The sequence below is a fragment of the Epibacterium ulvae genome, assembly GCF_900102795.1.
GTDB lineage: Bacteria > Pseudomonadota > Alphaproteobacteria > Rhodobacterales > Rhodobacteraceae > Epibacterium > Epibacterium ulvae.
In genome coordinates, this window is record NZ_FMWG01000001.1 from 338,867 (window position 1) to 396,537 (window position 57,671).

A 57,671-nucleotide genomic window follows, 5' to 3' on the forward strand; every position below is an offset into this window, starting at 1 on the left:
AGCCGGGCCATTGCCTGCCCTGCTTTTAGCAGTTGAATATCACCGCCGGTCAATTCGCGTGCTTGTGTGACGGCGGCTTCCCACTTGGGCAAGTCACTTTCCAGGCGTTCCCGCCAGGGCGTGCCCATGCCATCATCAAAAGGGATCGGCGTGCCCGTTCCACTGTTCAGGCTGTGCCAAGTTTCTTGCACATAGAAGGTCACATCAGGATTGCCAGTGCGGGCGATCTCATAAAATTGGGCGATCGCATCGGCGGTGCCGCTCCATTTGAGATGATTGTCGAGCGGGATCGCTTCCGTCACGATCACAGTATCCACGCCTTGGGGCAGTCGCTCGCGTGCATTGATCCCTTCAGCTTGGTCAGCGTGGGTCCAATTGTAGCTCAGCGGGGCGCCATTGATAATCTGCGCGTCCACTTTTGGCTGGACTTCTATGCCCGGCGTTTCAGCAAGCAGTTGTTCCAGCATCGGTGGATTGTCTGGACCAAACAAAGAATGGCCAACAAAAACCACAGATGTGATGAGCGTATTCAGGTCCATCAACTCTCCTTTTGGGGATCAAGCCCTGTGCGTTGTGTCGTTTTTACGACATGCCAGACGATCTGTTGAATTTGCTGCGCTGCAGTCTCGCTGAAAGCGTCTGCTTCTGTCCCATCTTTCCGTTTCAGCAAATGTGGTCGGCCAACCGGTGAGCGATGATAGAGGACGGAATAGTGCGTCAGCGTAACAATATAACGGCCGAGATCGTTGATGTGAATTGTATCAAGGCTGCCGTCAGCCTTGCGTTCAAACAGCTGGTCTCGTCGTGTCAGCCCATCAATCTGGCCAGATTCAGCAGCCCGCACAACCGCTGCCATCACTTGCCCCGCCGGAATGAGATAGACCGGATGATCTGGATTGCGACGGCTGTCAGATCCAAGCACCTGCCTTAACCAGAGCTTTTCAAGATCATGATCAATGCGTTCCAGCCATCCCGTAGGGTCGTCTAAATTGTGCCAGGTCTCATAAAGATAGATACGGGTTTGCGCATTGCCGCCACGAGCCAGATTGGCCCAGCGGCGCATATATCGCGCGCTGTTAAAATAGCGGATCGCGTCGCGTAACTCGACCATTTCCGTAAGCACAACAGCGTCATAGTCACCAGATCCAATTGCGTCACGAGCAGCGCGAAATCTGGGCGTCGCATTGGTGGTGTCAAAGTCTAATATTTCAATATCAGGCTCCCAATGCGCTTTTAGGGATGTCCCTGATCCAAGTTGCGCGTGCCAGTTATGCGCTTCAGGTGCAAGCTGGGCCAGCATATGCGGCATTTCCAGACTGACAAGGGAATGACCAAGGTGAAAGACATTCAGGCCGTGTTCAGGTGCCTGCAAGGTTGGAACGGTAAAGGGGGCAGCCTGTGCCGCGAATGGCAGAAATGCAAAGAAAGACAAGAGACTGCGACGTGTCATCATTTCTATGTCCTCAGTTCGGCCATGGTGACAATCACTCCAGCTCCGATCGCAAAGCGCCCGGAAATTTGATCACCCTTTTGAAACGGCGCTCTGTCTTGCGTAAAGCTTGCAACAAAGCTCGTATCAGATAACTTGATCTCAACTCGCATTCCATCAAAGCCAAAGAAAGCGTCGCTGATAAGATATTGGCATTTATAAGCGGCTTCTTTAGCTGAGAAAATAACTTTGGCCAGCTGACCGGGATTGTCTTGCTGTAATAGCCAATCTTGTTCTGTGTCTAAACAAATTGCAGGCCACAGATCCCGTTTCAAAGGCGTGTCTTCCTCGACATCCACACCAATTCCGCTCCATTCTGTAGCGGGGGCGACCACGGCCATTGCACAGGTTTTCGTATGGCTAATTGATCCAACCACCCCTGTCGGCCACTGCGGTGCACGTGATGGAGCAACAGGGATCGGTTGAGCGGTGATGCCAAGGTCGCGCATTGCCTGATGTGCTGCTGCACGCCCAGCCGCAAATTCAGCCCGGCGCTTTGGAACCGCTTTGGATGACAAACACGCAAGCTCTTCCGGAAAAGGAGCTGGTAGGGTGTCGTGTGGCTCCGTGACCGCCAGCCCAATTTTGTCATCAAACAAAGGACGTATCAGCGTATGGCGTTCTTTCGTCCGCGTGCTGGAGTAGGTCAGCGACATCAGGCGCGGGCTTTGCGATTGGCCCGCATCGCGCGACGTTTCGACATTGTTTCGCTACGGGCAGCATGTTCAGCTGTGTTTGTTTCTGCCGCGTTTTTCGTCGTTTGAGGATCACCCGACAGGTCTTGCAGATGTGTCGCCAGCCCCGACAATGTCGGGAAGCGGAAAATATCGGTGATGGACAGGCTCTGCAGGTGAAGTTCGGCACGTATGTCGCGGTGTGCTTGAACGGCAAGCAAAGAATGCCCGCCAAGTGCAAAGAAATTATCCTCAGCACCAATGCTTTCTACGCCTAAAATTCGGCTCCAGATATTGGCAATTTTTGCTTCGTACCCTGTACTTGGCTCCGCGGGGATGCTGTTACGCGTGCGCGCTGGTTTGGGATCCGGCAAAGCTTTGCGATCAATTTTTTTGTTCGGAGTCAGGGGGAAGGCTTCTAATGTCACGATGTGACTTGGCACCATAACGTCTGCCAATCGGGTGTTTAATGCGTGTTTCAAAGCCTCTTCTTGGATGGCTGCATCGGCGGTGATGTAGCCAATCAGCTTGTCATCGTTGCCAAGTTTGCGGGCAATGACAACAGCACCGGACACGCCTTGCTGATCGGCCAATGCGGCCTCAATCTCTCCCAGCTCAATACGCTGTCCACGGATTTTGACCTGATGGTCAGTGCGGCCCAGAAAATCCAGACGCCCATCTTCGCGCCAGCGGACCAGATCACCTGTGCGATAGAAGGTTCCCGGGTGCGCCGCGACCTTTGCAAAACGTTCTGCGGTCAGTTCTTCGCGCTGCCAGTATCCGGCGGTCACACCTGCGCCACCAATAAGCAACTCGCCCGGTGCCCCGATGGGTTGGGGGATCCCTTGAGAATCCAGAACCAAAACAGATGTATTTGCAATTGGCGTGCCGATATCGGCGATCCCTTTGGGCACATCGCTGATGGTTTGAACGGTGGACCAGATCGTTGTCTCGGTCGGTCCATACATGTTGTGCAGTTTTGCAGAGGTTGCTGCATGAAGGCTTTGAACCAAATCGCCGGGGAGCGCTTCACCGCCCACCATCAGATGTTGCAAGGTGCCAAGAGCCGCTGCAGCATTGTCATCCGCTGCAATCATACGTGCCATCGACGGAGTGCATTGCATATGCGTGATCCGATGGCGCAGCAGTTGTGCGGCCAGTGAATAATCGTCTTCTGCAAGCGCTTGTGGCGCGTTTGACAGGCGAAGCACCTCTGCGAGCGGGGCCAACCCGTCCAACACAACATCCGGTGCGATCCCGTAGTCGATCAAACATGCAACCTCATCGACACCAATACGTTTCAGCGCATCAACACGGGTCACGGCATCCTGCACTGTGCCAAACAGACCAGAATCTTCAAAATACCGCTCAAAGGCAAAGTCGAGAATAGACTCAAGTTCCTCGCCAGACAGGCTGCCAAGATCGACGTCCATAGGATTATTGGCACCCTCAGGGCGTTTAAACGCGGGGAAAGCCCAAGCGTATTGCTTAATCAATCCAGCTGCAGAGCGCAGGTAATCTTTCATCGGTTCGCGTGCGATCTGACGCGCTGTTTCACGATCAGCGGCCAGATAGGTATGTAGCATCAACGTCACTTTGAAACCGGCAGGATCATATCCGGCATCGCGCAGGGCCTGATGGTAGATTTTGATCTTTTCGCCGACTTCTTCAATGCTTTGCCCCAATAGGTGGGTCAGGACGTTGGCACCAATCCGTCCAGCCTCACGCCAGGTCTCAGGATTGCCGGCAGTTGTCACCCAGACCGGCAGCTCTTTTGAGACCGGGCGTGGTTGCGACAAAACACTATGAGTGCTGCCATCCTTGCGGGGGAAGGCCACGTGCTCACCACGCCAGAGTTTGCGCACGGTTTCGATGCTCTCAAACAAGGCGGGTTTGTTTGCAGGCGGTGTGTTTTCAGGACGTAGGATGAAATCGTCCGGCTGCCAACCCGACGCAAAACCAATTCCAGCGCGCCCATTGGTGAGATTGTCAATCACCGCCCATTCTTCAGCGATACGTGCCGCATGATGAAGCGGCGCGACACAGGAACCGGCACGCACACCAATATTCTGCGTGACCGCAGCCACAGCCGCGCCAGTTACAGACGGATTGGGGTAGGGGCCACCAAAGGCATGGAAATGGCGTTCGGGTGTCCAAACAGCATTAAAACCGTGTTGGTCCGCAAATTTGGCACCTTCCAGCAAAAGTTCATATTTCTTAGGACCAGCGCCGTCATCATTGCCCCAGTAAAACAGATTAAAGTCCATTTTCCGGTCTGTTTGGCGAATGGGGGCATTGGAAAGCTGCAAGCGACTTTCATCACTGGAGAGAACCAGTTTGAATCCGCGAGATAGCGTCCAGAACAGTTCCAGCACAGAGATGTCAAAGGACAAACTTGTCACAGCAAGCCAGCTGTCACCTGCCTGATGGGGGATGCGTTGATCCATGCCAGCAAAGAAGTTGGCTACATTTGAATGACGCACCATGACGCCCTTGGGCAAGCCGGTCGATCCAGACGTGTAGATCAGATAGGCCAGCGTGTTGCCGCTCGCGTCACTTGTAACGTTTGTCGCGTCGCTCAGATCTAACTGATCAACCTCCAGCACTTTTGCGCTATGTACTGGGAGCTTATCCTTAAGTGCGGATTGTGAAAGGATAACCTTGGCACCACAGTCTGAGATAAAATGCGCAATACGGTCGGCTGGATAGGCCGGATCGAGGGGTACATACGCACCGCCTGCCTTTAAGACCCCCAGCGCTGCAATCACCAGATCTGGTGAGCGGCGTACGTAAATACCAACCGGATCTCCAGCGCAGACGCCTTCGGTCTGAAGTTTGCGTGCCAGATCATTCGCACGCGCATTCAGACTGCTATAGCTCAGCGTCTCACCTTCAAAGACCAAGGCTGTTGCGTCAGGTGTCCGTGCGACTTGCGCTTCAAATGCAGCATGAATGGTCTGATCTGCATCAAACGCTGTTTCAGTCTGGTTCCAATCCTGCAGGATGAGCTGTTTTTCGGCTTCGGGCAAAACGGGCACATCTTTTACCAAAACCTCGGCCTGTGCTTCGATCGTGTCGAGAACCAGTGTAAGGCGCGCGAGTAAAAGCGCGCTGGCGGTTTCGCTCAACTGAGAGCGATCAAAATGCAGGCTCACTTTTTCGCCGGTTAAACACAGGGTGATGAATGCCCCCTCTAACGGTGTGTCGGCCTCTAGACGTACCGCAATTGCGGGAACCTGCATCGGTGAGAGCTCTGGCGCGCGTGTGAGCAAATCTGCCGCAAAGCCACCGTATTGGTTCAGGGTGTCCAGCGCGCTATTTATCTGCACGATGACATCAGCAACCAAGGCATCTTGGCGCAAGGTCAACGGCACCCAAGAGGATATATGACCGGGTTGCTCCTGCAGTGCTGAGCTAGACAAGGCAATTGTCCCACAGTCCTGACCTGCGCTGCGCAGCGCCCAAATTGCAGCTGCTGCGATCTTGGCGGGGACGGGCGCCTGACTTGAAGCCAGCTCGACCCTCTTAAAACCTTCTTCGTCCGTAGAGGTGGCAAAAGGTATGGGGAGCGTTTGGGTTTGCGCCAGTTCAGTGCGCCAATGAGACTCGGCTTTGTGGGTCTTGGCCATCGCGGCAGACAGGTGGTTGCGATCTTGTGCCGATAGCTTCGAGATCTGCGCGCCGACCGAGATCAAATTTTCAAGGTCAGCAGGGCGCCCGTCGGGATGTGCGAAATCTGACAGCTGCACAGCGCCGGTTCCACAGGCAACCACCAGACTGTCTTTGTTAACTTCTAGGGTTTGCCCCGCAGGAGCCGCTGTAGGAGATGTAAGAGCGTTTGCTTTGCCGACCAACAGTACATCTTGGCCAAGCTGTACATTTGCGACACAAAGCGGGTTCCAATACTCCCCAAAATCCAATGCCCGCACCAGACGCGCAACATCAGTGGCATTTTGACTGAAATCCAGCATCCCGTTGCCCGAGGGACGGTCCGCTTTTGCAAAATAGCGTCTACGGGTCAGATCTTGGGCGGTACGGTCGAGGCGCTCGTCTTCCAGCTGCAGAAGAACCTCTGAAAAACTGTCCATTGCTGCCGCGTAGCATTTGGAATTCAGCGACAGGGCTGTCTCCGTATCTGCAATGTCGAAATGGCGCTGGGCGAGTATATCGCCCGTGTCTGCTTCGGCCTCCATCACATGCCAGGTGATCCCATGCCGGGTTTCCCCATTGATGAGCGCCCAGACAGGTGTGTTTAGTCCTGCATAGTCGGGCAACGGGCCATCATGAAAGTTCACGGCCCCTTTACGCGCCTGCGATAAGATTTCAGACGGGATCATCCGCAGGTTGGCAATAGACAGAAGCCAATCAAATGGTGCACTAATCTCGGATGCTTTTTCAAGCACTTGAATATTGTGTGTCCGCGCCCAGGTCTGGATATTTTCGTCGCGTGAAACAACATTTGTGATCAGATGCCCCCGCGCCAGCAGAGCATCGCCACAGCCGATCAAAAGGGATTCATCCCCAATAAGGACAGAAGAAAAAGCGGTCATTTTTGCTCCTTCGCAACGGGAATGAAACGTGTCTGTGGTCGAGGTATACGCCGCGATACGCCGCGCAGCATATGGGTCAAAAGATCACGAGTGAAGTGGTCGGGTTCGACCTGTGGCTTGCCTTCGATCAGACGGCGCAAACCATAAAGCGCTCCCCCTGCAAACCGTGCAAGATCGGCGAGTATCGCATAGGCGCGGCCATGTGTTTTAACAAAATAATAATGGCGCGCCTCAAACCAGTATTGGGGCGTGCGTTGCCATTTCTTCATTCCTGTTGACACAGACCCAACATGCGCAATCTTGCTCTCTGGTACATAGTAGGTGTTCCATCCAGACTGCGCGGCGCGATGACATAATTCGGTCTCTTCAAAATACAAAAAGAAGGTTTCATCAAAACCATCGATTGCCTCGATCATATCGCGCCGCAGCATAAGGCTTGCGCCCGCAGTCCAATCTACGCGACATGTGGTTTGGGGAAGATCCATAGCGACGACTGAGTGTCGCAAAACACGGGTGATGACCCCTGTTCGCGCCGCTCCTTCAAACTCTCCCGCGATGGTGGGAAAACGAAAGGCTGTCGTATGGGGCACGCCATCGGTGCCATGCACGTAAGACCCGGCGAGACCCGCATCTGTTTGGGTTGCCATGAAATCCCGGAGGGTTGAGATGGTGTTGATTTCAGGGAACGCATCAGAGTTCTGCAGGTAATAATAATCCGGTGTGGTGCCATCAGAAAACCCGGCACGCAGGCCTACGTTCATGCCCGCGCCAAACCCACCATTGACCGGCGACTGAAGAACACGCAGATGATTGTCTTTGCACCACCCTGCCTTTTCAGCGGCGGTTTGGATCTCCTCAAAAGAGCCATCACCAGAATTATTGTCAATGATAACGATTTCACCATCAACATGCCGCATCGCGCCAACAGCGGCTTTGGCTGCGCGCAACGTCATCTGGGGCGTTTTATAGTTCAAAATGATGGTAAGAACGCGATTGTCTGGCACTGTGTTACTCCGCCGCGGTCGCGGTTTGGCTATGATCTTCTATAGGCTGTTCTGCGTGGTCCAGAATATGTTTCACCTCTGATGCCAATACGCTCACATTGGGAACAAGAACCATACTGTCATGGTTTCCGGGCACCTCAATGACTTCGACGTTTGGCGCCCAGCGGGTCCAATCGTTGTCTGCAAATACATATTCCCGCGCTTGGCTGATCCATTGACCGCCCGATACCTTCCAAGAATGATCCAAGGGCGGACGCAGCAACGTCATCGAGCCATTCCAAGGGCGCAGCTCATAGCTCTCAAGCGCTGCGCGGAAGGCCAGTTCAATCTTGCGATTGTTGAACGCGGGTTTTTCCCCCGTTTCAGCGGGCTTGTCTCGGCGCTTTTCAATCTCCCACACAATTCGGTTGCGGGCCCATTGTGCAAAATAGGCGGGCCCTTTGCTGCGGATTTCTTGCAGTTTGATGAGTGCTTTGTCTTGCTTCGTTAGTTCTGGACGCAGCGGAAGCGGGGTGTCCAAGAGGATTAAAGCAGCTGTTTTGTTGCCCTGCGCCTCTAGCTGCTGGGCCATTTCATAGGCTGTTAACCCACCGCCAGAGAACCCACCCAACAGATATGGACCCTCAGGTTGAACCTGTTGAATTTCAGCCAGATAATCCGTCGCGGCTTCAGTTAGGCTATCATGCGGGGTGTCTTCGCCGATCAATCCTTTGGCCTGAATGCCATAGATGGGGCGGTCTTTTCCAAGCAAAAGTGCAAGATGGCGCAGGTTTAAGACATTCCCAAACATGCCCGCGACAAGGAAAAAGGGCGTTGTTCCCCGACCATTTCCAGGATGAAGCAACACAAGATGTTTGTGCGCTTCTTCTTCCTGTGTTGCTGTTTGGTCTGTGCCCGCGTCTTGCAGTACGGGTTTTGGGCCATGGGCTTCGATTTTCTTCGCAAGGGCGGCAACGGTGGGAGCCTCAAATAAGACGGACATGGGGAATTCCACATCCAGTCGCCGCTTGATCTGTGCGAACAGGCGCACAGCAACAAGCGAGTGTCCCCCCAGATCAAAGAAACTGTCGTCCACCCCGATTTTCGACACGCCTAATAGGGACGAGAACAGCTCGGCAAGAACCTCCTCAACTGGAGTGCGTGGCGCAACAAAGGCCGCGTCCAGCTGCGGGCGCTCAAAGCTTTGCTGCTTACTTTCCGCGTGTGTGCTTTGCCCCGCTTGTGCAATCATTGCGTCAAGATCAAGGGATGATACCAAGACCTGCGCGCGCCCCGTGGCCAGCGCACGCTCCAGCGCTTTTGGGCCTTCTGTGGCGCGAATACCGTTTTGCAGGTTGTATTGCAGCCTTTGTTCGTCCGCAGATAGGGGGGGCACATGTCCGGGTTCCGCAAGGCCAATCTCTGCGGCTGTGGTGTCAGCACTTGCATCCTGTGCAAGCGCAAAGCCCTCTGCAAGGCGCTTCATCTGGAAGGTTTCGATCTCAACCAGAACACGGCCATCTGCTGCACAGAGCGAGATGTCAAACTGCGCAAATTCACCTTCTTGGCTGTCTACCAGCCGCATATGACTGCAGATTTCTGCTTCAAGGGGGCCAAAGACACGGATGTCACCGTATGACACTGGCACCCAGAGCGATTTTGTATTGTATCCCGGAACCAGATCCAACGCCCAGCCTGTTGCAAGATCCATTAATCCAGGGTGCAACAGGCAAGCGTCCTCTTTCGCAGTTTTGGAAAGCGCCAGTCGGGCAAGCCCTTCTTCGGTGCCTCGCGCGCAATGTGTCAGAACGTGCCAACGCGGGCCGAATGCAAGATGCGCCTCTTGGGGTGAGGTCAGACGGCCCGCCACCGGTGCCTGCACCACGGGGCACCGCGTGGACACTTCGGTCAGATCAACAGGTTTTGGTGTGTTGGGGATGTTGAGCGTGATCTGTGCCTCTGCGATGCGTTGATAGCCATCGCTGGCTTTGCCAAACAGGCCCACGGCATATCCGTTTGCGGCATCTTCAAACCGCAAGATCAGTTCACGGCTTTCCCCCTCTGGCACCACGAAAGCACGCAGGAAGTAGAGATCACTCAATGAGAAGCCAGTCTCAATGCCAAAATCACGTAGCGCCTCTGAGATGAGCGTGATCATTCCGGTGCCCGGCAACAGCGCAACACCCGACCGTGTTCGATGTTCGTCGATTATCCAGTCTGTCCCACTAAACGTGGTCCGATAGTATCGATTTCCAAGCGCATCAAAGCCGCGTTCATCCAGCAATGCCATATCGCATGTTTCAAGTGCAGCAGGGCTTTGTGTCCCAAGGCGTGCGGTCATCGCATCCGAGGCCATGCCGACATCACTCCAGATCCCCCAGTCGATTGCCATCACACGGGTGCTTTTGTTTGAACGTGATTGCGCCCAGGCGTTCAGGTAGTCGTTTGCCGCGATATAGTCGGCTTGCCCTGCCGGATGCGTTGCTGTCGATGAAGAGGAACACAGCAGCAGCAATTCTAAACTGCCATCTTCAAACAAATCGTCCAACACACGCAGACCATTCACCTTTGGCGCAAGAACCTGTGCCATTTGCTCTTCGGTTTTGGCGAGGAGCGGCGTGTCATCAATATGGCCAGCACTGTGGATCAGACCGGTGAGTTTTCCAAAACGGGCTTCAACGGCCTCTTTGACATTACGCATCTGCCCAATGTTGCAGACATCTGCGGCGTATTGCGCAACGGTGCCTTTTCCAATCTCTTCAAGGGCTCGCATCGCTTTGATGCGCTGGGCCGTTTTATTCGCTTGGCCATGGCTTGCCAGATAAGCGTCCCAGTTTTCCTCCAAAGGAAGCCCATCACGCGACACCAATACGACATTGGCGTTGTAGGTTTCCATAAGGTGTGCCGCGAGGGTCCGACCAATGCCACCAAAACCACCTGTGATCAGATACGTGCCTTGCTGTTTGAACTGCGGTGCGATGTCTTTTGGCAGAGGGCGTGGGCGCCACCCTTGCTCAAACCGCTGTGCGCCTCGCCATACCGCGCGCGCAGCAGGTGTTTCAGCATAAAGCTCTTCTAACAGACGTTCGGTGATCTCATCGCTGCGTTCTCCGCGCAGAATCTGCCACATAGCGGGGGCGGGGGGCAGTTCAATATCGATCTGGCTGCACGTGACATCCGGCAACTCGCGCGGCATCACACCCAATGGGCCAGAAATCATCGATTTCTCAGGGTGCAACAGGGGCTCGTCTCGGGTTTGTGCTGCGCCAGTGGTAAAGACGCTGAGATGGACCGGATGTGACAACTCTGCATTCCCTAGCGCCTGCCCCAAAGCGGTCAGACCGTAAAACCCCATCTCAAGGTTGCGATCAAAGAAAGAGGAACCGGGGCGGAAGGTTTCTGCGTCTGTCACCAGCCAGAAATGCGCGATGCGATCCGGCAGGCATCTTGCCTCTGCAAGATCCGCAAAAAGCGCATCATAGCCAAAACGGCCTTGTTCCGGAGCCAGAATAAATTGGTTTTCACTGATCTGAGCATAGGTATCGCCTGGCTGGACTGTGATCACAGGGTGGCCTGCCGCGCGCAGACGTTGTGTTACCGCATTGGCGTGCCCCAGATCATCTTCAAAGATCAGCCAAGTGTGTGCAACGTCGCCCAATTCCGTCGCGATATCAATTTCACAATCTGCCAGCGCCGGTCGCCAGCTGGGGCGATACCCCCAATCTGTGATGTCTTCATGGCGTGCGGGCAGAGTGTCTTCGGGGCGATCTTTTTGCGCTCCTGGTTCGATAAAGTAGCGGCTGCGCTGAAAGGCATAGGTGGGCAATGGCAGCCGATGACGCTTGGCCTCTCCCCAGATTTGGCTCCAGTCGGCTTCTACGCCGCAGGCCCATAGGCGCCCGATCATACCAAAGAAATAGCTATCATCCATGATGTCTTGATCGGGATGACGCAGTGAGGACAGGACTTGACCGGAATTGACCGAAGGCGCCATTTGCGCCAGTGAGCTGAGCGCTTTTCCGGGGCCAACTTCCAAGTATACCCGCCCCTTTGTGGTCGAAAGCGCTTCAATACAATCAGCAAACAACACGGTGTTGCGCAACTGGGCGACCCAATAGTCGGGGTCTGTTGCCTCTGTATCGCTCAGCACCGCGCCCGTTCGGTTGGACTGAATGGGCAGGTTTGGCGCTTGCAAGTTCAGACGCCGCAGGAAAGTGCCGTATTCCTCCAGAATGACATCCAACATACGACTATGGGCTGCAATATCGATGTTGATACGCTGATGGTCTATCTCTTGTGTTGTCAGAACCTTAGAAAGCGCATCCAGCGCGGCTTGAGGCCCTGACACAGCCGTAAGCCCCGGTGCGTTGACGCTGGCAATATCCAGATCATCGCCAATCATGGCCTCAACTTCGGGCAGCGAAAGTGAGATCGACAGCATCCCACCTGCGGGCATTTTGTCAAACAAACGCCCACGCAGCAGGACCAGATCTATACAGTCTTCAAAGGACAGCACCCCGGCCAGACAGGCAGCTGTGTTCTCCCCCATGGAGTGGCCAACAAGGGCTGCAGGCTTTACGCCCCAGCTCATCCAAAGCTGTGCAAGGGCGTATTCCACAATCATGATCAACGGCAATTGCGCGGATGGTTTTTGCAAAGCTTTGTTTGCGGCCTCTGCGCCACCGTCTTCAGGTAACCAAAGCGCACGGATATCGTAATCCAGTTGCGGTTGCAGATGGTTCAGGCCCCGGTCCATCCATTCAGCAAAGACAGGTTCTGTTTCATAAAGATCCTGCGCCATCCCAGCGTATTGCGCACCACCACCCGGGAACATAAACACCACATCAGGGTTTGGGCCCAGATGGTCATGGGTAAAGACTTCGCGTGGATTTAGCTCCTTTAGTGCTGCTGCAGCTTCAACTGCCGTTTCGGCGACCACGACACGACGTTTGGCGAAACCGCGACGCCCCTCTTTCAGGGTAAAGGCCACATCTGCCAGATCCAGATCCGGATTTTGGCGCAAATGGGTCGCAAGGGCAGTGGTGTTAGCCTCAAGCGCGGCTTTGGACTGCGCTGACAGGCACAAGATATGAAAGGGGAAATCACTTTCTTCAGAGGGGCTGCGATCTGGTGCTTCTTCCAAAATGGCATGGGCATTGGTGCCCCCAACGCCAAGCGCATTCACGGCTCCACGACGTGGCCCCTTGTGTGAGATCCACGGCTGCAGGCGGTCATTCACTTTAAAGGGGGATGTCTCAAAATCAATGGCAGGGTTTGGCGCTTCATACCCTAGCGACGGGGGCAAGGCTTTGTGTTTTAGTGCAAGGGCCGTTTTGGCAAGACCTGCAATCCCGGCTGCGGTGTCCAGATGGCCAATATTGGTTTTGACAGACCCCACCTTGCAATACCCCACATCGGATGTGGTCGCGCGATAGGCATCCGTAAGAGCTGAAATTTCAATTGGATCCCCAAGGTAGGTTCCGGTGCCATGGCATTCGACATGGTCGATCGTGTCAGGTGTGACATCTGCAGCCTTTAAGGCTGCTTGCACTGCCTTGACCTGACCACCCACTGATGGCGCAAGATATCCAGCTTTGTCAGCCCCATCATTGTTGATGGCAGATCCTTTGATGACGGCCCAGATGTGATCGCCATCCGCAATCGCATCTTCCAAACGGCGCAGTGCAACAGCACCGGCGCCTGAGCCAAAAACGGTCCCCTGCGCCCGGTGATCAAAGGCATGGCACTGCCCATCAGGCGACAGGATTTCGTTTTCTTTGTAAAGGTATCCACGATCTTGCGGCAGCTCAATTGTGACCCCACCAGCAAGCGCCATATCGCATTCCTGGTCGTTCAGCGCTTTGCAGGCGTAATGCACAGCCACAAGCGAGGTTGAACAGGCAGTTTGAACATTGACGGATGGCCCCTGCAGATCAAAGACGTGGCTGACCCGCGTGGTCAGGAAATCCTTGTCATTGCCCGTGTGGCGCAGCAGGAACATGCCCACATCATCAACCATGTCAGGGTTTGAACAGATGTTGAAATAGAAATAGCTGCCCATGCCGCAACCTGCATAGACGCCAACACGTCCGCCAAGACTTTCAGGCGGGTGTCCGGCCTGTTCCATGGCCTCCCATGCCACCTCAAGGAATTTGCGGTGTTGCGGGTCTAAAATGGCGGCTTCTTTTGGAGAAAAGCCGAAGAAATCTGCATCAAAAGTATCAAATCCCTCAAGACGTGCAGCAGCCGGGACATAGTTGGGATCGGCCAACAGGGCCGCACGTTCTCCGCTGGCCGCTAAAATCTCTTTGTCCAGTGTTTCAATGGAGCCGATACCGTTCTTGAGATTGTCCCAATAGGTCGCGGCGCTGTCTGCACCGGGAACAGCAACCGAAAGGCCAACGATGGCAATGTCACCAGACCCGTGCGTTGTGGTTTTGTCTGCTGTCATGACTGCATTCCAGTATCAGTGGAGGGAAGAAGAGCGGAGGCGCAAAGAGGCAGAGCCTTGCAAAAGGCGGATTGCGTGTGTTCTGAAAAGATAAACGGCCAAGCATTATGCGCAAATGCCAGCTCTTTTTCGTGTCGTTCGTTTAACAAACCAACTTACCCCTCAAAATCCCCAACTTAGGGCTTAGGAAACTTTTGCGACACCGATAGGGACGTATTGTGCCAAACCGGGCCGAAAACGTGAAGAAAATAAGGCGCTACATGAGGCTGCGCGGCTGATCTGCCGCTTTAGGCAGCCCAATTGCTTGTTTTCCGTCAAATAAGGCGCGCCGCTTTTGGAACAGATCGGGATATTTCAAGCGTTCTGCATACCCAAGAATCGATCCCGCACAAAGCCATGTCAGTGGTATCAGCGTTGCATTCAGCAACATATCGATCAGCGTTGCGGCCAAGATCAGAACAATGGCCCCCAGATAGGGTGACAAAGTTGTGGGATCATGGCGCCGCACCTGTTGCCACAGCAAAAGCAGCGGGAAGGTTAAAAGCCCCATCTCGGCGATATAGCCAAGCCAGCCAAAGGAGCCAAAAACGATAATCCAGCGGCCATCGGGGACCGAGACGATAAAGGCGGTTTCTGGATCGCGCACCAGATTGCGCCCCCATTCTCCCCAGCCAAAGATGGGCTTTTCCGCCGCGCGAGACAGCATAAGTTCTTCATTGTCAAACCGGTACCCCAGTGATTGTGCCCGATCCGCGCTGTAGCTTTCTGCATAGGCCACGATTGCGTCTGTCGGGATCATGTCCAGATTGCGCAACATTGGATAGATAACCGCGATTGCGCCAAGTAATAATGCAAGCCTAAGTTGCCAGCGCAGAGGCGCCCAGAGGAGCACCGGTATAAAACAGATCGCATAAAGTTGCGCCGCCAAACTTTTGCATAGGTAGAGGAATACCAAGAGATAGGCGAACACCATGCCTTTGCGCGTGCGTTCCGTGCCGCTTGCTTCGCGCAGCAGGGCAGTGGCGCAAAGCAGGCCATAGACGATGAACAGCGCATACCACAGGGGGTGCTCTAAAAAGACGAGCGGGCGATAGCCCCCTTGGCGGATGGTCTGGCTGAAATCGTGTTGGAAAAAGCCATAGACCCAGGTGTTCACTTGCGGGCTGAGCCGGACTTCGACCAGTCCAAGCAGGGAGTAGAGCAGGGTTGCCGTGACCAAAGTCAGGATCAATTCCTTTTGGGCTTCGGTGCTTGAAAGATAGCGGCGTGCCAAAAGGAAGGGCAGCATCAGGATTACCTGATTGATCATGACAGAGCCCAGATCGCGCATCTTCATTCCGGGGATCATATCCGTGATGAAGACAATTGGATCACTGCCTGCCAAGACCTGAAAAATCAAAGGATCCCGATTGGTGATAACTGTTGGGATTACACTGACCAGAAACAGCAGCATCAAAACCACGGCGACCGGGTGACGCGGCCGCAAAGGCACTGATTTCTTCATCATGAAAACGCATAGCAAGAAAGCCATGATTGACGGGATCGAGGCCTTATCCATATCTGGAACCAACGGCAGATCAAATTCAGCCACAGGGGGCAGCAGCAGATAGCCAGCGATAAGGCACCACAAAATCGCGCGCTCCAAGGGAAAGCGGCGATAGATAACGACGCTGACCAATGGCCAGATCATCAGCATCAGATATGCGAGCGAATTTGGCATGCGCTACAGGCGTATCTTTGTCATCTGTTAATTTATCCAGTTTCTCGTATCTGTCACGAACCATACTTAATTGGCTTTGTGAATGCGTCACCTTTGTGTTGTCCTATTAAGGCCTCATTTTGGCGTGAAGTGGTTAAGCGTGGGGCGTTAAGGAGTGGGCAACGTGCAATTTTGCTTTGGTAAACGCAGCGTATATGTGAATTTCGCAACCTATGATGCTTTGCAGCAAGAAGTCATTGATCGCTTCAAGGCGCGCGCTGGCTTCTCTTTGGCCACGATCAATCTGGACCATCTGGTGAAGCTGTCGGCCTCAGACAGCTACTTGTCGACCTATCTTTCGCAGGATCTTGTTGTTGCTGATGGGCGCCCCATTGTTTGGCTGTCAAAGCTTGCGGGATGTCCTGTGGAGCTTATGCCGGGGTCTGATATGGTCGAACCTCTGTGTCGTTGGGCCGCTGCTGCTGGTGTTTCCGTGGCCTTTGTTGGCAGCACCCAAACAGCGCTTGCAGATGCTGAGCGTATCCTGGCTGCGCGGGTGCCGGGGTTAAACGTGGCCTGGACACATGCGCCGGGGCGTTTGGATCCTGAAAGCGTTGAGGTCAGCGAGATCTTAGATGAGCTTGCAGCGCGGAATATTGGTTTGTGTTTTCTAGCGCTTGGTGCGCCCAAACAGGAACGTATCGCCCAACGTGGACGCGAACGTGCGCCGCATGTCGGATTTGCCTCGGTCGGCGCAGGTCTGGATTTTTTTGGTGGCCACCAACGCCGTGCTCCACTTTGGGTCAGGCGGCTTGCATTGGAATGGCTTTGGCGCGCGCTGAGTAGCCCACTGCGCCTTGGACCGCGATATCTCAAATGTATTGCCATTTTGCCGCGTCTTGTTGTGGATGCCTGTAAGCTAAGACGTGATCCTAATTCTTATACTCCAAAATCTCCCGCGCGCGGCCCTGCCGGCGATTAACGTGATACTCTAAGGCGCCCTGCGCTTCGGCAAACTTGCCAATCATACTGAAAAGAGCAGCTGTTGCGCCCATTTTGCGCCAGAGCCTGAGATATTGAATGGGATACAGCAGTGCCGCAAGCCACAGCCACGGGAAGAAAAAGCCTGACGCTATGACGCCAATCGGCAAGGCCGCGCCCCATAAAAGCGCACGATATGTTTCTTTTACCCAATGGCGTTCTGGCGGTGCGCCATGCAGCGCTGCCCCTTCTGCAAATGCATGACCAGCCCGGCGACTGCGCCGCCACCATTGGCTAAACCGCGTCATTTGGGCATCGTGCAGCGTCATCTCTGCGTCCATACGCCAGACCGACCAGCCCTTTTGGCGCAGCCGCACGCAAAGTTCAGGCTCTTCTCCTGCGATCAGCGTTTCTCGATAACCGCCAACCTCTTTCACCGCCGAAAGGCGCATTAAAGCATCCCCGCCACAGGCCTTGGCCTCGCCAATCGGCGTGTCCCATTCAAGATCACAGAGGCCATTATAAAGGCTCGCGCCGGGGTGTCGTTCGCGCCTGCGCCCGCAGACGACAGCTGCCTTTGGATGATCGGTCAAATAGTCGCGGGCAGATTTGATCCACTTGCGATTGACCACACAGTCCCCGTCCACGAATTGCACAAAGCCATCACCTGTGAGGAGGGCCAAACCCGCATTGCGGGCCCGCGCAGCAGTGAACGGCACAGAGGTGTCCAGCTCAATGATCTCAGCTCCCAGATCACGGGCGCGGGTGACAGACCCATCCGAAGAGCCGCTGTCGACATAGACGATACGGCGCACCTGTCCTTGCAGGGATGTCAGGCAAGCGACAAGGCGTGGCCCTTCATTGCGACCAATGACCACCGCGTCAACGGCGGCGGGCGGGGGGGCTTTGTCGAATGGGATGTTTAACATGGCTTCTTTAAAATCATGTGTTTGGGTCAATAATCGCGTTTAAAAAACAACCCGACACCGGTTTCTCCTGCACTGTCTGCAGTTCCGGTGACGGTTACACTGGGAGAAAGATCCAGATTGATCGACAGCTCGCTCTCGCCTCGTGTGTTCACATTCAGATCAGTATACACATTTTGCGAAATATATCCGCCTAACCCTAGTTCGCCAGCGCCTAGATTGTCCACACCAACATCAACGGTCTCTGCGCCGGTGCTGTCACGTAAAGAGTCTGACACACCATCGCTGCGTCCGCTAAGACGCGCCACGGATGCGGCAAGACGGGCAAGCGCAAGGGGAGAGATATCCTGAATATTGTCGCCAAACAGCAAGAGCGCAAGCGCTTCTTCGCTGGGGCGATTGGGTTCTGATGTGACCTCGATGGTGGGCGCATTTGCGGGCCCTTGTAGCATCAAACTCGCGCTGCCCTGTTCGGTGGTGGTGGAGGCGGTGAACGACAGATAGGGGATCAGGCTGCCCAGCAGCGTGATTTGCCCGTCATCCAAAGACAGGCGGCGTCCTAAAATATCAAAAGTGCCGCGCAACAATCCGATCTGGCCTGATGGCACCGGATCCGCGCTGGTACCGCGCAGGCGCAGCTCTCCGCCAAGTTCAGCACGAAGACCACGGCCGCGGGCGAAAATACGATTTGGGGCACGGATCAGCAGATCCAACGCAAGATTGGCAGAGCTTCCTGATGAAGTATTCAGCAAACCTGCGTGCTGGCGTGTCTGGCGGACCGCTCTTGGTTCATTTTGATGCTGGATCAACGGAATAGGTGCTGCACCAACCGCCCCACCGGCAGAGGCAAGGTTCAAGGTGGTCTCTTGCACGTCGATTGTGCCACTTAACTGGGGCGCTTGCACCAGTGCTCCAGTCAGGGACAGGTCACCAGACAGTTTAGTTTCGTAGATTAGATTGTCGCTGAGCACCACATCCGCAAGATCAATCGTGAGTGCTCCGTCAAAGGGGGGCTGGATTGCGATGGGACCACGAATGTTGATCTTGCCACCGGAGCGGGGTTGCGCCCTTGCCTGTATATCTGCCCCTGCACCATTCAGTGTGACGGTAGCAGCGATATTGCGCAGCTCTTGTCCTGCACTGGGTAGAACCAGCCGTGTGTCCGCAAGCTGAACAGTGCCACGCAATGCATCAAGGCTGGGTGGCCCAGAAAGTGAGAGATTAAACCGGCCTTGCCCGTCAAGCAGGTTGGGTTTCAGGAATGGGTTTACAACACTCATCTGTACAGCACCTTGCGCGGCAAGATCAGCGCGCGCAGTTGCTTCGTCCCAGCTGCCGCTGATTGCCGCAGTGAGCGCCGCCGGACCGGTGGCGTTGCTGTTGATTTGCCAGATCCCCTCTGATCGCGAGGCACGGCCTTCTGCGGTGACCACGCCTGCAAGTTCCGGGATGAGGCCCTGTAATTCACCCAGTCTGGAGGAGAATTGCACGTCAGCTGAGCCATCTTCTTGCATCTCACCAGATATGCGCGCTGTCGTCGATAAAGGGCCTTGCAGGTCTGCGTTGCCTGACACGGTCGTGCCCTTTTTCTGTATGTCAGCTGCCAGCGTGACTGGTCCACTTATGCCTGCAACAACCGTTGCAAGATCGTTCAATCTAGCGGTGAGTGAGAGCTGGCCATTTTGGCTGTCTAGCCTGCCAGAGGTGTCCGACTGAAACGCAGAAGACGACAACGACAGCTGTTCTAACACAAGACCATCAACATCCCGGCGCGCGCTAAGAGTCAAATTTGACGTTCCAACCAAAAGCGGATCAAGTTGCGCTTGTCCAAGTCGCAGATCTTGTGCGGTGAGCGTACTGACCACATCAAATCCCCCGGTGAGCGGGGTAAAGCTGCCCTGTGCTGTGCCAATGACAGAACCGCCCAGCGGGACACCTGCCAAAGCTTCAAACTGCGCCAGATCGTTCAAGTCCGTTTTAAGGTCAGCAATAACCTTCAGACCATCTTGCAGGCCCTCAAACTCCATTTCTCCAGACAGCTGATAGCCGTCGCCTTTCACCTGCAATTGTGTCGCACGGGCGTTTTCGGATGAAAGCTCTAGGCGTGTCTGGGCTACAATTTCAGGCCCCAATGCAACGCGCAGGTTTGGATCATTGGGTTGCACGCCCTTGGCGGTCAAATTGACGTCTGCGACTAGATCAAAAAGGGATTGCTCTAAGGTGCCGAGTGTCTTGAAAGAAAGATCAGCGATAGCAATCTGCGGATGGGCAAATTCACCTATGCGGGCCGCAATGTTCCAATCGCGCCCTTTGGGCTTTTGCGCCTGCAGTGACATCCCCTTTATCGAAATTTCTTCTCCGGGGATCGGCAGGATCACGCGGGATGTTGGATCGGCTGCGGTGATCGTGCTGCGCAGATTGGCCGTTTCAAGCGCGCCTGCACGCATCATCAACGATCCGGACAGTCGTAAAGCTCGGCTGGTGAGCGCCAAAGAATGCAACGCCAACCCATCATTTTCAAACGTCTCCCCTTTGACACGCAAGCGTAGGCCCGGTCCAAAAAACGGGTGAAACCGTTCCGGTAGCAAAGGGTCAATATTCCCGTTCAGATCGGCGCGAAAGACCAGGCCTGTGGTGCTTGTTGTCGGATCTGCACCTTCCAGACGAACCTGACCTGATAGGCGTTCTATGCCATCGGTCGCAAACCCAAGGTCAGCTGTGAAATCCCTTAACGGGCCTGAACCTTCTGCGTTAAGCTGCAAGGATGGGCCCCCCGGAAGCTCCAGCAGCCGTCCAATCAGCCCGCCTGCCTGCTCATCAAGGCTGAGATCAAGCGCAAGCTCTTCGGTTTCATTGTCAAACCCAACCTTCAGCGTCAGTTGGTCGCCCTGGCGATCAAGGCGCAGGCCCGACAGATCCATCGATAATGTCCCGTCCGCCAATTCAATCCGCCCATCCACACGTAGACGCGCCTGTTGGCCTAGTAGGCTTTCCCCCAATTCAATCTCTTCGGCACGAAGTTCATTCAACAGGATTGAAACAGGCAAATCCGGCAAACGAAACGGGGCGGTTTCGGGCGCGGGTAATTCTGGATCAACAGGCGCAGGTTCTGGCGCGCGTAAAACTGCAATCCGGCGGGCGCTCAGCTGGTTGATCGAGAGCGCGCCGCGCAACAGAGCGCTGCGGGTCCAATCCAAGGTCGCCTCTTCAATCTCCAGCCAGACACCCTTGTCATCCGCGATGGTCAGACGCTTTAATTCGGCCTTCGAGGAAAAGCCTCCACTCAGCCCTTCGACGCGAATTGCACGATTGTCGCCGGACAGCTGCTCTTCCAAAAAGTCGACAAGAAAGCCGCCGCTTTCCTCGGTCGAGATCCGCTGTTGTGCCCAAAGCGGGAGCGGGGCAAGCAATACGAAAAGCAGAAGGAGGCGGATAAGTTGCATTAGAAGGCCTGTCCGATACCGATGTAGAATTGTAGCCCATCTTCTGTGCCGCCATCTACAGGTAGGGCAAGATCCAGACGTAACGGGCCAATCCCTGCAAGGTCGTACCGCAGGCCCAGACCAACGCCCGATTGGCTCGCAGAGCCGGAGCCTATCAAGCTTGAACTGTCAACAAGACCAATATCATAAAACCCCACAAGTGAAATCCGTTCACCAACTTTGGCGCGCAGCTCGGTCGCTAGAGACAAAAAGCTGCGTCCCCCAGCCGTATCATCGCCTACCGGCACGCCAAGCGATTGGAATTCATGGCCACGCACACTGCCGGCCCCTCCGGAAAAAAAGCCCAGCGTTGGCGAAAGTTCAGAAAGGGACGGGCCAACCACTGACCCGATCTGTAATCGGCTGGCAAAAACAAAGCGCCCGTCGGTATCTAATCGTCGATAAATGCGCCCGTCGGCCTGCAGTTGCACCCCGGATGCACCATCATCAATACCAATAAACGGTTGTGCCTGCAGCGCTAGGAAATGACCTGATGTGGCGTTGACCACACTGTCGCGTTTGTCATGCTCTGCACGAACCCGCGCGAGAGCAAATTGAAAACGGCGTCTGCCAAAGGCATCATTTGCCAGCACATTGGCAAAACCGACTGAGGCTTCACCAATCAATTCGTCCGAGTAAATACGCCGAACGCCAACGGACAGCACACCCTGTGTGGCGCTATAATGTTCTTCATCCAGCCGTTCAAATTCTGCCAGATAAAACAAGTTGTCGTCAGGGCCAAAGGTGGCGGGGCGGTCAAGGCGCAGGCTTAAACGTCCATCCAGATCTGATGCCCCGCCGATCCCGCCGACGAGGGCTTCAATACGCAGTCTTTCCGCGCCGCCAAAAAGATTTCTGTGCATCCAGCTGGTGCTTAATTCAATTCCGTCAGACGAATTGAGTTCTGCCCCAAACGTGAGACGACGTTTTGGCAGATCTTCAACATCAGCGGTAATGTTAAGTGTTTGGGATGGGCCGATGGTTTCGGCTTCGCGCAACACAACAGCGGAAAAGGCCCCACTGCGACGCAGGCGTTCAGCAGATGCCGCAAGGTCTGCGGGATGAAACTGCGACCCGGATGGCAGGCCTGCAATACGTTTGATCGCATCCGGGCGAACATCGCTTTTGCCTGCAATCCGCAGCTCTCCAAAGGTTAGCAGCGGTCCGGGTTGCAGCTGGATATCAGCGTTTAGTGTCGCCGCGCGGTGCTGCGCGGTGATGCGCTGGTTGCTGACTGCAGCTTTTGCGTGGCCAGCCTCGCGCCAGACTGTAACCCCGGCTGCTGCGGCATCGCGTAAAATGCCGGTGGTCGCAGGGGCACCAGTGCGAAACCCTTCTGGTATCTCGTCTGCGCCTGCCTCTGGCAACGGTGCAAGTCTTGCCTGACCAAGCGTAAATTGAGCACCAGATTTAATCTGCACATCAATGTTTGAGAAACGTTCTGGCAGCGTAAGCGGATTAATCGTTGCCGCTTCACGCCCGTTGAGGCGTATTGTGACACTTGGGCCGAAATATCCGGCGTCATAAAGGACTTGGACAAAACTGCGATAATCTGCGAGGGCTGCTGCCAGAATATCTTGCGCCCCCGGCGAAGGCCGTCGCCGCGTTGTGTTTAAGGCTGAGGCCTGCAGCAAGCGGCCCCGTAAATCCTCTGATATTTCCGGCGTTTCGAATTCCCAGTTCAGCAGCGCGGCGGGTTGTTCTTGTTTTTCATCTGTTTGGCTCTGTGCCGCACCTGATGTAGCTGCAGACAGCGCAAGCCCAATCCCGACAGCAATGCACCATGTACAAAACAGGACCTTTTGTTTGATGTGACAAGAGCTGCCCCGAAATCCTGATCTGGGTAAAACACGTATCATGGGGGCAACAGATCTCCGGTCGTCGCATGTATGGCCGGACCACTGTTGTGAATGCGCAGGGGAATTGCAATGCGGGTCAGATCACAATTCAACTGTGCCGCTAGAGTTTTTCCAATCCCTGCAGATCTGCATTGCGATACCAGCTTCGGATAACGGCCCGCGCGTCTGGTTCCATATAGGTAATATTGGCAGGCGGCATTGCCGTTGTGACTCCTGACTGCAGGTAGATTGCGCGCCCGTTGCGCGCAATATCCTCAGGTGTTTCCAACAAAATTCCCTTGGGCGCGCGCCGAATACCATCAAACAGTGGCTCACGCGCATGACACATGCTGCAATTGCCCGCAATCGTTTTCTGAACCGCGTCAAATCCGGGGGATTGTGCAAGCGCAAGGGCTGCGCCGCTTAGGGGTGGATCATCGCCTTCGGTTTCCCGCCCGGCCGCAGACAGCATGATGATTGCGAGGAAGAGCGCAATCGTTACGCCCCATGTCCAACGCGGCGCACCTGCTTTTGCATGCATCGTGTTGAAATAGTGGCGAATGCTGACACCCATCAAAAAGACAAGGGCGGCAATCAGCCAATTATAGTGACTGGCAAAGGCCAACGGGTAGTGGTTGGACAGCATCAGAAAGATGACTGGTAGCGTCAGATAGTTATTATGTGTCGAACGCAGTTTTGCGATTTTGCCGTATTTCGGATCGGGCTTGCGTCCTGCTTTCAAGTCGGCCACCACGATTTTCTGATTGGGAATGATAATAAAAAAGACATTGCCGCTCATGAGCGTGGCGGTGAAAGCACCCAGATGCAGCATCATGGCGCGGCCAGTGAACACGTGGCTAAGACCGTAACCCATTGCCACCAATATTAAAAACAATAGGCACATAAGCAGGGTAGGACGCTGGGCCAGCCGGGACTGACACAGTGTATTATAGACCAGCCAGCCGCCTGCGAGGACAGCGGCCGATAATAACGCCCCTTCGTAGACATCCAGATCGACTTTGGATTGATCGATCAGATAAAGCTCCCCTTGTGCCCAATATAAAATGCTCAAAAGCGCAAAGCCCGATAGCCATGTTGCGTAGCTCTCCCATTTGAACCAGGTCAAATGTTCTGGCATGCGCTCTGGGGCGACCAGATATTTCTGGATGTGATAAAATCCACCACCATGAACCTGCCATTCTTCACCGTCGGCGGGGCCAGGAATCTCGCGGTTGAGGCCAAGGTCCAGTGCAATAAAATAGAAAGAGGAGCCAATCCAGGCAATGGCTGTGATCACATGCAACCACCGCGCGGCAAGGTTCAGCCATTCCCACCAAAGGGTTAGATCCCACATTACAAATGTCTCCTATTGGTGGACTTGCATTCCATTCCGGCCACTCTAGGCAAAGCGTGGATTGTTCGGTATTCCCATTCAAAAATCAACAGTATCAAAAAAACTAGAAAAATGTCTTATCTCGACACCATTCGCACCTTTGTGCGTGTTTACGAGCTTGGCTCGATGTCTGCTGCAGGGCGCGATTTGCGGATCTCGCCAGCGGTCACATCAGCGCGTATTTCGCAGTTAGAGGACCATCTGGGCACGCGCCTGTTCCAACGCACCACGCGTAATCTGTCTGCGACAGAACAGGGGCGCGCGTTTTATCCCGGCGCTTTGGCGGTTCTGGAAGCTGTAGAAGCGGCAGAGGCGCAGGTGATGGATCTGACTGAGACGCCGCGCGGAGATCTCTTTGTGGCGGCGCCGCTTGGGGTGGGGCGGCGGCTGATTGCGCCGGCGGTGGCAAGTTTCCTGTCAAAATATCCTGAAATGTCCGTGCGTTTGCGCCTGTCGGACCGTGCGGTTGACTTGACAGGCGAAGGTCTGGATCTCGCGTTTATTCTGGAACAGCCCGCCGATAGCACGCTGAAGATGCGCAAGATCGCAGAATGTCAGCGCGTTTTATGTGCGGCGCCCTCTTATATTGAACGGATGGGCCTGCCGCAAACGGGCGAGGACCTGCTGCAGCAGGGGCACAATTGCCTGAACCTGCGATTTCCGGGCGCGCGTGAATTTCAGTGGCTGCTACAGACACAGGAGGGGGCGGAAAGATTTGCCGTCAAAGGGCGCCATGAATGTGATGATGGCGCGGTGCTGACGGATTGGGCTTTGGCTGGCGAAGGGATTGCGCTAAAGCCAGTCTTTGAAGTTGCTGAGGATCTGGCTGCGGGGCGTTTGGTGCCTGTTGGTTGTGACACGCCGCCTGTGCCGGTACAGATGGCATGTCTTTATGCGCACCGTCGACACCAAGACCCCAAGGCGCGTTTGTTTATGGATTATGTTGCGCAAAGGATGCGGGAGAGCGTCAGCGCATCAGAAACATTGGCACAAGAGGTCTTAAAGGGGGGCTCCCGCGCCTGAATAAGCCGCGCTTTTGCGCGACAGATTACAGCCTTGGGCCGGGCCCGTGCACTGCACGGGCGGTTGTGTTTTAGCTGCCCCGGTAGGTGGAATAGCCAAACGGCGACAGCAAAAGAGGTACGTGATAATGTGCGGTGCCGTCTGCAAGGCCAAACCGAATAGGGATCTGATCCAGAAACAGGAGATCTTCGCTGGTTTGACCGGTGGCCCGTAAATAGTCTCCCGTAAAGAAGATCAGCTCATAAGTGCCGGTCTTGAAATGTGCAGCGTCCAGAATCGGGGTATCGGTGCGCCCGTCCTTATTGGTCACTGTCTGAGCAATCTTTTTGTGTGAATTGCCGGACACGCGATAAAGTGAAATCGGGATCCCTTCTGCTGGGCACCCACGCGCGGTGTCTAAGACATGCGTGGTGAGATATCCGCTGGAGGGGGGACTGGCATTTGCGCTCATAGGCTGGGTCCTTCGGGGTTGGGGCGATGAGGTTTAAGGCAGAGGATGCCTTTTGCGGGCACCCGCCACAAACTTTAATTCAACTGAGGAGTTTTTTGGAAAACTTGAAACCGCAGAGATCCAATTTCTGCGATACAAAGGGATATTGATCCGACGAGAGATGAGATTTCGACAGTGGCAGAGAGATACCCGCGTGATTTGAGTGGCTACGGCCCAAACCCCCCTGATGCAAAATGGCCGGGTGGCGCCAAGATTTCTGTACAATTTGTGCTGAATTTTGAAGAGGGGGGGGAAAACTGCCTGCTTCATGGTGACGCCGCCTCAGAGGCGTTTTTATCAGATATTCCGGGGGCCGCGCCATGGGAAGGGCAGCGCCACTGGAACATGGAATCGATCTATGACTATGGCGCGCGTGCAGGGTTCTGGCGGTTGCATCGCATGTTCACCAAAGCCGACGTACCGCTGACCATCTACGGTGTCGCCAGTGCGCTGGCCCGCGCGCCTGAACAGGTTGCTGCGATGCAGGACGCGGGGTGGGAGATTGCCTCACACGGTTTGAAGTGGGTCGAACATAAAGATATGGAAGAAGACGAAGAGCGTGCCGCGATTGCTGAGGCCATTCGTCTTCATACCGAAGTGGTCGGCACAGCCCCGCGCGGATGGTACACAGGGCGTTGTAGCATGAACACGCTGCGTCTGGTGGCTGAAACCGGCAGGTTTGATTACATTTCCGATGCCTATGATGACGATCTACCGCATTGGGTCAATGTTGCGGGGCGCGATCAATTGGTCATTCCCTATACGCTGGAAGCCAATGATATGCGCTTTGCCGCCACACCCGGATATGTGACGGGCGGGCAGTTTTTTGATTATCTGAAAGATGCGTTTGATCTTTTGTACTCAGAAGGCGAGGCGGGCGCGCCCAAATTGCTTTCGATAGGGCTGCATTGTCGCTTAATGGGGCGCCCCGGAAAAGCCGCAGGGTTGCAGCGGTTTTTAGACTATATTCAGGGGTTTGAAGGTGTTTGGTGCGCACGGCGTATCGATATTGCAGAACATTGGGCACAGGCGCATCCGCCCGTGCATTACAGGCGCCCGAGCGAGATGAGCCGGTCAGAATTTACAACCAACTATGGCGGGGTTTTTGAACATTCTCCCTGGGTCGCTGAGCGCGCATTTGAACTGGAGCTGGGGCCTGCTCATGATCGCGCGATTGGTTTGCACAATGCGCTGTGCAGGAGCTTTCGCAGCGCAAGTGATGCAGAGCGGTTAGGTGTCTTGAGAGCACATCCTGATCTTGCGGGCAAACTTGCAGCGGCAAAACAGCTTACCGCAGAAAGTACGCAGGAGCAGGCTTCTGCCGGATTGGATGCGCTGACGGATGCGGAACGCGAGGCGTTTACAAGGCTTAACGCGACCTACACAGAACGATTTGGCTTTCCCTTTATCATTGCAGTGAAAGACTATGATAAACTGGGTATTTTAGATGCGTTTCAGGAGCGTTTGCAGCGATCTTCTGAGGATGAATTTGGTGAAGCGTGCCGACAGGTCGAACGGATCGCCTTGTATCGCCTGAAGGATCTGTTGCCGTGAGAGAGGTATTTGTAGAGCCATTGACAGCAGAGGCTTTTGCACCCTTTGGGGATATATTAGAGGCAAAAGGCGCGGCTGATGTGATGATCAACCAAGGGCGCTGTGGGCGGTTTCACAATCAGGCGCAGTTGAGTTTTGTCGACGGAGCCGCAGGGATTAGCCTGTTTCAGTCGGAGACCTGTGCATTGCCTTTTGCATTGGAACTGGTTGAGCGGCACCCTTTGGGATCACAAGCGTTCATTCCGATGAGTTTTGATCCGTTTTTGGTGATTGTAGCCGAAGATCACGAAGGGGTGCCCGGATGCCCCCGGATTTTCGAAACTCAGGCGGGGCAGGGCATCAATCTGTTGCGCGGTGTGTGGCATGGGGTTTTGACGCCTTTGTACGCGCCGGGCTTGTTTGCCGTGATTGATCGCATAGGCGAAGGTAACAATCTGGAAGAGTATTGGTTTGAACACCCTTATCAGGTGACCCGGCGGAGCAGGTAAGACATGGAGGGGGGCTTCCGCCCGTCGCAAGACGGCCCAAGGCCGCCCCTGCTCCCGTTGGGCCGGGCGCCGCGCTAAAGCGCGGCGCGGTTGCGTTCTATTTCAGAGTTGGTCAGTTTGCCATACGGCGGGCAATATCGATCATACGGGCGGAAAACCCCCATTCGTTGTCATACCAGCCAAAGAGTCGCAGCTGCCGGTTGTCGATCATGCGCAATTCTGGCCCTGCGAGAACAAGCGATTCCGGGCGGCTGCGCAAATCAGATGATACAAGAGGGTGGTCCGTCCAGCCCAGCACGGGGCTTTTGGCAATAGCCTCTTTTAAACGCGTGGGCAAAGTGGCGCTATCTTGAGATTCGTGCAGCTGTGCGACCAGATCAATTGCTGACACGCTTGCAGTTGGCACCCGCACAGCAGCGCCGCTGATACGTCCTTTCAGATGCGGTACCACCTCTTCCACCAGATGCGAGGCTGAGGTGGTGGTGGGCACCATAGAGAGTGCCCCGGCGCGAGAGCGGGCAAAATCTCCCCGTGGCGCATCCACCATGGGCTGGGAATTGGTGTAGCAGTGGATTGTGGTCATATGTGCACGCTCAATCGGCGCCAGGCGGTCGAGCAATGCAATCAAAGGTGCCGTGCCATTTGTGGTGCAAGAGGCGTTGGACACAATACGAGCATCCCCCAAGAGCGCATCATTGGCCCCTAATACGCAGGTGAGCTCTGCGGCTGGAGAGGGGCCCGAAATCAGAACCTTGCGCGCACCTGCGGTCAGCCCACGTTGGGCGACATCGGAACTGCGCGCCACGCCAGTACATTCCAGCACAACATCAACCCCTGAGAGATCAAGCTGCGTGAGGTCTGCCTGATGATGCATCTGAATGCGTTTTCCCATCACATGAAGATGCCCGTCATGGCCTGTAACCTCATGCGGGAAAGGGCCAAAGGTGCTGTCATATTGAAACAGATAACTGCAGATATCCAAAGCTGCGATGTCATTGATCGCCACAACATCTATCCCGGCGCCGCGCTCTGTTGTCAGAATTTGACGCAAGATGGCCCGTCCAATGCGACCAAAGCCGTTGATAGCGATTTTCATGTCACGCTCCCACAAACAGATTGATCTATCTGATGATAGAATGCTGCCATCAATGCGCCTGTCATCCAAACCTTTCAAGCAGGGAATTGTATCAACGCATTCTTATCTCAAAGGCCTATCGCGTCGGGCCCAGTGGCATATGCCGGTTCACGTCTTTGTACAGAAGATATCTAAATCGTCCCGGACCGCCCGCATAACAGGCTTGCGGGCAAAAAGCACGCAGCCACATGAAATCGCCGGCCTCAACCTCAACCCAGTCCTGATTGAGGCGGTAAACGGCTTTGCCTTCCAAAACATAAAGACCATGCTCCATGACATGGGTTTCTGCAAAGGGGATGACACCACCGGGTTCAAAAGTAACAACGGTCACATGCATATCATGCGCGAGATCGTCTGGGTCCATAAAACGGGTTGTTGCCCAGCGGCCTTCTGTATCTGGCATTGGGGTTGGTGGGATGTCCTGTTCATTGGTGACAAAGGCGGCAGGTTTGTCGACCCCCTTAGCGGGATGCCACTGTTTGCGGATCCAATGAAAGCTGCAAGGGGTGTCGCTTGCGTTGTGTAGCCTCCAGTTGCTGCCTGCAGGAATATAGGCAAACCCACCTGTTTTGAGCTGATATTGCGCCGCATCAATTGTCAGATCCAACGTTCCATCGGTCACAAACAGCGCGCCCTGCGCGTCTGGATCACTTTCAGGATGGTTGCTGCCACCGCTGGGCTGTAGTTCAACAATGTACTGGGAAAACGTTTCGGCAAACCCGCTCATGGGGCGCGCAAGAACCCACATGCGCATGCCGCGCCACCCCGGCAGAAACGAGGTGACAATGTCACGCATAGTGCCGCGGGGAATGACCGCATACGCCTCGGTAAAAACAGCGCGATCTGTCAGCAGCTGATCCTGACCGGGGAGACCGCCTTTGGGGGTGAAATAAGGTGTACGCATCTAGGGCTCCTGACTGTCGGCAAGAGTGTTATGGCCTGATACGCTTGCTGGGCCAAGATCGCCTTGGCTGAAACATCTTCTAACTTTCCTTGAAGATCAGAAACCCGGGTTAGGACAGTGCTGCACATATCGATGTGTGTCGAATTTCGGCAGCGCAGGCCTGTAGGTGGGCCAGTACAACTTCATCAAGCGTGCTTTTGCCAAGGCCACGGGGAAAGCTCGTTCCGACCACCAAAGGCGTTTGCCCTGCAATCGAAACAGGCACTGCATAGCTTGCAATTCCCTGCTCTTCTTCACCATCCACAAAAACAAACCCACGCAGCCGCGCTTCGTTTATTTTTTCTAATAAGATCAGTGGATCAACGATTGAGGAATGCGTTGGTTTTGTGCGTTCGCGTGTTTCCAATGCACTTGCAACATCTTCTTGGGTGCGCAGTGCAAGGAGCATACGGCCAAAGCTGCTGTGCCAAAGCGAGGTCTGTGTGCCCAACGTACCGATATGATCGCCTGCATGACGGCTGGGGCGAGAGTGGGCCAGTGTCAGCGGCGCGTCTCCATCAAGGATAACAAGCGAAATCTCAGACGTCATGGAGTGTGCGTACCGGTCCAGAATGGGCTGAATCTGGCTGTTAAATTGATATGTGGACAGGAAATTCCCGGCCAGACCAAGCACACGTGGCGACAGGCGCAGTTTGCGGTTCACTTGCCGAAGGTACCCAGCCGCGACAAGCGTCAAAGCGCCTCGGCGTGCAGTTGCCCGGTCTTGGCCCGTGCGGCGTGCAAGTTCTGCCAAGGTCAGGGACGAGGTCTCGGCATCAAAGGCTTCTAAAATGGCGAGACCTTTGATGAAACTTGAGGATATAGAGCGTTGCGAAGAGGTTTTGGACATATATGCCGACCGGAAAGAACGCCGTAACCACAACAGGAAGGTTCTCCGGCGGGGAATGTGGGTTTGAAATTCAAAAGCGAACGCAAATTATGCGCAACTTATGGTTAACAAACATCACAAAAGTATTGAGAAAGGGTAAAGGCCCACTGCAACAGCGGGCCTGTTCTTTGTCGTTTTTATCGGAGACGACGCAGCAGAGCTTGGGAGGGTGTCCCGCTTTCGGGCAATCCTTGTTGTTTTTCGAACGCGCTGATGGCCGCCCGCGTTTTAGGGCCGACCACCCCGTCTGGGGTGCCCACGTCAAATCCACGCGCATTCAGCCGCTGCTGTAGTGTGATGCGATTGTCTTTGGTCAGACCATTTTCATCGGGTGGAAATTCGCCACGCAATGGTCCCGCACCCGCGATGCGATCTGCGAGGTGACCGACACCAATTGCATAAGAATCTGAATTGTTATAGCGCTTTAGCGCGTTAAAGTTCTGTGTGACAACAAACACAGGTCCCCCGGGTTGCGGCTGCAGGCTGCGCCCTGTGACCGTTGCCTGCCCTTGCTCTCCGCCCCATTTCAGGCCGCGTTTCCATCCATTGCGGGCAAGATACGCAGCGGTCGAGGCCAGTGCGTCAGTTGGATCCTCTGACCAGATGTCGCGCCGCCCGTCGCCGTTGTGGTCGACTGCAAACGCTTGGTAAGAGGTTGGAATGAATTGGGTGTGCCCCATTGCACCTGCCCAGCTGCCAGTCATATTGGCGGCTGTTACATCCCCGCGCTGCAGAATTTCTAAAGCAGCAATCAGTTGTTTTTCAAAAAACGTGCCGCGTCTGCCATCATAGGCAAGGGTCGAAGTCGCAGAAATCACGGGTACATCGCCGCGACGATCCCCGAAAAAGCTCTCTAATCCCCAAATTGCGGCAATAATTTCTGCATCTACACCATAGCGCGCTTCAAGGTCGCGCAACAAAGAATGATGACGGCTATAGGCTGCGCGCCCTTTTTGTAACCGCTCGTCCGAAACGGCAATTGATAGATAATCCTCAAGGCTGCGTTTGAATTCCGTCTGGTTGCGGTCACGTTTGATCACGCCCGGCAGATACCCAGCCCCACGAAACGCGGCGCGCAGAGTTTGAGAGGAAATGCCCCGGGCCTGTGCGCGGCTCTGAAATCCAGCCACCCAACGGTCATACCCGGCATTGGGCCTGGGGCGCAGATCCGCAGCTAATCCGGTACTGGCGCCCAAAGGCGCTGAGGCACACCCGGTAAGTGAGAGTGCAGAGAGACCTAGCGCAAACCCGCGTCGTGAAAGCATTGTGAAACCCATCCCATTGAAATTGTTACCTGCTCGTACAGGCAAGATGGCAAAATTTCAGACCTTGGCCAAGGTGGTGTACCGGGCTTTCAGCAAAGATATGCCGTTTACCTTACGCGAAATGGGTCTTCAGGGTAGCCAACCCGCGCTAAATAAAGCCCATGACCGGGGCAAACCGGGCCACAAGCAGACCGATCGCAGGCATCCAGCGCGTGTTTCACCTCCTCTGGTGCCCAAGCTCCCGCACCGACACGCTCTAGGGTGCCAACAAAGCTGCGCACCTGATTGTGCAGGAACGATCGCGCCCGGACATGGAAATGCACTTCAGGACCAGATAATCCCATTACCCGTTCCACCCGCAGTTCATCCAAGGTTTTCACCGGGCTCTGTGCCTGACAGATCGACGAGCGGAATGTGGTGAAATCATGTTGTCCCAGCAGAAAATCAGCACCCTGCTGCATCGCGTCGATATCCAGATCATTGTTCAGCTGCCAGACCTGCCCCGCATCATGCGTGGCTGGCGCGCGCCGGATGAGGATGCGAAACAGATACTGCCGCTCCACGGCTGAAAACCGCGCATGCCAGTCATCCTCTACACGCGCACAGGCGACAATTGCGACGGGCAGCGGTTTCAGGTGATAATTCAACGCTTCAGACAGGCGAAACGGATCCCATTCGCGGTCCATATCGCAATGCGCAACCTGTCCCAGCCCGTGGACACCGGTATCAGTGCGCCCCGCAGCAGCAATTGTGTGCTCCCCCGGTTGCAATTTAGAAAGTGCCATCTCAATTGCACCCTGAACCGAGGGCTGGTCCTTTTGGCGCTGCCACCCATTGAAGGGCGCGCCGTGATATTCAACTTTTAATGCAAAACGAGCCATGTCGCCGACCTATCCCGCGCGCTCTCTGCTGGCAAGATGTGATTACAATGCTCGAAAATACGCCTTTTCGGTGAAGACCTCTGGTCACTGATGTAAAGAGTTATTACATTGTGGTTGAAGCAGGCAAACAGGAGCAGCGCGTGGTCATTTCTTCGTTGGTGGACGGTGTGTCACGCGGTGCGGAAACCGTAACAGATAAAGTATCAGAAACTCTGTTTGACCCAACGATACGTTTGGGCGTCACGGGATTGTCGCGCGCGGGCAAGACCGTCTTCATCACTGCATTGGTGGCAGGCCTGATGAACCGCAACCGCATGGTGCAGTTAGAGGCCGAACGCGATGGGCGCATTCAGAGCGCGTTTTTGCAACCCCAACCCGATGATACGGTTCCACGCTTTGATTTTGAAACCCATCTGGCAGCGCTCACGGGGCCCAATCCGCACTGGCCCGAAAGCACGCGTGCCGTTTCGGAACTCAGGCTCAGCCTGTTGGTGCGGCCCTCTGGCTTTTTGTCTGGCCTGAAAGGCCCGCGTCGGGTGCATCTGGATATCGTGGATTACCCCGGTGAATGGCTGCTGGATCTGGCGCTGCTGGATAAAACCTATGCGCAGTGGTCTTCTGATGCACTGGAGCGTATTCAACAACGCCCCCAAGCTGCTGAATTTCTCGCCGTGTCAGCGCAGTCTGATGGGGGGCTCCCACATGATGAGCCACGCGCGCAGGCGTTGGCAGCGACCTTTGCAAATTATCTGCAAACGGCGCGCAGGGATGGCTATTCTGATTGTACGCCAGGACGGTTTCTATTGCCGGGGGATCTGGCGGGGTCTCCTGTGCTGACCTTTGCGCCTCTGGCTGCTGGGAAAGCACCGCGTGGCAGTCTGGCACGCGAGATGGAGCGACGGTTTGAGGCCTATAAAACCCGTGTGGTAAAGCCGTTCTTTCGCGATCACTTTGCCCGCATTGACCGTCAGGTGGTCTTGGTGGATGCGTTAACAGCCATTCACAACGGGCCACCCGCTGTGGAAGACATGCGCCGCGGGCTGAGCGATATTCTGGCGGCCTTCCGTCCCGGACGAAATGCCTTTCTCACCCGGCTTTTGCGCGGCAAACGGGTTGAAAAGATCTTGTTTGCGGCCACTAAAGCGGATCACTTGCACCATCATCAACACCGGCAAATGGCCGATATAATTCAAGCGCTTACAAACGAAGCACAGTCGCGGGCGCAGTTCAGTGGCGCTGAAACTGCCGCGCTCTCGATTGCCGCGTTGCGCGCCACAACGGAAGAGATGCGCACTCATAATGGAGCAGATCTTCCCTGCGTGCGCGGCACCTTGCTGGACTCTGGCCGTCAGGCGGCCTTTTATCCCGGTGCACTGCCCCAAGATCCACAGCATTTACTGGCTCCAGCGCGTCAAGGAGCGCAGACTTGGCTTGATGGAGAATTCCAGGCGATGAACTTTGCACCGGCCGCTTTGACGCTTTTGCCGGGAGAGGGACCACCCCATGTGCGTCTGGATCGTGCGATTGAATTCCTGATCGGAGATCGCTTGTGAAGGCGCAGGTGATACTCCGTGCGGCTGCGCCTCTGGATGCAGGCCGACTTGGCGAAATTTTGTACCGGTTTCAACAGGATACACCTTGGATGCCAAAGCTTTACGCCGAGGTCGAAGCGATTTCCTTTTGCGGCACAATGATTGATCGCGGTTGGGTAACTGTCGCCATAGTAGATGGTGTCATCGCAGGGTTTCTGGCCCGTGATCACGATGAGGTTTGCGCCCTGTATCTGGCTGTTGAATGTCGGGGGCAGGGGATTGGCGCACGCCTGTTGGTGGCAGCACAGGAGGCCAGTCCCGCGGGCTTGCGTCTTGCGGCCTTTGTGGCCAATCACGGTGCGCGGCAATTCTATGTGCGCCACGGGTTTTGCGAGCTGACCACAGGCGATGGCTCGGGCAATGAAGAAGGTTTGCCAGACATCAAAATGCAATGGCAACCGCAGCAACAAGAGGTCGCGTAATGGCTGATAAACCTGTCCTTTTTGAGCTGGAGCAAGATGCAGCAGAGGCGGCGCCTGATGTTGCAAATGCCCCGCCGGTGCCGGATCTTGATGACCATCCGCGCCTTGCAACTCCACCGCTGGTTCGCTTTGTGAGCCGCCCAAGATCGCGCCTTGTAACGCTGTTTTGGACGGTGCTGGTGGCGCTGGTCGGTGCGGTTGTGTCGATTGCCGCGTGGGATTTTGCGATGGCCATGCTTGCGCGCTTTCCACCTTTAGGCTGGGCGCTGTCTGCGGGATTTGCCGTCTTGATCCTCAGCGCTTTTGTCTTGTCCCTGCGCGAGTTGACAGCGTTGCGGCGCTTGCGGCGGGTGGACGATCTGCGGTCGCGTTTAACCTCTGCCGAGGATGATCTGTCAGCCGCGCGCGGCGCGGTGGCCGATCTGAAAGCCCTGTATTCGTCGCGCGCAGATATGGCCTGGGGGCTTGCGCGTCTTAAGGAACGTGAAAGCGAAGTCTTTGATGCAGATGCACTTTTTCAGCTGGCCGAAGAGGATTTAATGGCGCCTCTTGATGCGCTGGCATTGGCAGAGGTGCAGGCTGCGGCGCGGCAGGTTGCTTTGGTGACAGCACTTGTGCCTTTGGCGCTTGCGGATGTGATTACGGCGCTTGTGGCTTCTTTGCGGATGATCCGGCGCATTGCTGAAATTTACGGCGGGCGTTCGGGTTTCCTCAGCTCGTGGCGGCTGACGCGTATGGTGCTGGCGCATCTGGCAGCCACCGGAGCGGTCGCTGTGGGGGATGACCTATTAGAGCATGTGCTGGGTGGATCTGTTTTGTCCAAACTGTCGCGTCGATTTGGCGAAGGGCTGGTGAATGGAGCATTGTCCGCGCGGGTTGGTCTGGCGGCTATGGAAATCTGCCGCCCGATGCCGTTTTCACCCCGTCACAAACCTTCAACCCGCAAAGTGATCCAAGCCGCTCTTGCAAGCCTGATTTCTAAGGGGGAATAACGGCTTAAAGCAGTTTTGGTGGCTCATCTTTGTGCTGGCGCATCGAGGTAATACCGGTGCGAAACCCTTCGCCAATCCGATCCGCCAAAGCCCCCCATTGGCGGGCCGTGTGTTCTGGCAATTCCTGCTGCAGGACGTCGTGAAATAGGCCGAGCCAAATCGGAAAATGATCCGCTTTGACATCGGGGCGTGAGACATGCACGCGCATCGGATTGCCGCTATAACACCGCTCCCGCAGGATCGCATTGCGCCAAAAGGCGGCGATTTTTTCTTCGTGCTCGGGCCAGTCTTTCACATGGTTGGCAAAGACCGGACCCAGCACCGCATCCTTGCGAACAGCGCCGTAAAACACGGCCACAACACGATCAATTTGCGCGGCTGAGATTTCAAATCGGGCCAAATTTGCATCGCTCATAGTGGGGGTGCCTTCCGTGCAGCCTCTGTGCACCCCCTGTACACCGGTTTGATGCCGGGGGAAATGCGGCGATTTGCACCTAGACCGATAAACGTTAGGTGGTATGCATAGAAAAAACGGGATTAAAACGTGTGACCGGGCAGAAGAAAATATTGGTGTTGGGCGCCTATGGGTTCATTGGGGTTGAGGTCTGCCGACGATTGCGGCGCGATCACGATGTGCGGGGGCTGGGTCGAAACCCAGAACAGGCAACGCGCGTGTTGCCGGGCGTGCCGTTTCGTGTCGCCGATCTGAATGATCTGGTGACGCCTGCCGACTGGGTACCGGTGGTGCAGGACATCGACGTGGTGGTGAACTGTGCCGGTGCCTTGCAGGAGGGTGGGGCGACGGATCTGACCAAGCTGCATGCCACCGCAATTGCGGCATTGGCTGAGGCCTGCGCGACGATGGGCTTGCGGCTGATCCAGATTTCAGCGGCTGGCGCGCGAAAGGAAGCCGCAACCGAGTTCATGCGCAGCAAGGCGGTGGGTGATCACGCGATTTTGGACCATCTGCCAGAGGCGCATATCCTGCGGCCCGGGCTGGTGCTGGGGCACTCCAGTTTTGGCGGCACCCGTCTTTTGCGGATGTTGGCAGCGGTGCCTGTGGTTCAGCCTGTTGCGCTGGGCGACTCCCCCATTCAAAGCGTTTCTATGGATGATCTGACAGGCGCAGTATCGGCGGCGATTACAGACCAACTGGCACCCGGGATCTATGATCTGGTCGAGGCAGACGCGCAGTCCTTACGCGATGTTCTGTTGGCAACGCGGGCGCAACTGGGGTTCGCAGCCCCCAGGCGCGTGATCCAATTGCCCAACTGGGCGCTGTCCGTGACTCGGCGGGGGGCCGATGGGTTGGGGCGGCTGGGCTGGCGGTCTCCATTGCGCTCCACCGCGATTGCGGTTTTGGCAGATGGCGTGCGCGGGGATCCAGCCCCTTATCGGCAGGCGATGGGCAAAGACCTACAATCGCTTGCGCAGATCCTGCAGGATTTTCCGATGCGCCGAGAGCATCGGTTGGACGCGCGAATGGCGCTTTTCCTGCCGGTGGCGGTTGCGCTGCTGAGCCTGTTCTGGCTGATCTCTGGTGTCGTGGGGCTCTGGCAACTCAACACTGCGGCGGAGGTCTTGGTGCTGGTGGGCTGGCCTGCGGCGTTGGCAAAGATCAGCGTTGTGTTCTGGAGCCTTGTGGATCTGGCTTTGGCCGGTTTGATCCTGTGGCGCCCTTGGGCCGGGCGGGCCTGTTTGGCCATGGCGGGGGTGGCGCTGTTTTACCTGCTGGCGGCAACGGTTACCGCGCCGGGTCTGTGGGCGGATCCACTGGGCCCATTGGCTAAGATTTTGCCGGTTCTGTTGGCCTCGGTCGCCACCTATTGGACGCTTGAGGAGCGGTAAAGGGATGTTTGAAGAGATCTTGCGCTGGCTGCATGTGATTGGGGCCTGTGTGCTGTTGGGCACGGGGGCTGGGATCGCCTTTTTCATGCTGATGGCCCATCTGAGTCGCGACGCGCGCATCATTGCACATACTGCTGGTGTCGTTGTGATAGCGGATATGGTTTTTACCACCAGTGCGGTGGTGGTGCAGCCGATTACGGGCTGGTTTCTAGCGCGGGAACTGGGCTGGGAAATGCGCGAAGGCTGGGTGGCCCTGTCCTTGGCTTTGTATGTCTTTACGGGGGTGTTCTGGCTGCCAGTTGTCTGGATCCAAGCCAAGCTGCGTAACATCGCGCGGGTCTGCGTGGAGCAGAGGACAGAACTGCCACAACGCTATTTCAAATTGTTCCGGATCTGGTTTGCCTGTGGCTTTCCAGCCTTTGCGGCGGTTCTCACTATCCTATGGCTGATGTTGGCCCGCCCTTTGATCGTGTTCTGAGCCTTTACCTGCCGTTTTACTCGGCCTATAACGCCCCCATGCTACATCGCCATGCGATCATTATTCGAATTATATCCCCGGCGCTCTAACCGTTTGAGCCGCCGGGTAAAGGTGCTTGAGCCATCGCACCGAAGCGAATATTCCCATTCCAGACCAGATCATCGATAAGGACGCCGCGATATGTGCGCCGATACGCCTGAAACACCCGATTACAAAGACACTCTGAACCTGCCCAAGACAGATTTCCCCATGCGCGCAGGCCTGCCCAAGCGCGAGCCTGCCTGGCTGGAGCGTTGGGAGAAGATTGGGGTCTATGACCGTCTGCGCGAAAAGGAAGGGCGTACGCCGTTTACGCTGCATGATGGGCCTCCCTATGCGAACGGGCATCTGCACATTGGGCATGCGCTGAACAAGACCATTAAGGATATGATCGTGCGCAGCCATCAGATGATGGGGTTTGATGCGCGCTATGTGCCGGGTTGGGATTGCCATGGTCTGCCGATCGAATGGAAGATCGAAGAGAAGTACCGCAAGAAGGGCAAGAACAAAGACGCAGTGGACGTGGTCGAGTTCCGCCGGGAATGCCGTGATTTTGCCGCCGAGTGGGTGGATATCCAGCGCGATGAGTTCAAGCGTCTGGGCATCACCGGCAATTGGGAAAACCCCTATCTGACCATGGATTACCATGCCGAGGCGGTGATCGCCGGGGAGTTCCAGAAGTTCCTGATGAACGGCACGCTGTATCAGGGATCAAAACCTGTGATGTGGTCGCCGGTTGAAAAAACAGCGTTGGCAGAGGCTGAGGTTGAGTATCATGACAAGGAAAGCTTTACCATTTGGGTGAAGTTTAAAGTCAATTTAGATAACTGGCCCGAGACGACATACGAGACTGAAGAAGACGAGTTTTTCGGCGAACAGATGTATCTACATCTGCAAGACGCGCAAGTGGTGATCTGGACGACGACACCGTGGACTATGCCGTCCAACAAGGCGGTCGTGTACGGCAAAGACATCTCTTACGGTCTCTATGAAGTCACTGGCGTGCCCGAGGAATGCTGGGCTGCCGTAGGCGACAAGTTCTTGCTGGCGGATAATCTGGCTGCAGATGTTCTAGGCCGCGCGCGCCTGAACGATGATCAGTGGACGCGCGTTTGCGATGTTTCACATGAGTCACTTGCCAAACTGCAATTGACCCACCCGCTGGCGGGTGCGGAAGGGTCCAACGGCGAATGGGATGACTTCCGTGATTTCCGCGCAGCTGAGTTTGTGACTGATACCGAAGGCACCGGTTTTGTACACTGCGCGCCCTCTCACGGTATGGAGGAATTCGAGCTCTACCGTGATCTGGGCATGTTGGAGCAGGTCATCACGTATAATGTGATGGACGATGGGGGCTTCCGCGCGGATCTGCCGTTCTTTGGTGGCAAATATATCCTGAACCGCAAGGGCGGCGAGGGGGATGCCAATAAGGCGGTGATCGACAAGCTGGTTGAGGTTGGCGGCCTACTGGCGCGTGGCAAGATCAAGCACTCATATCCGCATTCGTGGCGGTCAAAGGCGCCGATCATCTATCGCAACACGCCGCAGTGGTTTGCGAGTGTGGATCGCAAGCTGGATGACGGCATGGGTGAGATGGGCGACAGCATCCGTGAACGCGCGCTGCGCTCAATCGATGAGCTGGTGAAATGGACGCCGCAAACTGGACGCAATCGTCTGCATTCCATGATCGAGGCGCGCCCGGATTGGGTGCTGTCGCGCCAGCGCGCCTGGGGTGTGCCGCTGACCTGTTTTACCAAGAAAGACACGCTGCCCACCGCAGATGATTTCTTGCTGCGCAATGATCAGGTGAACGCCCGTGTGATTGCGGCCTTTGAAGAGCATGGCGCGGATGTCTGGTATAAGGATGGGTTCAAGGCCGAGGTTCTGGACGGTATCGTAGATCCCGAAGCCTATGATCAGGTTTTTGACGTGTTGGATGTGTGGTTTGACAGTGGGTCAACCCATGCCTTTGTGCTGCGTGACCGGGAAGACGGGACGGAAGACGGCATTGCTGATGTCTATATGGAAGGCACCGACCAGCACCGCGGTTGGTTCCACTCTTCCCTGTTGCAGGCCTGTGGCACGAAGGGACGGGCACCTTATCGCAATGTGGTAACGCATGGGTTCACGCTGGATGCGAAGGGCATGAAGATGTCTAAATCGCTGGGCAATACCATCGTGCCGGAAAAGGTTGTGCAGCAATATGGCGCGGATATCTTGCGCCTTTGGGTGGCGCAGACCGATTACACTGCGGATCAGCGGATTGGTCCTGAGATCCTGAAAGGCACCGCCGACAGCTATCGTCGTTTGCGCAATACGATGCGGTTTATGCTGGGGTCGTTAGGTGATTTCAGCGAAGATCAGCGGGTCGCGGCTGCGGATATGCCCGAGCTGGAGCAATGGGTTCTGCACCGTCTGGCCGAGCTGGATCATGTGGTGCGTGAAGGGTATAAATCGTTTGACTTCAATGGTGTGTGGCAAGCGATCTTTAACTTTGCCACGGTGGATCTGTCATCTTTCTATTTCGATATCCGTAAGGACGCGCTGTATTGCGATGGTGACACGCCAAATGCCCGCGCGGCGCGCACGGTTTTGGATATTCTCTTCCATCGTCTGACCACTTGGCTGGCACCGGTTCTGGTGTTCACCATGGAAGAGATCTGGTTGGAGCGCTATCCGGGCGATGACAGTTCGATCCACCTGACAGATATGCCTGAAACCCCGCGCGACTGGTTGAATGAACCATTGGCGGCGAAATGGGCACAGGTGCGTCAAGCACGGCGTGTGGTGACATCCGCGCTTGAAGTGCAGCGGACTGATAAGGTGATTGGCGCATCCCTAGAGGCCGCACCCGTGGTACACGTGCGGGATGAGGCGGTTCTGGCGGCGTTGCAATCGGTGAACTTTGCCGATGTTTGCATCACCTCAGATGTAAGCCTGACCAATGATCCGAGCCCAGCAGAGGCGTTTCGAATGCCAGAGGTTGACGGTATTTCAGTGGTCTTTGAAAAAGCCGAAGGCGCGAAATGTCAACGGTGCTGGAAAATCCTGCCGGATGTTGGGCAATTTGCGCATGCGGGGGTCTGTGGCCGCTGCAGCGCTGCGCTGTCTGAGTAAAATTCATACGGTTTTTATGGTTTCAGGGCGCGGTTTTCGCGCCCTGTTTGACAAGTGTGAGCACTATTTTCGGGATTTTTCGAGAATGATTTCTTGTTAAGATTGTGCGGTGTCTCGGATGGCGCATAGACCAGCTGCGGCGGTGTATTTCCTAGAAACTGGTTTAAAAATATCACGCTACCTCAGTGTTAACACGTCTTAATTGTGGCGAAGATTGACGAAAATAGGGCAAATGATTAAGGAATGGTTAACAAAAAGCAGATTTTCCAAGTCGTAAGAGCGATGCTTGGCGCCAGTATTGAGGAAATGCGTTAACTATGTTGAAGCAAAAGACAGGACTTTCCACATCCGCGACCACCGACACATCAAAGAGTGACGGTGTTCAGATCAAGAGTGTCTCTGCGTCCGGGAATATTAAGATCGGGCTGAAAGAGGTCAAAGTTGTCTCAAGCATCAAAACTGCGAGTGGCCAAGGTAAGAGCGCTACAGTTGTGTCAGCGGATGCCAATAAGAAGGACGCTTTGCAGAAAGAAACAGCGCCGAAGCAAGGGGCTAAGGCTGCGGTTTCTGTCACAAGCCATGATAAGAGCGAAGACGATGTAAAGGCTATAGAGCCTGTTTCAGTGCTTCAATCTGCGGCGCAGCAGATCTCTCCTTCGGTGAAGAAAGCAAAGAAAAAACGCGAACTGTCTTCGCTGACGAAACTGGGGGCTATGGCGGCGTCTCTGGGTGGTGTGGCGCTGTTGCTTGGCGTTTCTTATTTTGGGGGCGAGACACCACAACAGCCTGTGGCAGCTGTTCAGAGCGCTGCGGTTGCGCCGGTGTTACCTGCGGTGGTTGAACCGGCTGCTGCCGCTCCGGCACAGATCAAGATTAACGAAGCCGAGCTTGGCCTTTTGCTGGGGGCGGCGCAAGCCGCTGAGTTGAACACCCCCAACAGCAGCGCGCCTGTTGCCCCGGCTGAGGTTGATGCGATGGTTTCTAAAATTACGGCCGGGACTTTGGCGGCCTTGCGTTCGCCAACACCAAAAGCTGAAGCACAGCCCGTAGCCCCGACAGCCAGCGCTGAGGTGCTGACCGGGCTGGTACAATTGGTAATAACAGCGGTTGCGGAAGGCAAAAGCGAAGATCAGATCAACGAAATGCTCAACACTGGATACGCCAATGGTGAGATTGCGGTGCCGTCGGTGCTGGTTGATGCCCATGGCCGGGTCAGCACTGCTACGTTGATGGCGCTTTTGGTGGCCGAGTAAAGCAACCCAGATACACATATAACGCGCGCATCTGGGTCTTGGATATCCAGTCCGGATGCGCGTTTACTATTCCAGATCCGCGCAACGCTGTGCGTGTTGCGTTCAAGACCGTTCAGAGGGACTTATGAAAAAGACGATTGCAGCCGCCGCACTTGGGCTTAGCGCACTGTTGGCGCAACCCGCAGCCGCAGAAACCTGTGGTGGTGTTTACACTGTTCAAGCCGGTGATAGTCTTTCGGTCATCGCCGAACGCCTTTATGAAAATGTCGGTCTGTGGAGTGCGATCCATACGCGTAACATTGATAAGATTGGCCCCAAACCAAACGCGATCCGTGTTGGAATGAAGCTGGAGATGGCGTGTCTGAATGGTTTGCCAGTTGGCCTGCCTGGCGGCAGAACCATTGCTGAGGCTGCGCCGGTTGCGGCAAAACCTGTTGAAATCGTTGAAGGCGACGCGGCGATCCGTCACCGGATCAACCTGCTGACCGCGGATGATTTTGCGCCGTTCACTGGTAAAACGCTGCACAATGGCGGCATGATGACGGACATTCTGAATGCTGCGATGGAGCAGGCCGATCCAGAAGATGGCTTTGCCATCCATTGGGTGGATCTGTGGACTTCACATGAAGAGCCGCTGCTGTCGAACGCTTTGCTGGATGCCGGTTTCCCGTGGTATCAGCCGGATTGTGCGAATAACGCAACCCATCAGCGGTGCCGGAACTTCCTGTTTTCTGATCCGATGTTTGAAGTTCTGGTGTTGATGTTCACACCTAAAGATCGGCCTATTTCGTTTGAAAAAGACGAAGATCTTTTGGGGAAAACATTCTGTCGCCCACAAGGCTATGAACGGTACCTCTTTGATCAAGACGGCCGCAACTGGCTGCGCGAAGGCAAGGTTAAATTGATCCAGCCCCTGACCCCGACCGAGTGCTATGAAATGGTGCTTGCTGGTGAGGCAGACGCTGTTGTGATGAATGAATTCACCGGCCGCGCCCAGTTGAAAGAGATCGGATTGGACGCGCAATTTGATGTGGTGCCTCAGCCTATTTCGATTCAGGCGCTGCATGTGATCATTCACAAAAGCCATCCCGAAGCAGAGCAGTTGCTGACAATGATGAATGCAGCTTTGCGTAAAATTCGCGACAATGGCACGTATCAGTCCATCGTCGAAGACCATATGGCTCGTATCTGGGCTGGATTTTAACGAGGGTTTGTGATGATCACCAAGTTAACCCGGCTTGTATCTCCGATTGCATTGGCGGTGGGGCTGTTGCCATCAGCTGCATTGGCGATTTGTGACGTGGACTATGTGGCGCGTCCCGGAGACAATCTGTTTTCGATTGCAGATGAACATTATGGCGACCGTGACAAGTGGCGGCTGATCTTTGAGCAAAACACACGGATGCTGGCGGGGTCCACGGTGATTCCGGGGCGCACGTTGCGTATCCCTTGTCCTGAAGAGGAAGCTACAGCTTCTGCCCCAGCCGTGCCGACACCCGCGCAACCTTCTGCGCCTGCGCAGCCCGCACCGGCGGTTTCTACAGCCCCCGCACCGCGCCAATCGGTTGAGTTAACTTTGCTGACAGGCAATGGATTTGCGCCATTTACCGGGGAAAATCTGCCAGGGCAGGGCATGGTAACTGAGCTGTTCACAGCTGCAATGCAATTGGCGCCGTCGCAAGTGTCATATGACATTACATGGGATGACAATTGGGACAGCCATCTGTTTCCAAAGCTGAATGACAAACAGTTTGATATGGGGTTTCCTTGGGTCAAACCGGATTGCATTCAGACGCCGGATCATGAACGCTGTGTGAACTTTCACTTTTCTGATCCGTTGATTAGCTTGCCTGTCATGCTGTTTGTCAAAGCGGGGAACGAGTTTAGCTACACCTCTGATGCAGATGTTGTGGGTAAGACCCTGTGTCGTCCAGAAGGGTATTACACCCATGATCTGGACACCGAGGCACGCCGTTGGTTGAGCGATGGTAAGGTTACGCTGGTGCAGCCGGAAAGCGTTCAGGCCTGTTTTTCACTGCTGAACGAAGAGCGGGTGGACGCGGTGGCTTTGAACCTGTTCGAAGGGGCAAACACCATCGTCAAGGAGAACCTACGTGACACCGTTGTGCCGCTGGAGCGGCCTTTGTCAGAGGTGGGGCTGCATGTGGTCATTTCGAAAAGCCATTGGCGCGGCACATCTCATCTGTACCGCGTGAATGCTGGGCTTAAAAAACTGCGCGAAAATGGGCAGTTTGAAGCGATCATGAACAAACATCTGGAATTGTTCTGGGCTGATCTGCGGTCTTGATGCGTCAGACGTAGATATTCAGCTGTGTTGCGGGCATCGCTTCGGCGTGTCCAAGTAATTTGACAACAACGGGGCTGGCCTTGTGGGCCGGTTCCGCGTTGAGCTTCCAGAGGGCAGTGTTCTGGGCAGGCTCTGCTGGCGCATGATCGAGGCGATGTCTCATGGCTTGTTCGAGACCCGCTGTATGTGGTGGGCGGTATTTCTGCTGGAACATAGACATATCTGAGTGTTCGGGCTCTGCGCGCCGTGTCATTTGCGCAGGGCGTTGCGTCTCAAGACCTTGTCGGTCATCCGTGGCGCTTTGATGCGACTTTTGCACCGCTGGCACGGCTTGGGTATTGGTATTGCCGGGTGTCTGACGAAAGATGTTCAGATGGCCGGTGTTCATGATTGGCATCATGGGCATTAACCTATGCTAACGAATCCTAAACCTCTTTTACGTGAATTTTAGGCATTGGGGGCAGGAACCACCTGGGCTGGTTAATGAAATGCACGCATTTGTTAACCATGGTCAGGGCAAATGGCTCATATTTTGGGGAAAATCATGGAAAGTGCCGCGTTTTCTGAGGAGATAACTTAAAGTGTCACAATTTTTGCAAGTTCCCTCCCCCGTCGGAGTATTAACGCTTGAGGCGGAGCAGGAGAGAATTGTGGCGCTGCGATGGGGGGAGGCAGAGCTGGCCTGTGATGATCCCTCGGCTGTTTTGCAAGAGGGCGCCGCGCAGTTAGAGGCTTATTTCAAAGGACAGCTCAGCGCCTTTGATCTGCCGTTACATGTCAAAGGATCTGATTTTCAAAAGGCAGTCTGTGCGCAGATGTCTGCAATCCCACTGGGAGAGACCCGAACTTATGGGGAGATTGCCAAAGAGCTTGGTCAGGCGGCCCAGCCAGTTGGAAATGCCTGTGGCGCAAATCCGATCCCAATCATCATCCCGTGCCATCGCGTTCTTGGCGCAAATGGGTTGGGTGGATTTTCAGGCGCGGGTGGGGTGGAGACCAAAGTGACCTTGCTGCGCCATGAAGGCGCAGCGGGATTGTTGATCTGATCTCTTAACGGCGCGTGGGAATCAGCTGTTGCGCCACGCCAACGACCAGCAGGTAGACTGAGGTGACAACCAGCCCCCAATGCGCCCAGCTTTCTGGGTGGAAATCGACCCAAGCCGCCCAGCCCGCAAAGAATGTCCAGGCCAGCGCGATGGGGAGGGAGACCGTGCGCCAGCGTTCGGTGCGCACGGGGTGAATGAATTTTAACGGCAGGAACATTGCGATGGCCAGTACCGTTACCAATGCAAGGCTGGTCCAATGGTTCGGTTCAAGCGCAAAGATCACCAAGACCAGCATATTCCAGCATCCGGGAAATCCTGAAAAGGAATTATCCTTTGTCTTCATGCGGGTATCGGCAAAATACATTGCGGAAGCAAATGTGATGACGATGATGGCGACCCAGCCAGTCCATCCCGTCATCAGCCCTGATTTGAACAGCGCAAAGGCAGGAATAAAAACATAGGTGAGGTAGTCAATGATGAGATCCAAGAGCACCCCGTCAAACTCGGGCGCGTAGCGGCGCACGTTGTAGTGCCGTGCAAGCGGGCCATCGATGCCGTCGACTGCAAAAGCGACGACGAGCCAGACAAACATCAGATCCCATTTTGCGTCAACAGCGGCCAGCATGGCCAGCATTGCGAAAACAGCACCTGTTGCGGTGAGAAGATGGACGGAGAGCGCGCGGAGTTGAGGTGTCATCTCCACGTGATGGCGAATTTCGGCTAGGCCTGCAAGGGGCATCTGAGCAAATTCCCGCGAGAGCAGGGTGCGCGCCGACTTGTTAGTGCAAGCGGCGCTGCTTTGGGGCACTGGTTTGAGCAGCAGCGACGTGTAGCGCGCCCAACGGGGCTTCAAACGCAGAAGCTGGCAGTTCAATACGACGACCGCGGGGTGCCCGCACAGGACCGGGCAACGGATTAGGGAAATTTGGGCTGGCAGGTGCGCCGGTGGCAAGATTGATCAGCACAGCGGCATGCACAGAAGAAGGCAGCATCGGGATTCCTTTCTGGAAATGGATGCGTTTAGTTGGCCCGAAATCGGTTAACGCCAGCCTGAAGGTTGCTTGCAAACTGTATTGCATTTTATGGAATTTTCTTGGGGCTGTGTTGTCAGGCTTTGGGGTGGGTTTTGTTGTAGACATCCATCAGGCGGGTTGCGTCCACGGCTGTATAGGCCTGTGTGGTCGATAAAGAAGCGTGGCCCAGAAGTTCTTGAATAGATCTGAGGTCGCCGCCCGCCTCCAGCAAATGTGTTGCAAAACTATGGCGGAGCGCATGCGGTGTTGCGCTTGCCGGCAAGCCCAATTGTGCACGGGTCTGCGCCATGGCTTTTTGGATGGCGCCGGGACCAAGGGCACCGCCGCGAACGCCGCGGAATAAGGCGCTCTCTGGGTCCAGAGCAAATGGATAAAGCGAGAGATAGTGATCTACCGCCGCGCGTGCAGCTGGCAGCACAGGCACAATGCGCTCTTTACCGCCTTTGCCAGTAATGCGCAGCGTGCCCGAGAGTGGGACATCCGCGCGGCGCAGGCTCAGAGCTTCGGAAATGCGCAACCCGCAGCCATATAGCAATGTGACGACAGCCACATCCCGTGCTGCGACCCAAGGCGTGGTGGATTGCAGGGCAACCGTATCCAGAACGGCTTTTGCGGCCTGTTGCGGCAAGGGGCGGGGCAGTTTGTTTTGAAACTTTGGAGCGCGTGCCGAAAGCACTGCTGTGGGTTCAAATCCTTGCCGTTCAGCAAGCCATCGGTAAAAGGTTTTCACCGAGGAGAGCCTGCGCGCCAGAGACCGTGCGCTGATCCCCTCGCTGCGTGCCGCAGCCATCCAGGCGCGCATATCACCTGTCGTGATGTTTTCGAGCGCACCCAGCCCTTGTGGTCCGCCAAAATGAGCGCTCATAAACCCTAGAAAATCAGTGACATCACTGCCGTAGGCAATAAGTGTGTTTTCCGATGCGTCCTGCAGCGCTTTGAGGTGTGTGAGCCAATGTTCCAGCGCCGTGCGACAGGCTGGGGAAATCTCAAGGTTCACGACAGCCAGCTGCGCATGGAGCGTTCAAAGACGCCCGCAAAAAATGTGAGCAGATCTGTTCCGTGCTGCGGGGTGAATTGATCCGGGTCAGTTGAGCCAAAGATGAGCATGGCGGGCAGGCGACCGTTGCCAAAGTCTAATTCCATAACCGCTTCGGAGTGTATTTCTGCAGCGATCGCTCCGTAGATTGCAGCTGATCCGGTTTGCAATGGGCGCAATGTGACCACACGTGCAGCGCCACCGCGTCCTTCGGTGGTGTAGCTTTCTACAAAACCGGGCGTGACAATCTTGAGAATATTTTCAAAGCCAGACAGAGGATGTGCGTCTTGTGCCTGCGCACTTTCCAGAACCAGAGTGATGCAATTGACCTGCAGCACGTCTTTTACGGGGCCTTGCAGGGCATTGAGAAAACTTTTGAAATCCTGTGGTTCCAGCAAGGATAGAATAGCGCGATGGATCTGGTTGGTGCCGGCAATATTTTCCGAGGCAGCGGCAACGACAGACCGATAGGTGTCTTCCAATTGATCCAGGCGCGTTTCCATCCGTTCCATCGCAATGCCGCGCAGATCAACGATATTGCTGCCCATGGCATGCTCTTTGGCGGAGACCAGCGCATTCATAACGCTTTGATCGTCCAGCACAGCGTCGGGTTTGGCCAGAATTGCGGCGCGGATGGTTGCATCTAACGTTGGTGAAACGGGTGCGGAACTGCTCATGTTACGAGGGCCTTTTTCGGGTCTTTTGTTCAGCCTATCATGGCTTGTTGGGCTTTGTCGTAAAAACTTTGCCTCACAGTGGCTGTCTTTGCCATATCTCGCAACCGCAGCGCCGCACAGCGGCGCTGCCCGGCCCAAGGCGTGGTCGGGTGCGGACCTTTGGGCCGTGCACGGGGCAAGGGGCGGGAGAGCCCCCTGTTCTGGTGGCATAAGACGCAAAGCGCCCGACCTTTATCGGAAAGACCGGGCGCAGTAGATGTCTTTTCAGAAGCGCGTTACAGAATTTTGATATCTGCGGCTTTGATGTCTTTCAAAAACGCATCCAGACCCTTGTCTGTTAGCGGGTGGTTGACCATCGCTTTGATCACAGCAGGCGGAGCGGTGATCACGTCGGCACCAATGCGGGCAGAGTCCAGAATATGGTTCACGGATCGAATAGACGCGGCAAGGATTTCAGTTTCAAAATGGTAGTTGTCATAGACGGTGCGAATGTCTTCGATCAGCTCCATTCCATCTAGGTTGATATCATCCAGACGGCCAATGAAAGGTGAGATAAAGGTCGCGCCTGCCTTGGCGGCCAAAAGCGCCTGATTGGCTGAGAAACACAGGGTCACGTTTACTTTGTGGCCGTCATCGCTGAGGGTTTTACAGGCTTTCAGACCATCCCAGGTCAGCGGCACTTTGACGGTGATGTTTTCTGCGATCTCCAGCAGTTTGCGCCCTTCTGCAATCATTGTTTCGGCGTCTACGGCAGTCACTTCGGCAGAGACGGGGCCTGCGACGAGATCACAGATTTCTTTGGTCACTTCGATAATGTCGCGGCCGGATTTTTTAATCAGCGAGGGGTTGGTGGTTACACCATCCACCATCCCCAGATCATTCAGTTCGGCGATTGCATCGATTTCAGCGGTGTCTACGAAAAATTTCATTGCGCAGGGTCCTTGTCATGGCTTGGCCTTGGTTGGTCTTGCCTTTACCTGATAGATCGCAATGCTGGAACCCAAAACAGCGCAGGATGCCTTTTGAGGGGCGTGTAAACCGGCAGGAGAGATCGTGGACGAACCTGAGTTTTTTCAGCAAGGGGAACGCCTTGGCGTTTTAACCACACAGCCGCTGGACCGGGTTCTGGACTACCGCGCGCCCGAAGGGGGCTGTTTTCGTGGAGCTTTTGTGGAGGTGCCATTGGGACCGCGCAAGGTGCTTGGCGTGGTTTGGGGGCATGGTGCGGGTGATTTTGATTCGTCCAAACTGCGCGCCGTCATCCGGGTTTTGGATGTGGCCCCCATGCGCGATGAAATGCGCGCCTTTTTGACCAAGGCTGCAGATTATACGCTGACGCCATTGCCTGCGATGCTGCGTCTTGCGACCCGTGCGCCGGGTCTGTCGGATCCGCCCTCTATGCGCAAGGTGCTGCGCCCCAGTGATGGCGTACCAGATCGGATGACCGATGCGCGCCAGCGGGTTTTGGCGGTGACAGAGGAATTTGGTGGATTGTCCTTTACCCCAAAAGAGCTGGCGGACCTTGCTGGGGTCACGCCTTCGGTGGTGAAGGGGCTGGTGAAACAGGGGGCACTGCGCGAAGAGGATGCGCCGCGCGACCTGCCGTTTCCGCCGTTAAATCCTGATTTGCCCGGCAAAGCGCTGACTGTGGATCAGGCGGCGGCGGCCTCTGCGTTGAATGCTGGCGTGGTGTCGGGGCGGTACGGCACCACATTGCTGAAAGGTGTAACCGGGTCCGGCAAAACCGAAGTTTATCTGGAAGCGGTTGCAAGCGCTTTGCGTCAGGGGCGGCAGGCCTTGGTTTTATTGCCGGAAATTGCGCTGACGGCCGAGTTTTTGAAACGTGTCAAAGCGCGCTTTGGCGCGACGCCTGCGGAATGGCATTCGGGCGTCACAATGACAGAACGCCGCCGCGTATGGAAAATGATCGGGCAGGGCAAGGCGCAGTTGGTGATTGGGGCGCGATCTGCGCTGTTTTTGCCTTATCGTGATCTCGGCTTGATCATTGTCGATGAAGAGCATGACACTTCATACAAACAAGACGATGGGGTGAGCTATAATGCACGTGATATGGCCGTCTTGCGGGCGGCGATGTGTTCTGCGCAGGTGGTGCTGGCCTCAGCCACGCCCAGTCTGGAAACCTGGGCAAATGCAGACAGTGGGAAATACAAACGTCTGGACCTGACCGCGCGGTTTGGGACTTCTGTGCTGCCTGAAATGCGCGCGATTGATATGCGCGATGAAGAGCTTTTGCCCTCCACATGGATTTCACCAACCTTAAAGCAGGCGATGAAGCTGCGGCTTGAACGCGGGGAGCAATCGTTGTTGTTCCTCAATCGGCGGGGCTTTGCGCCGCTTACGATCTGCCGGGCCTGTGGTGCACAGGTGGCCTGCGACAATTGTGACGCACGTATGGTGGAACACCGTTTTATGAAGCGTCTGATGTGTCATCAGTGCGGAGAGACCAAGCCGATCCCCGACGCGTGCCCGTCTTGCAAGGTTGAGGGGAAAATGGCCCCTGTTGGGCCAGGCATTGAACGGCTTGGTGAAGAGGCGGCCGCCCTGTTTCCCGAGGCGCGGATTGCGGTGTTGAGCTCTGACCTGTTTGGATCTGCACGGGCATTGAAACAACGGATTGAAGAAATTGCAGCCGGAGAGGCCGATATTATCCTTGGCACACAGTTGGTGGCAAAGGGGCATAACTTTCCACTGCTCACGCTGGTGGGCGTGATTGATGCAGACCTTGGCCTGCAGGGGTCTGACCTGCGCGCGGGTGAACGCACGTTTCAATTGATGCGGCAAGTGTCTGGCCGGGCCGGGCGCGCAGAGCGCCCTGGCGAGGCCCTGTTGCAGAGCTTTCAGCCAGATCACCCCGTGATCCGGGCGATTTTGTCGGGGGATGAAGAAGAATACTGGCGCACAGAAGCGGAACAGCGCCGTATTGCGGGCGTGCCCCCCTATGGACGAATGGCGGGGATCATCCTGTCGGGCACCGATCTGGCGCAGGTCTTTGATCTGGGTAATGCTTTGGCGCGCGCGGCTGCTCCGCTGCAGCAGGTGGGGGCGATGCTTTATGGCCCGGCACCTGCGCCTATTGCGCGGGTGCGCGGCAGGCATCGGGTGCGGATGTTGATCAAGGCAGAAAAAACCGTGCCGTTGCAGGACGCGATTGCCCGCTGGATCGCACCGTTTCGGATGAAAGGAGACCTGCGGTTGAGCGTGGATATTGATCCGCAGAATTTCTTCTGATTTTCCATAAGATGGATACTCAAGCGCGGTTTTGGGGAGCGGTTATTGTCTGAAAATGCTTAGATTGAAAAAAACGGGCAGAACGCTTTTCACTCTGCCCGACTTTTCTAAAGAAGATCAGTGAATCGGAGACAATAGATTCGGGTTCAAAACCAAGTTGCGAACGCCATGTGCATGGTCTTCTTCAAATGGATTGTCAGCCATCCAAGCTTCCACTGAGTGAATGTCGAGCTTGACCACGTTGGGGCGCACACTCCAGGTTACCTGAAAGGGGGAGCCTTTCTCGTTGTAGCTGGGGCCAGTGGTTGATCCGGCATAGACAACGGGTGTGCCCAGATCGGTGGGTAGATTGGGCACTTGATTGAGCCCATCGATTTCTTCGATATGCGCCATCTTTGTGAAATCGGTGCCGCTGCCATTCACCAGAACTGCGACGACTGTTTCAACGCGCAGCTGTGGGTTTCCGATGGCATCGCTTAGGCACGTGCCGAGGCTTGGTCCAAGAGTCGCTTGTGCTGTTGAATGTACAAAGTGGATCTCGATTGTATCACCCGGAACTAAATCGCCATGATCACTTTGCCCAATTTTATGGTCGAGCGGCGCTAGTTCTGCGGCTGTAAGTTCTCCGTCGTACTTAAAGCCGGTACCGAAACCATGACCATCTCCGTTTCCTGCGTAGGTGGTAAATTCTCCGCCCTTGTGTTCGGCGTTTTCATGAAAATGTATGTCACAAAGGGTCATTTGCGTCAGGAGTGGTGCAGTTGAGAAAACACGATTATTTGCACCTGTATTCGCATCAATATCCCGAGGGGATTGCGGGCCAAAGCCTTTGCCATCAGTTGTCGCCGCAAGTTTTGAACGTTGCTCGTCTATGACGTTATCTGGTACTGAATGGGCAGTTGTTTCGGCTAAAGCTAAGGTTCCGAGCATCGCAGTTGATGCACTGACTAACAGAAATTTATTCATTCCATGTCTTTCTATATTTGCCAATTTTAAGACTATTGATGCATAATAAATGCCCCTATTCTTTTTGACCGTCTAGCCCATGCCTTTCAAAAATTTACCGGTTTTGAGAACTATCGAGGCACCCAAGATGGGAATAGAGCGTTCAACCTGTATTTTTGCAGCTGTGCTGTGCGCCTTTAGTACAATTCTTTTCTCGCCATGATTGTCAAACAGGCGTAGATCAGAGGCATGTTTGATCGTGTCTCCCTGTCCGACCTTGATGCGCAGCCAAAATGGCGGCGGCCCATTGTTTTATTGTTCCTGATGGCTTTGACGATGCCGATTGCGTTTAACGCATGGCTGGCCTTGCTTAATAACTTTGTCATTGAGGTTGCGCAGTTTGATGGGGCAGACATTGGCCTGCTGCACACGGTGCGTGAAATTCCGGGATTTCTGGCCATTGGGGTGATCGCGGTCATTCTTGTGGTGCGCGAGCAGGTTTTGGCGATGATTTCGCTGATGATGCTGGGGGCCGCCACGGCGGTGACGGCGTGGTTCCCGCAGATGGGCGGGATTTTGATGATCACGCTGCTCAGTTCGATCGGGTTTCATTATTATGAAACGGTGAACCAGTCGTTGCAGTTGCAGTGGCTGGATAAAAAACGCGCGCCGCAGGTGCTGGGCTGGCTGGTGGCCGCCGGATCTGCTGCAACTTTGGTGGTTTATCTGGGGATTGAACGCCTGTGGAAGCCCTTAGAGCTAAGCTATGATGTAATCTATATGGCGGCGGGTGGCACGACCTTGGTTGTGGCATTGCTCTGCCTGTTGCTGTTTCCACAGTTTGAAGCACCGACGCCGCAAACCAAAAAGCTGATCCTGCGCCGTCGCTATTGGCTGTATTATGCCTTGCAGTTCATGGCGGGCGCGCGGCGGCAGATCTTTGTTGTGTTCGCCGGTTTCATGATGGTCGAAAAATTCGGCTTTGAAGTGCATGAGCTAACGCGGCTTTATCTGATCAATCTGATTATCAATATGACCGTTGCACCGATGTTGGGAAAAGCCGTTGCGCATTTCGGAGAGCGGCGCACCCTTATGGTGGAATATGCTGGGTTGGTGATTGTGTTTGCCGCTTATGGCGGGGTCTACTGGTTTGGCTGGGGGCTGATGGTTGCCGCGTTTTTATATGTGGTGGATCATATCTTCTTTGCGCTGGCGCTTGCTTTGAAAACCTATTTTCAAAAGATTGCAGATCCTGCGGATATTGCGCCTACGGCGGCGGTGGCCTTTACCATCAACCATATCGCGGCGGTGGCTTTGCCTGTTCCCTTGGGGCTGTTGTGGCTTGCGTCACCCGGGGCAGTGTTTGGACTGGCTGCGCTGATGGCAATGGTGTCTTTTGGCTTTTCGTTGCTGATCCCACGTCACCCGGAACCTGGATATGAGACGGTGCTGACGCGGCGCGCTGTGGCACAGGCTGCAGAATAGCGCGGCACGTTTCATTGTGGGGGCTTGACCTTGTGCGACGTGCGGCCTAGGCGCGAGGCAACAGTTTCAGGAGAGACGTGATGCCGACCTATACCGCCTTGACCACTCTGACCGGGAAAACCGCCGCCGAAGCGCTGGGCGAAGCGATGGAGCGGCTTCAGCCTGAACCGACCGGTGTAGGTGTCTTTGAAGTCGAAGATGGATCCGGACTGTGGGAAGTGGGGGGGTATTTTACGGAAACCCCGGATGAGGCAGGTCTGGCACTGTTGGCAACGATGCATGAAGCCAAGCCTTTTGCGGTATCTGAACTGCCAGAAACCGATTGGGTGGCACATGTGCGCCGCGAGTTGGCACCGGTGGAAGCAGGGCGTTTCTTTGTCTTTGGTAGCCATGACGCGGACAAACTGCCCGAGGGCAAAATTCCACTGCTGATCGAGGCTGCAATGGCCTTTGGCACCGGACACCACGGCACCACGTTGGGCTGCCTGCTCGCGCTGGATCATCTGCTGGATGAAGGGTTTGCGGGTGAGAAAGTGGCGGATATTGGCTGCGGCACGGCGGTGCTGGCGATGGCTGCGGCACGGGTCTGGGATGGTACCATTGTGGCCAGCGATATTGATCAGGTGGCAGTTGATGTGGCTGAAGCCAATCTGAAAGCAAATGATATGGAAGGCGCGGTTGCCTGTGTAGAGGCTGCTGGTTTTGACCATGAAATGCTGCAGACTTGCGCACCGTTTGATTTGATCTTTGCAAATATCCTGAAAGGCCCTCTGGTTGCTCTTTCCCCGGATATGGCTGCGAACCTACGCGCGGGAGGCTATGCGATTCTTTCGGGGATTCTGAACGAGCAGGCCGATGAAGTTGTCGAGGTTTATGCACAAAATGGCATCAATCTTGTCGAAAAGAACCAGATTGGTGAGTGGACGACGCTGCTTTTGCGCAAATAAGGCTAATTTCGTCAGGTTTGTGGAAAATTTTAGAAGACTCACTTACATTCGTTTTGTGAAAGAAGCGGGTGACAGATGACCCGGTGATTGGTTGTTTGAAACGAAGGTGAGAAACGATGGGTGAGCATACACATATCTTTCAATCGCGCGTGAAACGTCTGAATCGCAAATATGAAGCGATGAGCCGTGGCTATGATGCGCGTCTTCAATCTGATGGTCTGATTGTTTTAAAACCGCGCCGTGCGAGCTCAAGATTGACGATCCTGCCGTTCTTGCTGCTGATTATTGGATTTGTGCTGTTCAAAAGTGTTGTGCTCGCTTCTGTGGGGGCACAGGATTATAGCGAACGTGTTGCGCGCCTCGAAGCTGGCAGCACGGCTGAACAGGTTGGCGCCTTTGTGATGCAGGCTGACCCGGTGACACAGTTGGTTGCTGATAAGATTGGGCCTGTATTGCCGTAAGACCGGCATACCTTTGGGGAGAGGTGTGGCTCAACAAAAACCGCGTGCTGAGGATCAGCCGCGGTTTTTTTGTGTCAGAAACAAAAACGCCGCTGGTGTGCACCGCGGCGTTTCCATCCAATATGTGTCTGTGGCGCGACTAGCGGTTCATTTTCCCGCAGGCGACCAGCTCAATTTCAGAGCGGCATAGACCGATGTCCGCCAACTCGCGATCATTGAGTGCTCCCAACGCGTGCCGTGTTTTGCTGGCTTCGCGTTGCGTTTCAATCAGCGCGACAATGGATCCGACAAACCTACGGGCGCGACCAAAGAAGCCTTCGTTGCCCTGAATAAAAGAGGTATCATTTAAAACTGCCATATCCGTGTCCTTTCGTACGTCATGTATCCCCCTACGGGATGGAGCGCATGTATGGAGGCCACCACAGGTTGACAAGAGAAGGCGGCACAATCCCAGTATGCAAAAACCGCATAGCTTACAGCGGGTCAGGTGGAATGTGGTATTTTTAGGGGAATAGGCGCGGTCGCCATATGCGGTGTTTTGAAAACGGATTGGACATGTTCGCTTTTTGTGCTACGCGTTGAAGAAAAGAAATAATCGTGTAAAGATCGGGCAACGCATGCGAATTTTGGGTATTGATCCAGGGTTGCGCACCTTGGGCTGGGGTGTCATCAACGCTGAAGGTGTACGGCTGAGTCATGTTGCGAATGGTTTGTGCCAATCCGACGGGGATGATCTTGGTGAGCGGTTGTTGTCGCTACACAATCAGGTGACTGAGATCATTGAAGCCTATCAGCCGGATCAGGCTGCGATTGAACAGACCTTTGTAAACAAAGATGGTGCGGGTACGCTAAAGTTGGGACAAGCGCGCGGTGTTGCCTTGCTGACCTTGGCCAAAGCGGGGCTGCCAGTGGGCGAATATGCGCCGAACCGTGTGAAAAAAACTGTTGTTGGTGTTGGGCATGCAGAAAAAGAGCAGGTGATCCATATGGTCAAACTGCAATTGCCCGGATGTAATCCAAAAGGTGCCGACGCGGCGGATGCGCTGGCGATTGCCATTTGTCACGCCTATTATGGCGGCACGCAGCAGCGGCAATTGAAAGAGGTGCGCGCATGATCGGCAAACTGTCGGGGCGAGTGGACTATAAAGCATTGGATCATATTCTGATTGATGTGCGCGGTGTTGGCTATCTTGTCTATTGTTCAGATCGCACGATGGCCACTTTGCCGTCGGTTGGTGAAGCTGTTGCACTTTATACCGATATGGTGGTGCGCGAAGATCTGATGCAGCTTTATGGGTTTACGTCGTTGGTTGAAAAAGAATGGCATCGTTTGCTGACCTCGGTGCAAGGGGTTGGGGCAAAGGTGTCGCTTGCAATTCTGGGCACGCTTGGCCCCGAGGGTGTGAGCCGTGCCATTGCATTAGGCGATTGGGCGAGTGTAAAGGCGGCCAAAGGGGTTGGTCCAAAGACGGCACAACGTATTGTTCTGGATCTGAAAGATAAAGCGCCCGGCGTGATGGCCATGGGGGGGACAATCGATCAGGCGATGGATGGGCCGGCGCTGGATGCGGTGGTAGAACCTGCTGAACCTGCAGCGAAATCCAATAA

The 57,671-nt window shown here is 55.2% G+C and carries 46 protein-coding genes (2 of these 46 running past the window's edge); 20 read left to right on the plus strand and 26 right to left on the minus strand.

Annotated features, from left to right (window positions below; genetic code table 11):
- From BLP79_RS01705 to BLP79_RS01735, 7 genes are all read right to left on the minus strand, one after another.
- Positions 1 to 539, minus strand: partial view of a hypothetical protein gene (locus BLP79_RS01705; RefSeq protein WP_090215226.1) — the 5' portion only. Its footprint begins 1,984 nt before the window's first position; the window shows 539 of its 2,523 coding nt (coding positions 1-539); the start codon lies at positions 537 to 539; the stop codon falls past the left edge of the window.
- Entirely contained in the window at positions 539 to 1,450 is a 912-nt protein-coding gene (locus BLP79_RS01710; protein ID WP_342027594.1) for a hypothetical protein, read from the minus strand. Before BLP79_RS01710 ends, BLP79_RS01705 begins: the two co-directional genes overlap by 1 nt.
- Before the next feature lie 5 nt (positions 1,451 to 1,455).
- Positions 1,456 to 2,145 carry a 4'-phosphopantetheinyl transferase family protein gene (locus BLP79_RS01715; RefSeq protein ID WP_090215231.1) on the minus strand — a complete coding sequence of 230 codons (690 nt, stop codon included), beginning with the start codon at positions 2,143 to 2,145 and terminating at the stop codon, positions 1,456 to 1,458.
- On the minus strand, positions 2,145 to 6,713 hold the full coding sequence (locus BLP79_RS01720) for a MupA/Atu3671 family FMN-dependent luciferase-like monooxygenase (RefSeq protein WP_090215236.1): 4,569 nt from the start codon (positions 6,711 to 6,713) through the stop codon (positions 2,145 to 2,147). The genes BLP79_RS01715 and BLP79_RS01720 overlap by 1 nt, the downstream gene beginning before the upstream one ends.
- Positions 6,710 to 7,717 (minus strand): glycosyltransferase family 2 protein, encoded by a 1,008-nt coding sequence (locus BLP79_RS01725; RefSeq protein WP_090215239.1) that lies wholly within the window; start codon positions 7,715 to 7,717, stop codon positions 6,710 to 6,712. The genes BLP79_RS01720 and BLP79_RS01725 overlap by 4 nt, the downstream gene beginning before the upstream one ends.
- Positions 7,718 to 7,721: 4 nt before the next feature.
- Positions 7,722 to 14,147 (minus strand): type I polyketide synthase, encoded by a 6,426-nt coding sequence (locus BLP79_RS01730; RefSeq protein WP_090215241.1) that lies wholly within the window; start codon positions 14,145 to 14,147, stop codon positions 7,722 to 7,724.
- Between the two features lie 256 nt (positions 14,148 to 14,403).
- The gene (locus BLP79_RS01735) at positions 14,404 to 15,867 is read right to left on the minus strand and encodes a hypothetical protein (protein WP_090215244.1); all 1,464 of its coding nucleotides are present in this window, start codon (positions 15,865 to 15,867) and stop codon (positions 14,404 to 14,406) included.
- A 163-nt stretch (positions 15,868 to 16,030) separates the two neighbouring features.
- On the opposite strand from BLP79_RS01735, the gene BLP79_RS01740 reads away from it, so the two are divergent.
- Positions 16,031 to 16,828 (plus strand): WecB/TagA/CpsF family glycosyltransferase, encoded by a 798-nt coding sequence (locus tag BLP79_RS01740; RefSeq protein WP_090215245.1) that lies wholly within the window; start codon positions 16,031 to 16,033, stop codon positions 16,826 to 16,828.
- Here BLP79_RS01740 and BLP79_RS01745 read toward each other — a convergent pair.
- From BLP79_RS01745 to BLP79_RS01760, 4 genes are all read right to left on the minus strand, one after another.
- A complete protein-coding gene (locus BLP79_RS01745; RefSeq protein WP_090215698.1) occupies positions 16,779 to 17,756 on the minus strand; it encodes a glycosyltransferase family 2 protein in 978 nt (325 codons plus the stop codon). The genes BLP79_RS01740 and BLP79_RS01745 overlap by 50 nt on opposite strands.
- 26 nt (positions 17,757 to 17,782) lie before the next feature.
- Entirely contained in the window at positions 17,783 to 21,196 is a 3,414-nt protein-coding gene (locus BLP79_RS01750) for a translocation/assembly module TamB domain-containing protein (protein ID WP_090215248.1), read from the minus strand.
- Complete coding sequence (locus tag BLP79_RS01755; protein ID WP_090215252.1) at positions 21,196 to 23,094, minus strand: autotransporter assembly complex protein TamA; 1,899 nt, start codon at positions 23,092 to 23,094, stop codon at positions 21,196 to 21,198. Before BLP79_RS01755 ends, BLP79_RS01750 begins: the two co-directional genes overlap by 1 nt.
- Before the next feature lie 100 nt (positions 23,095 to 23,194).
- Positions 23,195 to 24,427, minus strand: a complete 1,233-nt coding sequence (locus BLP79_RS01760; RefSeq protein WP_090215255.1) for a urate hydroxylase PuuD — start codon at positions 24,425 to 24,427, stop codon at positions 23,195 to 23,197.
- A 111-nt stretch (positions 24,428 to 24,538) separates the two neighbouring features.
- On the opposite strand from BLP79_RS01760, the gene BLP79_RS01765 reads away from it, so the two are divergent.
- On the plus strand, positions 24,539 to 25,489 hold the full coding sequence (locus tag BLP79_RS01765) for a LysR family transcriptional regulator (protein WP_090215257.1): 951 nt from the start codon (positions 24,539 to 24,541) through the stop codon (positions 25,487 to 25,489).
- Between the two features lie 70 nt (positions 25,490 to 25,559).
- On the opposite strand, the gene uraH is transcribed toward BLP79_RS01765, so the two are convergent.
- Positions 25,560 to 25,940: a hydroxyisourate hydrolase gene (gene uraH, locus BLP79_RS01770; protein ID WP_090215260.1), complete on the minus strand. Its 381-nt coding sequence runs from the start codon at positions 25,938 to 25,940 to the stop codon at positions 25,560 to 25,562.
- Between the two features lie 174 nt (positions 25,941 to 26,114).
- On the opposite strand from uraH, the gene puuE reads away from it, so the two are divergent.
- Both puuE and BLP79_RS01780 read left to right on the plus strand, forming a co-directional pair.
- Complete coding sequence (puuE, locus tag BLP79_RS01775) at positions 26,115 to 27,533, plus strand: allantoinase PuuE (RefSeq protein WP_211477618.1); 1,419 nt, start codon at positions 26,115 to 26,117, stop codon at positions 27,531 to 27,533.
- Complete coding sequence (locus tag BLP79_RS01780) at positions 27,530 to 28,021, plus strand: ureidoglycolate lyase (protein ID WP_090215263.1); 492 nt, start codon at positions 27,530 to 27,532, stop codon at positions 28,019 to 28,021. Before puuE ends, BLP79_RS01780 begins: the two co-directional genes overlap by 4 nt.
- Positions 28,022 to 28,133: 112 nt before the next feature.
- On the opposite strand, the gene BLP79_RS01785 is transcribed toward BLP79_RS01780, so the two are convergent.
- From BLP79_RS01785 to truA, 5 genes are all read right to left on the minus strand, one after another.
- Complete coding sequence (locus tag BLP79_RS01785) at positions 28,134 to 29,117, minus strand: type I glyceraldehyde-3-phosphate dehydrogenase (RefSeq protein ID WP_090215702.1); 984 nt, start codon at positions 29,115 to 29,117, stop codon at positions 28,134 to 28,136.
- A 115-nt stretch (positions 29,118 to 29,232) separates the two neighbouring features.
- Entirely contained in the window at positions 29,233 to 30,060 is an 828-nt protein-coding gene (locus BLP79_RS01790; protein ID WP_090215267.1) for a bifunctional allantoicase/(S)-ureidoglycine aminohydrolase, read from the minus strand.
- Positions 30,061 to 30,169: 109 nt separating this feature from the next.
- Entirely contained in the window at positions 30,170 to 30,949 is a 780-nt protein-coding gene (locus tag BLP79_RS01795) for an IclR family transcriptional regulator (RefSeq protein WP_090215705.1), read from the minus strand.
- A gap of 176 nt (positions 30,950 to 31,125) precedes the next feature.
- Positions 31,126 to 32,253 carry a lytic murein transglycosylase gene (locus tag BLP79_RS01800; RefSeq protein ID WP_232716330.1) on the minus strand — a complete coding sequence of 376 codons (1,128 nt, stop codon included), beginning with the start codon at positions 32,251 to 32,253 and terminating at the stop codon, positions 31,126 to 31,128.
- Between the two features lie 107 nt (positions 32,254 to 32,360).
- The gene (gene truA / locus BLP79_RS01805; protein ID WP_090215273.1) at positions 32,361 to 33,134 is read right to left on the minus strand and encodes a tRNA pseudouridine(38-40) synthase TruA; all 774 of its coding nucleotides are present in this window, start codon (positions 33,132 to 33,134) and stop codon (positions 32,361 to 32,363) included.
- Positions 33,135 to 33,274: 140 nt separating this feature from the next.
- Here truA and BLP79_RS01810 point away from each other — a divergent pair, with 140 nt between their 5' ends.
- The 3 genes from BLP79_RS01810 to BLP79_RS01820 are packed head-to-tail and all read left to right on the plus strand — an operon-like array spanning position 33,275 to position 36,140.
- Positions 33,275 to 34,687, plus strand: a complete 1,413-nt coding sequence (locus BLP79_RS01810) for a YcjX family GTP-binding protein (protein WP_090215708.1) — start codon at positions 33,275 to 33,277, stop codon at positions 34,685 to 34,687.
- Complete coding sequence (locus tag BLP79_RS01815) at positions 34,684 to 35,148, plus strand: GNAT family N-acetyltransferase (RefSeq protein ID WP_232716329.1); 465 nt, start codon at positions 34,684 to 34,686, stop codon at positions 35,146 to 35,148. The genes BLP79_RS01810 and BLP79_RS01815 overlap by 4 nt, the downstream gene beginning before the upstream one ends.
- Positions 35,148 to 36,140 carry a YcjF family protein gene (locus BLP79_RS01820; RefSeq protein WP_090215275.1) on the plus strand — a complete coding sequence of 331 codons (993 nt, stop codon included), beginning with the start codon at positions 35,148 to 35,150 and terminating at the stop codon, positions 36,138 to 36,140. Before BLP79_RS01815 ends, BLP79_RS01820 begins: the two co-directional genes overlap by 1 nt.
- Before the next feature lie 4 nt (positions 36,141 to 36,144).
- On the opposite strand, the gene BLP79_RS01825 is transcribed toward BLP79_RS01820, so the two are convergent.
- Entirely contained in the window at positions 36,145 to 36,555 is a 411-nt protein-coding gene (locus BLP79_RS01825; RefSeq protein ID WP_090215278.1) for a group III truncated hemoglobin, read from the minus strand.
- A 131-nt stretch (positions 36,556 to 36,686) separates the two neighbouring features.
- On the opposite strand from BLP79_RS01825, the gene BLP79_RS01830 reads away from it, so the two are divergent.
- From BLP79_RS01830 to BLP79_RS01855, 6 genes are all read left to right on the plus strand, one after another.
- The gene (locus BLP79_RS01830) at positions 36,687 to 37,988 is read left to right on the plus strand and encodes an SDR family oxidoreductase (protein ID WP_090215280.1); all 1,302 of its coding nucleotides are present in this window, start codon (positions 36,687 to 36,689) and stop codon (positions 37,986 to 37,988) included.
- 4 nt (positions 37,989 to 37,992) lie between these two features.
- Positions 37,993 to 38,466, plus strand: a complete 474-nt coding sequence (locus tag BLP79_RS01835; protein WP_090215286.1) for a DUF2269 family protein — start codon at positions 37,993 to 37,995, stop codon at positions 38,464 to 38,466.
- A gap of 180 nt (positions 38,467 to 38,646) precedes the next feature.
- On the plus strand, positions 38,647 to 41,622 hold the full coding sequence (ileS, locus tag BLP79_RS01840; protein ID WP_090215290.1) for an isoleucine--tRNA ligase: 2,976 nt from the start codon (positions 38,647 to 38,649) through the stop codon (positions 41,620 to 41,622).
- 317 nt (positions 41,623 to 41,939) lie between these two features.
- Positions 41,940 to 42,875 (plus strand): hypothetical protein, encoded by a 936-nt coding sequence (locus BLP79_RS01845; RefSeq protein ID WP_090215291.1) that lies wholly within the window; start codon positions 41,940 to 41,942, stop codon positions 42,873 to 42,875.
- Between the two features lie 124 nt (positions 42,876 to 42,999).
- Entirely contained in the window at positions 43,000 to 44,079 is a 1,080-nt protein-coding gene (locus tag BLP79_RS01850) for a transporter substrate-binding domain-containing protein (RefSeq protein ID WP_090215293.1), read from the plus strand.
- Between the two features lie 12 nt (positions 44,080 to 44,091).
- Positions 44,092 to 45,183 carry a transporter substrate-binding domain-containing protein gene (locus BLP79_RS01855; RefSeq protein WP_090215297.1) on the plus strand — a complete coding sequence of 364 codons (1,092 nt, stop codon included), beginning with the start codon at positions 44,092 to 44,094 and terminating at the stop codon, positions 45,181 to 45,183.
- A 4-nt stretch (positions 45,184 to 45,187) separates the two neighbouring features.
- On the opposite strand, the gene BLP79_RS01860 is transcribed toward BLP79_RS01855, so the two are convergent.
- Positions 45,188 to 45,583: a hypothetical protein gene (locus BLP79_RS01860; RefSeq protein WP_139163155.1), complete on the minus strand. Its 396-nt coding sequence runs from the start codon at positions 45,581 to 45,583 to the stop codon at positions 45,188 to 45,190.
- A 181-nt stretch (positions 45,584 to 45,764) separates the two neighbouring features.
- Here BLP79_RS01860 and BLP79_RS01865 point away from each other — a divergent pair, with 181 nt between their 5' ends.
- Complete coding sequence (locus tag BLP79_RS01865; protein ID WP_408607934.1) at positions 45,765 to 46,229, plus strand: methylated-DNA--[protein]-cysteine S-methyltransferase; 465 nt, start codon at positions 45,765 to 45,767, stop codon at positions 46,227 to 46,229.
- A gap of 4 nt (positions 46,230 to 46,233) precedes the next feature.
- Here the strand turns inward: BLP79_RS01865 and BLP79_RS01870 are convergent, their stop codons facing one another.
- From BLP79_RS01870 to fsa, 5 genes are all read right to left on the minus strand, one after another.
- The gene (locus BLP79_RS01870) at positions 46,234 to 46,926 is read right to left on the minus strand and encodes a CDP-alcohol phosphatidyltransferase family protein (RefSeq protein ID WP_090215716.1); all 693 of its coding nucleotides are present in this window, start codon (positions 46,924 to 46,926) and stop codon (positions 46,234 to 46,236) included.
- Between the two features lie 82 nt (positions 46,927 to 47,008).
- Positions 47,009 to 47,221 carry a hypothetical protein gene (locus BLP79_RS01875; RefSeq protein ID WP_090215303.1) on the minus strand — a complete coding sequence of 71 codons (213 nt, stop codon included), beginning with the start codon at positions 47,219 to 47,221 and terminating at the stop codon, positions 47,009 to 47,011.
- 115 nt (positions 47,222 to 47,336) lie between these two features.
- Positions 47,337 to 48,260: a tyrosine recombinase XerC gene (locus tag BLP79_RS01880; RefSeq protein WP_090215305.1), complete on the minus strand. Its 924-nt coding sequence runs from the start codon at positions 48,258 to 48,260 to the stop codon at positions 47,337 to 47,339.
- The gene (locus BLP79_RS01885; protein ID WP_090215308.1) at positions 48,257 to 48,976 is read right to left on the minus strand and encodes a DUF484 family protein; all 720 of its coding nucleotides are present in this window, start codon (positions 48,974 to 48,976) and stop codon (positions 48,257 to 48,259) included. The genes BLP79_RS01880 and BLP79_RS01885 overlap by 4 nt, the downstream gene beginning before the upstream one ends.
- 275 nt (positions 48,977 to 49,251) lie before the next feature.
- A complete protein-coding gene (fsa, locus tag BLP79_RS01890; RefSeq protein WP_090215311.1) occupies positions 49,252 to 49,905 on the minus strand; it encodes a fructose-6-phosphate aldolase in 654 nt (217 codons plus the stop codon).
- A 124-nt stretch (positions 49,906 to 50,029) separates the two neighbouring features.
- Between fsa and BLP79_RS01895 the strand changes: the two genes are divergently transcribed.
- Entirely contained in the window at positions 50,030 to 52,225 is a 2,196-nt protein-coding gene (locus tag BLP79_RS01895) for a primosomal protein N' (RefSeq protein WP_090215314.1), read from the plus strand.
- Between the two features lie 117 nt (positions 52,226 to 52,342).
- Here the strand turns inward: BLP79_RS01895 and BLP79_RS01900 are convergent, their stop codons facing one another.
- Entirely contained in the window at positions 52,343 to 53,191 is an 849-nt protein-coding gene (locus tag BLP79_RS01900) for a delta-class carbonic anhydrase (protein ID WP_090215317.1), read from the minus strand.
- Positions 53,192 to 53,419: 228 nt separating this feature from the next.
- Between BLP79_RS01900 and BLP79_RS01905 the strand changes: the two genes are divergently transcribed.
- The 3 genes from BLP79_RS01905 to BLP79_RS01915 all read left to right on the plus strand — a co-directional run bounded on the left by BLP79_RS01905 (position 53,420) and on the right by BLP79_RS01915 (position 56,063).
- Positions 53,420 to 54,655 (plus strand): MFS transporter, encoded by a 1,236-nt coding sequence (locus tag BLP79_RS01905; protein WP_090215319.1) that lies wholly within the window; start codon positions 53,420 to 53,422, stop codon positions 54,653 to 54,655.
- Between the two features lie 80 nt (positions 54,656 to 54,735).
- Positions 54,736 to 55,602 (plus strand): 50S ribosomal protein L11 methyltransferase, encoded by an 867-nt coding sequence (locus BLP79_RS01910; RefSeq protein ID WP_090215322.1) that lies wholly within the window; start codon positions 54,736 to 54,738, stop codon positions 55,600 to 55,602.
- Between the two features lie 116 nt (positions 55,603 to 55,718).
- The gene (locus BLP79_RS01915) at positions 55,719 to 56,063 is read left to right on the plus strand and encodes a hypothetical protein (protein ID WP_090215324.1); all 345 of its coding nucleotides are present in this window, start codon (positions 55,719 to 55,721) and stop codon (positions 56,061 to 56,063) included.
- Positions 56,064 to 56,202: 139 nt separating this feature from the next.
- Here the strand turns inward: BLP79_RS01915 and BLP79_RS01920 are convergent, their stop codons facing one another.
- A complete protein-coding gene (locus BLP79_RS01920; RefSeq protein WP_090215327.1) occupies positions 56,203 to 56,421 on the minus strand; it encodes a DUF1127 domain-containing protein in 219 nt (72 codons plus the stop codon).
- 259 nt (positions 56,422 to 56,680) lie between these two features.
- Between BLP79_RS01920 and ruvC the strand changes: the two genes are divergently transcribed.
- Together ruvC and ruvA are read left to right on the plus strand one after the other, a co-directional pair.
- Positions 56,681 to 57,178 (plus strand): crossover junction endodeoxyribonuclease RuvC, encoded by a 498-nt coding sequence (gene ruvC / locus BLP79_RS01925; RefSeq protein ID WP_090215329.1) that lies wholly within the window; start codon positions 56,681 to 56,683, stop codon positions 57,176 to 57,178.
- Positions 57,175 to 57,671: the 5' portion of a Holliday junction branch migration protein RuvA gene (gene ruvA, locus BLP79_RS01930; RefSeq protein WP_090215332.1), read on the plus strand. Its footprint extends 193 nt past the window's final position; only the first 497 of its 690 coding nucleotides appear in the window; its start codon is at positions 57,175 to 57,177; its stop codon lies beyond the right edge, outside the window. The genes ruvC and ruvA overlap by 4 nt, the downstream gene beginning before the upstream one ends.

Coding starts and splice junctions, on each gene's coding strand:
- BLP79_RS01785 (WP_090215702.1), bottom strand. CDS start 29,117: ATGAAAATCGCTATCAACGGCTTTGGTCGCATTGGACGGGCCATCTTG.
- BLP79_RS01870 (WP_090215716.1), bottom strand. CDS start 46,926: ATGACACCTCAACTCCGCGCGCTCTCCGTCCATCTTCTCACCGCAACA.
- BLP79_RS01915 (WP_090215324.1), top strand. CDS start 55,719: ATGGGTGAGCATACACATATCTTTCAATCGCGCGTGAAACGTCTGAAT.
- BLP79_RS01820 (WP_090215275.1), top strand. CDS start 35,148: ATGGCTGATAAACCTGTCCTTTTTGAGCTGGAGCAAGATGCAGCAGAG.
- BLP79_RS01855 (WP_090215297.1), top strand. CDS start 44,092: ATGATCACCAAGTTAACCCGGCTTGTATCTCCGATTGCATTGGCGGTG.
- BLP79_RS01795 (WP_090215705.1), bottom strand. CDS start 30,949: ATGTCCAAAACCTCTTCGCAACGCTCTATATCCTCAAGTTTCATCAAA.
- BLP79_RS01825 (WP_090215278.1), bottom strand. CDS start 36,555: ATGAGCGATGCAAATTTGGCCCGATTTGAAATCTCAGCCGCGCAAATT.
- BLP79_RS01710 (WP_342027594.1), bottom strand. CDS start 1,450: ATGACACGTCGCAGTCTCTTGTCTTTCTTTGCATTTCTGCCATTCGCG.
- BLP79_RS01765 (WP_090215257.1), top strand. CDS start 24,539: ATGTCTTATCTCGACACCATTCGCACCTTTGTGCGTGTTTACGAGCTT.
- BLP79_RS01800 (WP_232716330.1), bottom strand. CDS start 32,253: ATGCTTTCACGACGCGGGTTTGCGCTAGGTCTCTCTGCACTCTCACTT.
- BLP79_RS01920 (WP_090215327.1), bottom strand. CDS start 56,421: ATGGCAGTTTTAAATGATACCTCTTTTATTCAGGGCAACGAAGGCTTC.
- BLP79_RS01910 (WP_090215322.1), top strand. CDS start 54,736: ATGCCGACCTATACCGCCTTGACCACTCTGACCGGGAAAACCGCCGCC.
- BLP79_RS01875 (WP_090215303.1), bottom strand. CDS start 47,221: ATGCTGCCTTCTTCTGTGCATGCCGCTGTGCTGATCAATCTTGCCACC.
- BLP79_RS01860 (WP_139163155.1), bottom strand. CDS start 45,583: ATGATGCCAATCATGAACACCGGCCATCTGAACATCTTTCGTCAGACA.
- fsa (WP_090215311.1), bottom strand. CDS start 49,905: ATGAAATTTTTCGTAGACACCGCTGAAATCGATGCAATCGCCGAACTG.
- BLP79_RS01745 (WP_090215698.1), bottom strand. CDS start 17,756: ATGTTAAACATCCCATTCGACAAAGCCCCCCCGCCCGCCGCCGTTGAC.
- BLP79_RS01750 (WP_090215248.1), bottom strand. CDS start 21,196: ATGCAACTTATCCGCCTCCTTCTGCTTTTCGTATTGCTTGCCCCGCTC.
- BLP79_RS01885 (WP_090215308.1), bottom strand. CDS start 48,976: ATGAGCAGTTCCGCACCCGTTTCACCAACGTTAGATGCAACCATCCGC.
- BLP79_RS01900 (WP_090215317.1), bottom strand. CDS start 53,191: ATGAATAAATTTCTGTTAGTCAGTGCATCAACTGCGATGCTCGGAACC.
- BLP79_RS01905 (WP_090215319.1), top strand. CDS start 53,420: ATGTTTGATCGTGTCTCCCTGTCCGACCTTGATGCGCAGCCAAAATGG.
- BLP79_RS01715 (WP_090215231.1), bottom strand. CDS start 2,145: ATGTCGCTGACCTACTCCAGCACGCGGACGAAAGAACGCCATACGCTG.
- BLP79_RS01835 (WP_090215286.1), top strand. CDS start 37,993: ATGTTTGAAGAGATCTTGCGCTGGCTGCATGTGATTGGGGCCTGTGTG.
- BLP79_RS01720 (WP_090215236.1), bottom strand. CDS start 6,713: ATGACCGCTTTTTCTTCTGTCCTTATTGGGGATGAATCCCTTTTGATC.
- BLP79_RS01735 (WP_090215244.1), bottom strand. CDS start 15,867: ATGCCAAATTCGCTCGCATATCTGATGCTGATGATCTGGCCATTGGTC.
- BLP79_RS01845 (WP_090215291.1), top strand. CDS start 41,940: ATGTTGAAGCAAAAGACAGGACTTTCCACATCCGCGACCACCGACACA.
- truA (WP_090215273.1), bottom strand. CDS start 33,134: ATGGCTCGTTTTGCATTAAAAGTTGAATATCACGGCGCGCCCTTCAAT.
- BLP79_RS01850 (WP_090215293.1), top strand. CDS start 43,000: ATGAAAAAGACGATTGCAGCCGCCGCACTTGGGCTTAGCGCACTGTTG.
- BLP79_RS01730 (WP_090215241.1), bottom strand. CDS start 14,147: ATGACAGCAGACAAAACCACAACGCACGGGTCTGGTGACATTGCCATC.
- BLP79_RS01755 (WP_090215252.1), bottom strand. CDS start 23,094: ATGATACGTGTTTTACCCAGATCAGGATTTCGGGGCAGCTCTTGTCAC.
- BLP79_RS01790 (WP_090215267.1), bottom strand. CDS start 30,060: ATGCGTACACCTTATTTCACCCCCAAAGGCGGTCTCCCCGGTCAGGAT.
- BLP79_RS01760 (WP_090215255.1), bottom strand. CDS start 24,427: ATGTGGGATCTAACCCTTTGGTGGGAATGGCTGAACCTTGCCGCGCGG.
- uraH (WP_090215260.1), bottom strand. CDS start 25,940: ATGAGCGCAAATGCCAGTCCCCCCTCCAGCGGATATCTCACCACGCAT.
- ruvC (WP_090215329.1), top strand. CDS start 56,681: ATGCGAATTTTGGGTATTGATCCAGGGTTGCGCACCTTGGGCTGGGGT.
- ileS (WP_090215290.1), top strand. CDS start 38,647: ATGTGCGCCGATACGCCTGAAACACCCGATTACAAAGACACTCTGAAC.